Raw genomic sequence first — 57,671 nt, forward strand, 5'->3', positions numbered from 1 at the left:
CATAACAACACTAATAAAAACGGAATTTTTCATTTAATATAACCTATTTACAAATTAAATCATTTAATACGGCGATGCCTTCTGAAATATGATTGATGGCAGTTTCCTTTAATTTTTTCTTTTCTTGTGCCTAAATACGCTTAGACAAATCTTTGTCTGTAATTGAATAAACAGGCACATAACTTAAATTTTGAAGATCTTTTTGGTTATAAATAGTTGCACCAGCCACACTGCCATAGAATTCTCCTCTATTGTCTAGAGAAAGATAATGGTAAGTTGAATTTGTGTAATCTACACCTCTTGTAATCTTAAATCCCTGACAAATTCCAGCTGGAGATTAATAAATACTTTCTGATGAAGTCGTTTCATCTATTTTATAAACTTTAAATTCAATACTTTGAGCTAGTTTTTGAGCATCATTATTTGAAACATCGGAATTAAATGCTTTTTTATCTTCAGAATCAATATAAGTGACTGCACTAGAATCATTTTCTGCAATCGAAAATTGTGAAGTAAATAAACTTCCAATAATGACGCAGAACAAAGAAAAAAAGTGCAATTTTTGTTATTCATTTCTCGTTCCTTTAGTACTTTATTAAATGCTAATCTGTTCGACTACGAATAATTTTTTCGCACTATATCAAAAAGTCTTATAACGTACTAGGTTATTTTTCAGGAGTGATACTTTTTGATTTTTCTTCGTTTTGAGCCTCTAAAGCATCACGTGCGGTACGAATACTTTTTTCAATTAATGGAACACGCTCATCATCTTTCGGCATTAAGCGCAACATCATTGCCCAAGTCACTGCCGCCATTTTATAATCTTCCGTTTCAAAATAACGGAATGCGAGCAGACTTAACGCTTCAATATTAGTGTGATCTTGACGAATTACCTCACGCAATAAATTGCCACCTTTAAGTTTATCAGTCGCGTCTTCAGAGAACATCAATATACGAGCATAGCCTAATTTATATTGCACATTATCTGGTTCAAGTTTATTAGCCTTTTGATAGCTATCAAATGCCAAACGTGCATCACCTAAATTCATCCCAATTTGACCGAGCATCCACCATTTTTTGGCATCAGTTGGATTTTTCTGCAAATCGATTCGAAGTGCGGTAGAAAATTGCTGCATTTCTGCATCAGAAAATGGATTTTTATCTTCATCTTTCATTCGATCATAGAAATAGGGCAATTTCGCATAAGTCTGCTCTAACATTGATTCGGCTTGCCAAGATCCCACCATAAAATAAGAAGAGCCTGCGATAATTCCTAACGCTAATACACCAGAGGCAAACCAAATTTTTCCATAAGATTTGTCAGAATAATCCACATTCTCTTGAACCTTGCTCGGCACATCATCAAGCAAAGTTTTCTGTAATTCTTGTTTGAGTTGCTCAACATTTTCAACTAAACCTTGGGAATTATCTTGTTCAATTTCTTCCAAGCGTGAGAAATATAATGCCTTATTTAAATCATCACGTTTTTGCCCATATTTCGCTTTGAATTGACACAATAAAGGATAAAAACAAATTAACGCCACAACTAAAGTGGTTAATATAAAAATTAATGCAAAATTCATCTATTTATCCTTGTTTAATAATTCTGCCAAACGCGCATTATCTTCATCAGTTAAAACATCTTGGGATTTTACCGCACTTTGAGCTTTTGGTTTACGTCTTAATAAAAATACCACGCCTAACAACACAAGCAATAATGGGGCAATCCATAGCACTAATGTACTCGCTGTCATAGGAGGATCATAGGTTACAAAATTGCCGTAACGTACCACCATATAATCCACTACATCATTTTTCGATTTGCCTTCTTGTAAAAGCTCAAATACTTTGCCACGCATATCCACAGCGATAGTCGCATTGGAATCCGCAATATTGTTATTTTGACATTGAGGACAACGCAAAGATTGTGTTAATTGATGGTAATCACTCTCTTGTTGTGGAGAACTAAAATTTAATGCGTCAATCGCTGAAAACGCCACTGTGCTAAACAAAAGAGCGGTCAAAAATAGCCATGTTTTTTTCATTATTGTTGCTCCGAGAGTTTGTCATAAATTGGTTTTAAAGTCTGAGTCCAAACTTTTTCGTTTACATCACCGGCATAACGATAATGAATCACGCCTTTTCCATCTATAATAAAAGTTTCAGGCGCACCATATACTCCTAAATCCAAACCGAAAGAACCTTTTTCATCTTTTAAAACAACTTGATAAGGATTGCCAAGATCTTTTAACCACTTCATTGCTTTAGGTGATTCATCTTTATAATCTAAACCGATAATTCGCACACCCTCTTTAGCAAGTTTGTTTAAATATTGATGTTCGGCATAACAAGTCGGGCACCAAGTCGCCCACACATTAAGCAAAACTGGCTTACCTTGTTGAAACAATTCATTCGTGTAAGCTTTATTTTCAAAAAGCTCCGTTAAATTTTTTGCTGGCACAGGCTTTCCAACCAAAGCTGACTCTAATGCTTTAATATCTTCGCCTTGTGCATTACGTTTTAATTGCACTAAAAAAGCAATTGTTATTGATAAAAAGAGAATAAGAGGAACGAGTAATTTTTTTTTCATTTTTTACCGCACTTTAAAATTGGTGCCTAGGGTAAGTATACCCTAGGCTAGTAAAAGTGTAGCCTCTTTGAGGCTAGTTGAAATTCCCCAAAGGGGAACCATTTCAATTAGCCATGGGTATACCTACCCATGGCAGTATAAATTATTTCTTCAACAACGCATTAAACCGATAGCGTCGATCGAACATACACAACAATCCACCTAACGCCATAAATAAGCCGCCAATCCAAATCCAGCGAATAAATGGCTTGTAATATAAGCGTAACGCCCAAGAATTGTCCTCAAGTTTTTCGCCAAGAGCCACATAAAGGTCACGAGTTAAACCACCAGCAATAGCGGCTTCTGTCATAGACATCCGACTTACTGTATAAAAACGTTTTTCTGCGAATAAACTTGCCTCTGGTTGCCCATTTTTCGAAATATCAATTTGAGCTTTTCCCCCAATATAGTTTGGACCATTCACATCCGTCACACCGGCAAATTTAAAATCGTAACGACCAATTTGTGCGCTCTCGCCAACTTTCATTCTCACATCACGTTCTACGCTAAAGTTTTGGCTAAACGCGATCCCCCAAACAGTCATTGCTACGCCTAAGTGAGCTAACATCATTCCCCAATGAGAACGAGATAGTTTGCGTACGCCAACAAAGAATGATTCACGATGCGTCGCACGTTGTTGCAATTCATAAAGCGCAAGTAACGCAATAATCACTGTCATCATTGAACCAAGCACTGAACTCACGGTAATTTTATCTTGCAAGAAATAAGGTAACGCAAAACCTGCAATCAGCATAACAAATACGCTGATAACAACAGGCGTGCGAATTGCAGAAAATTGGTCTCTACGCCATTTCACTAAAGGTCCAATACCAAGCAATAATGCAAATGGTGTCATAATAATTAAGAACATTTGATCAAAGAACGGTGCACCAATAGAAATAGAGCCTAAACCAAGTTGTTTGTGAACGAGTGGTAACAACGTTCCTAAGAATACAACGCAAAGTGCAGTCATTAATAAGATATTATTTAATAACAACATACTTTCACGTGAATAGCGTTCTGCATTATCACGAGAACGAATTTGACTGCCTTTATACGCATAGAGCGCAAGCGAACCGCCAATTACCACAACGAGGTAAGCCAAAATATACAAACCACGAGTTGGATCCGATGCAAATGCGTGAACTGAAACTAAGATACCAGAACGAACTAAGAATGTGCCGAGCAGACAAAGTGAAAAGGCTAAAATCGCAAGTAATACCGTCCAAGCTTTAAAAGAACCACGTTTTTCTGTCACAGAAAGGGAGTGAATCAATGCGGTACCAGCAAGCCAAGGCATAAATGATGAATTTTCCACAGGATCCCAGAACCACCAGCCGCCCCAGCCAAGCTCATAATAAGCCCACCAAGAACCGAGTACGATACCTAAAGTTAAAAACACCCAAGCAGCAAGCGTCCAAGGACGTGACCAACGCGCCCAAGCTGAATCTAATTTTCCTGTCATTAAGGATGCAATCGCAAACGCAAATGCCACAGAAAAACCAACATAGCCCATATAAAGTAATGGAGGGTGGAAAATCAAGCCTACATCTTGCAACATTGGGTTAAGTTCTTTTCCGTCCACTGGGAAATTAGGGAAGGTACGCGTAAAAGGATTTGAAGTGAACAAGACGAACAACACAAAACCGACGCTAATAATCCCCATAATACCCAGCACGCGAGCAACCGCTTCTTGAGGTAAATGTTTACTCAATAAAGCAACGGCAGATGACCAAACGGCAAGTAGCCAAATCCACAATAATAAAGATCCTTCATGAGAACCCCATACCGCAGATAAACGATAATAAATGGGTAAAGTAGTATTAGAATTATTTACAATATATTGCACGCTAAAATCATTGACTGCGAATAAATAAAATAACGCAACAAAAGCAATGCTTAAACTTGCAAATAAACCATAAGTCATTGGGCGAGCTAGTGCCATTAACTGTGCATTGCCCTTTTCAGCCCCCCACAAAGGGAAAATCGCCAACATAAGCGATACAGCTAAACTTAAAGCAAGCGCGTAATTTCCTAATTCAGCAATCATTTTGCGCCTTCTTTTTCTTGACGATCACGCGCACTTTCGCCTTTTAAGTCCGCTGCCTCAATTCCCATTGGTTTATGTACTTTTTGCATTTTTTCGCCTAATTCTGGCGGCACATAATTTTCATCGTGTTTAGCTAATACTTCTGTCGCGCTTAAAACAGTTGGCTGAGTTAATACACCTTGAGCCACAATACCTTGCCCTTCACGGAAAAGATCTGGCAAAATGCCTTCATATTCAACCGTGATCGCAGGGCCAATATCATTTAAATCAAACCGCACTTTCAAGCTTTTTGGATCACGCTCTACAGAGCCTTCAACCACCATACCGCCAACACGAATACGCTGCCCCACTTCAGGTTTTTGATTCAGATTATTATCCTTACCTTGAATCACTTCAGATGGCGTATAAAACAAGTCGATATTTTGGCGTAGTGCATATAACATTAACCCACTAGCAATAGCGATGCCTAATACAACAAAAATGACTAATTTAAATCTGGATTTACGTCTTGGATTCATAGTGTATTCCCCTTATTTGCTTGTTGTAAACGTTCTTCGCGTTGTTTCTCACGCAAGACATTTTGTAATACTGTCTTGCGTTGCTTGACACTTTGAACAATTAAGGCAATAACTGCCACTAAACTTACTGCATAGGATAACCATACGTAAAAACCGTAGCCACCCATATTAAAAAAATCACTCCAAGTTTGGAAAAACATAAAATATTCCTTATTTCTCACCCTAGGGTAGGTATACCCTAGGTTAGTAAAAGTGCTACCCTTTTAGGGTAAATTCAACTTTCCCCAAAGGGGAATCATTTTATATTAACCGTGGGTATACCTACCCACGGAATTAGATACCCTTCGCAAGTGCTTTAACCCAAGGACGTTTCGCATCTTCTTTCAATAATTCCACGCGATAACGCACTAAAGTAAGCCAAATATACAAGGTTAAAAAACCGAAGATACACAAAATTAATGGAACCAACATTGGAATTGCAATGGATGGTTTTTCCAGTTTAGTGATACTCGCACCTTGATGTAACGTGTTCCACCATTCCACCGAAAAATGAATAATCGGTAAAATCACGACCGTTGTAATGCATAAAATCCCCGCTGCTTTTGCCCCTACATTACGATCTGAAAAAGCAGAATAAAGCGCTAAGATACCAAGATAAAGAAAGAATAAAATTAATTCTGCAGTTAAGCGAGCATCCCACACCCACCAAGTACCCCACATTGGTTTCCCCCAAATTGCCCCCGTAACAAGCGATAAGAAAGTAAACAATGCACCAATTGGCGCCATTGCAATCATTGCGAGATGAGCTTGCTTAATTTGCCACACAAGGGCAACCACAGCTGCAATCGCCATTGAACCGTACACGCCCATTGACCAAATCGCTGTCGGCACATGCACATACATAATTCGGAAACTATTGCCCTGTTGGTAATCAGCTGGGGCGAATGCTAACCCCCATACAATGCCGATACCGAGTAAAATAAGCGTTAAAAATGCAAATAGCGGACTCAATTTACCGCAGATACGATATTGAGTTTCGGGTTTTGCATAAGGATGTAGCCACTTCCACATAAAAAAATCCTTAAAAATTAAAGAGAAAAACCACCGCACTTTTATACGATGAAATAAAATTAATTATCTAAACTAATTCGCAGTGCCGCCGCGATGGCAAAAGGCGAAAGTGTTACTGCGCCAACCATCATTGCACCTAAAATCGCCAGTTGCCCCCCATAAGGCACATTTAATCCTGCTGCTTCTAATATTGATGAAGCAAAAATTAAAACGGGAATAAATAATGGAACAACAAGCAAACTCAACAACACCCCCCCTTTTCGCAACCCCACTGTTAAAGCCACGCCAATTGCACCGATACAGCTCAATACAGGGGTGCCAAGCAACAATGTCAAAACTAATGCCCACCAAATATTCACTTCAAGAGAAAGTAACAAAGCTGCAATAGGCGATAATAAAATAAGCGGTAAACCTGTGAGCAACCAATGTGCAACCACTTTAGCCAGAGCCGTCATCGGCAAAGGCTGTGCGGTTAGCATTAATTGTTCGAGAGAACCATCAATAAAATCATCACGGAATAAACGTTCAAAAGAAAGCAATGCTGAAAGTAATGCGGCTACCCATGCGATACCCGGTGCGATACGGGAAAGTAATTTAGGATCTGGCCCAATAACCAACGGGAACAAAGTAATCACAAGCAAAAAGAACCACAGCGGATTTAAAATTTCCGCATTTTTACGCATCGCAATTTGAAGTTCGCGTTTAATTATTTCTAGAAAAATCATTAAGTTATTCCGCTTTATAAGCTGCTAGATTCAATTTTTGCAGATGAGAACTTGGCACTTCTTGATGGCTGGTCAGTAACACAATACCACCTCGTTGAGCGTGCTTATCAAAAAGTGCGGTTAAAATTTCCACGCCTTTTTTATCAATCGCAGTAAAGGGTTCATCTAAAATCCATAAAGGAGCTTGAGAAAGCCATAAGCGACCTAAGGCGATACGTTTTTGTTGCCCAGCAGAAAGTTGTGCGGCAGGCAAATCTTCACGACCTAGCAATCCCACTTTCTCAAGCAAATCCCACAACATATCGGTGTTTTGTTCCGCTTGGCTAATTCGTTGATAAAACTGCAAATTTTCCCACGCGGTTAATTCTGGTTTAACACCAGAAAGATGACCTAAATAAAGCAAATTCTGATGATATTGTTCACGTTGTTTAGAAATCGCTTCAGAATCCCACCGCACTTCGCCTTCCAAAGGTTGCGCTAAACCCGCAAGAATACGTAACAAACTTGTTTTACCTATGCCGTTATGCCCTTCAATTTGTACAAAATCACCGCTATTAACATCGCAAGTCAAAGCACGAAAAAGTACGTGCTCACCACGTTGGCAGGATAAATTTTGCAGAGATAACTTGTGTTGCTCAAACATAATTACAGAGGGAAAATAGAAAGTGGCAGTATTCTAATATTTGATGAAATTTTCGCAACTCAAACACATAACTCTTTAGAAGTAGATCGATAGGTTTATTGATTTAAAACAAAATTTAATAAATTCACTGATTAAAAAAAGAAAAACATTTAATGATCTAAATCAATTTTTTTGCTATTATTTGCTCAATTTTGGTTATAGACCAAAACCTCAACGAAATCTGTTTTTAACAATAGAAGGAATACATTATGTCTTACACTCTCCCTGAATTAGGCTATGCCTACAATGCGTTAGAACCACATTTTGATGCGCAAACAATGGAAATCCATCATAGTAAACACCACCAAGCTTACGTAAACAATGCAAATGCTGCATTAGAAGGTTTACCCACTGAATTAGTAGAAATGTGTCCGGGTCATTTAATTTCTAACCTTGATAAGATTCCTGCAGAAAAACGTAGTGCATTACGTAATAATGCGGGTGGTCACACAAACCACAGTTTATTTTGGAAAAGTTTGAAAAAAGGCACTACTTTACAAGGCGCATTAAAAGATGCGATTGAACGCGATATCGGTTCTGTAGATGCATTTAAAGCAGAATTTGAAAAAGCAGCAGCAACTCGTTTTGGTTCTGGTTGGGCGTGGTTAGTATTAACTGCTGAAGGTAAATTAGCCGTAGTATCAACAGCAAACCAAGATAACCCATTAATGGGTAAAGAAGTGGCAGGTTGTGAAGGTTTCCCACTTTTAGGTTTAGATGTTTGGGAACACGCTTACTACTTAAAATTCCAAAACCGTCGTCCAGACTACATTAAAGAATTCTGGAACGTGGTAAACTGGGATTTCGTTGCAGAACGTTTTGAACAAAAAATAGCACACTGCAATTGCGCAAAATAATAAACATAGAAAAGCCTAGCAAAAGCGAGGTTTTTCTACTTTCCTCTCTATAACTTTCCTCTCTATAACTTTTCTCTTGCAATCTTTTTTATCAAATCTGTATCTTTTACAGGCTTATTATTTATAAGCATTTATCAATGTTTATTTTCCATAAACAAAGTATTATTAAAATTCAATAAATAATGAAGAAATGTAAAGCTTCTTTAGTGAGGTCAAAAAGAATGTTACTATTGCAAAAATTTTAAGCTATAAAAAATAGAAATAAAATTTATCACTATTTTTATGACCACATCAAAGCTAAACCAAAGAGATGTGTTGCTATAAATAACAAAACTTAATTTTTAAATTAAACAAATCTAACTTTTTCAGGTCATATAAAACTGATTGAACTTTTTATTTATAAACGAGATATTAATGAATCAAAATTTAATTGAAGTTAAGAATCTCACCTTTAAACGCGGTGATCGCGTGATTTACGATAACCTGAATTTGCAAGTAAAAAAGGGAAAAATCACTGCGATTATGGGGCCGTCGGGGATTGGAAAAACCACCTTACTTAAATTGATCGGTGGGCAACTAATGCCAGAACAAGGTGAAATTTTGTTTGATGGGCAAGATATTTGTCGTCTATCTAATCGTGAATTGTACGAAGTACGCAAGCGGATGGGGATGTTATTCCAATCAGGTGCGCTTTTTACAGATATTTCTACTTTTGATAATGTCGCCTTTCCAATTCGTGAACATACGCATTTGCCTGAAAATTTAATTCGCCAAATTGTGTTGATGAAATTGGAGGCAGTTGGGTTGCGAGGTGCTGCCGCATTAATGCCTTCAGAACTTTCTGGAGGTATGGCTCGTCGAGCTGCATTAGCACGAGCTATTGCACTTGACCCTGATTTAATTATGTTTGATGAGCCATTTACTGGGCAAGATCCAATCAGTATGGGCGTAATTTTGAGCCTGATTAAACGATTAAATGAAGCGTTAAATTTGACTTCTATCGTGGTGTCGCACGATGTGGAGGAAGTATTGAGTATTGCAGATTATGCCTATATTATTGCAGACCAAAAAGTCATCGCAGAAGGAACATCTGAGCAGCTTTTACAAAGCCAAGATCCGCGAGTAGTGCAATTCTTAAAAGGTGAATCTGATGGTCCTGTGCGCTTTAAGTACCCGGCGCAAGATTATGTGAAGGAATTGTTTGAATGATCATCAATTTTATTTCTGCTTTTGGAAAACAGGTGATCGACTTTTTCCGTGCCTTAGGGCGAGCAGGCTTTATGTTATTTGGCGCATTGATCGGCAAGCCACAAATTCGCAAGCATTTTCCTTTGCTTGTGAAGCAAATGCATGTTTTAGGTGTCCAATCGTTACTCATTATTTTGTTGTCCGGTTTATTTATTGGAATGGTATTAGGGCTACAAGGTTATGTCGTGTTAGTCGATTTTTCTGCTGAAACAAGTTTGGGACAGCTTGTAGCACTTTCTCTTTTACGAGAATTAGGTCCTGTTGTTACCGCACTTTTATTTGCTGGTCGAGCGGGGTCTGCATTAACGGCTGAAATAGGATTAATGAAAGCTACTGAACAACTGTCTAGTCTTGAAATGATGGCTGTTGATCCTTTACGTCGAGTGATTGCACCTCGTTTTTGGGCAGGAGTTATTTCCATGCCAATTTTGTCAATCTTGTTTATCGCGATTGGTATTTGGGGCGGTTCCTTAGTTGGTGTGGATTGGAAAGGTGTTGATTCAGGCAGCTTTTGGTCTGTTATGCAAAATTCCGTGAGTTGGAGCTATGATATTTTAAATGGCTTTATTAAAGCGGTTTTCTTTGCTGTAGCCGTAACTTGGATTGCGCTTTTTAATGGTTATGATTGTATGCCAACATCAGAAGGTATCAGTCAAGCTACAACACGAACAGTTGTGCACGCTTCACTTGTTGTTCTAGGATTAGATTTTATTTTGACTGCTATTATGTTTGGTGCAGGTTAAGGATTTTTTTATGAGACAAACAATTAAATATGAATTTTGGGTCGGATTATTTTTATTACTTGGTATTGGTGCCTTAGTTTTTTTAGGTTTACGCGTAGCTAATGTACAAGGTTTTGCTGAGACGAAATCTTATACCGTGACGGCAATTTTTAATAATATTGGCGGACTTAAAGTGCGCGCACCACTAAAAATTGGAGGCGTAGTAATTGGGCGTGTGAGTGCTATTACGCTTGATGAAAAAAGCTATTTGCCAAAAGTAAGTATTGCGATTAATCAAGAATATAATGAAATCCCAGAAAACAGTTCTTTATCAATTAAAACATCAGGTTTATTAGGTGAGCAATATATTGCCTTGACAATAGGTTTTGATGATGGAGATACAGCAATGCTTAAAAATGGTAGCCAAATTCAAGACACTACATCAGCTATGGTATTGGAAGATTTAATTGGGCAATTCTTATACGGAAGTAAAAAATCAGACGGCAATGAAAAATCAGAATCCGCAGAATAATAGGTTAAATTTTATAAATTAGGAGATTGATAATGAACCTTACTCAACTAAAAAAATGGTTTACTATTTTAACTTTCGTATTAACCGCACTTTTGGTTACACGAACAGCTATTGCAGAAACAAGTCCTTATGTTTTAATGCAGCAAGCGGCAGATAAACTATTTTCTGATATACAAGCTAATCAAAGTAAAATTAAACAAGATCCAAATTATTTACGTACTATTGTTCGTAATGATTTATTGCCTTATGTAAACTTAGAATATGCAGGTTCTAAAGTATTAGGTTCATACTACAAATCAACCTCTGCAGAACAACGCAAAAAATTTTTCAAAACTTTTGGCGAATTGATTGAGCAAAAGTATGCACAAGCATTAACAAATTATTCTAATCAAAAAATTCAAATTGAATCAGAAAAAGAATTAGGCGATAACAATTTTGTAAATATTCGCGTAAGTATTATTCAAACTAATGGCGTTGCTCCGATCCTATTAGATTTTAAATGGCGTAAAGGCAATAAAAGTGGGGAATGGAAAGCCTACGATATGGCAGCAGCAGGCGTAAGTATGCTGGAAGATACGATAAAAAATTGGGTTGGTATTTTAAACAAACAAGGTATTGATACATTAATCACAAAGATGCAGCAATCTGCCTCACAACCTATAATTTTCAATCAATAAATGAATAACTATGCTAAATTGGGATTTGCAAAAAAATAATGATAAAATAACGCTCTTTTTGTTTGGGGAACTATCTCGCAGCACGTTGTTACCAATGTGGCAGCAACGTGGCGTTTTTTTGTCAGCAAGTACACTTGATAAAACTATTGTTGAATGGAATTTGTCTGATCTTCAGCATATTGATTCTGCTGGTTTTGCAGCTCTTTGTGATTTTTTACGAGAGTGTCAAAAGCTTAATAAAACAGTGCGATTAGTTTATCCACCAAAACAATTATTAACCCTAGCAGATCTCTTTGGTTTATCTGATTGGATCGCAAATTTTACATAGCTTAACTAACCGGAAATCCGATGGAACTTCAAAAAATTGAACAAATTTTAAAAGACACACTAAATATTGCAGAAGTCTATGCACAAGGTGAAAATGCACATTTTGGTGTGATTGTTGTGAGTGATGAAATCGCTGCACTATCTCGTGTAAAACAACAACAAACGATTTATGCCCCTTTAATGCCTTATTTTAGTACTGGTGAAATTCACGCTCTAACCATCAAAACTTATACCGTAGAAAAATGGAAACGCGATCGTGCATTAAACCAGTTTAATTAAGGATTTAAAAATGGATAAATTTCGTGTTTATGGACAATCTCGTTTAAGTGGAAGTGTGAATATTTCAGGCGCAAAAAACGCCGCACTTCCAATTCTTTTTGCGGCTATTTTAGCGACAGAACCTGTTAAATTGACAAATGTTCCCGAACTTAAAGATATTGAAACTACTTTGAAAATTTTGCGTCAATTAGGCGTGGTTGTAGATCGTGATGCAACTGGTGCAGTTTTATTAGATGCCTCTAATATCAATCATTTCACTGCACCTTATGAATTGGTTAAAACTATGCGAGCTTCAATTTGGGCATTGGCACCTTTAGTCGCTCGTTTCCATCAAGGTCAAGTATCATTACCTGGAGGTTGTTCTATTGGGGCTAGACCTGTTGATCTCCATATTAGCGGTTTAGAAAAATTAGGTGCAGATATTGTTCTTGAAGAAGGATATGTAAAAGCACAAGTATCGGATCGTTTTGTGGGAACTCGTATTGTAATAGAAAAAGTAAGTGTAGGCGCCACTTTATCTATTATGATGGCAGCAACCCTTGCGAAAGGTACGACTGTTATTGAAAACGCCGCTCGTGAGCCTGAAATTGTTGATACCGCCGATTTCCTTAATAAAATGGGTGCGAAAATAACAGGTGCAGGTTCTGTTCACATCACGATTGAAGGTGTTGAACATTTAACTGGTTGTGAACATAGTGTTGTGCCAGATCGTATTGAAACGGGAACATTCTTAATTGCTGCAGCCATTTCAGGCGGTCGTGTTGTTTGTCAAAATACTAAGGCTGATACTTTAGATGCAGTAATTGATAAACTCCGTGAAGCTGGTGCGCAAGTTGATGTAACTGAAAATAGCATTACTTTAGATATGCTTGGTAATCGCCCTAAAGCAGTCAATATTCGTACCGCCCCACATCCGGGGTTCCCAACTGATATGCAAGCTCAGTTTACCTTATTAAATATGGTGGCAGAAGGTACAAGCATTATTACTGAAACGATTTTTGAAAATCGTTTTATGCATATTCCTGAATTAATTCGTATGGGGGGTAAAGCTGAAATTGAAGGGAATACAGCAGTATGTCACGGGGTTGAACAATTGTCTGGCACAGAAGTGATGGCGACAGATTTACGCGCTTCAATCAGTTTAGTGCTTGCAGGCTGTATCGCAACGGGAGAAACCATTGTAGAGCGTATTTATCATATCGATCGTGGTTATGAACATATCGAAGATAAATTACGTGGTCTAGGTGCGAAAATTGAACGTTTTTCTGAAGCATAATTAAGTATAGTTACTCGTTATATTCTTTCTATTTACAGCTATAGTACTTCGTCAAATTTCTATAAATGCCTTTCTTTATAAAGGCATTTTTGCGTTAATTGTAAAAATATAAGTCATTACGTTGTATAGATGCAAAATAATTTTCAAAAAGTGCGGTTAATTATTTTCTAGTTTTTAGAACAAAAGTTTATAAACTATAAATAAATAGTATTTTTTTTTCATAAATTTGGTTTTTATAATCGCATCTATCCAAAACACAACATAAGGAATAAAAAATGAAAAAATTACTTTTTACTACCGCACTTTTAACTGGAGTTATTGCTTTCTCAACTTTTTCTCAGGCAGGCGAAATTGCCGATCGTGTTGAAAAAACTAAAACTTTATTAGTCGGAACAGAAGGGACTTATGCACCATTTACTTTCCATGATAAAAGTGGAAAATTAACAGGTTTTGATGTAGAGGTTATTCGTAAAGTTGCTGAAAAGCTCGGTTTGAAAGTGGAATTTAAAGAAACACAATGGGATGCAATGTATGCGGGGTTAAATGCAAAACGTTTTGATGTGATAGCAAACCAAACTAACCCAAGCCCAGAGCGTTTAAAAAAATACAGTTTCACAACGCCTTATAATTATTCTGGTGGGGTGATTGTAACAAAATCATCGGATAACAGTATTAAATCATTTGAAGATTTGAAAGGTCGTAAATCTGCACAATCTGCAACAAGTAACTGGGGTAAAGATGCAAAAGCTGCAGGCGCGCAGATTCTTGTAGTGGATGGTTTAGCACAGAGCTTAGAGCTTATTAAACAAGGCCGTGCAGAAGCAACAATTAATGATAAATTGGCTGTATTAGATTATTTTAAACAACACCCAAATTCTGGTTTAAAAATTGCTTATGATCGTGGGGATAAAACTCCGACTGCCTTTGCTTTTTTACAAGGTGAAGATGCATTGATTACAAAATTTAATCAAGTACTTGAAGCACTTCGCCAAGATGGTACATTAAAACAGATTTCAATTGAATGGTTTGGTTATGATATTACTCAATAATTGGTTGGCGAGTCTTCCATTTATGAGTGCAGAACGAGCTGATTATGTAATCAGCTCGTTTTGGCCTATGTTGGAAGCAGCAATTTTATACACATTGCCATTGGCAGTCATTTCTTTCTTCTGTGGTTTGCTTATTGCAGTGATTGTTGCAGTTATTCGTACTTTGCCTAGTCCTAATTTACCCTTAAAATTGTTACAGGCTTTATGTCGAGTGTATATCTCTATAATTCGAGGTACACCGATGTTAGTACAAATTTTTATTATTTTTTATGGATTACCTGAAGTCGGTATTACTTTAGAGCCTTTTCCGACAGCGATTATTGCATTTTCTATTAATATTGGTGCTTATGCAGCAGAGACAGTTCGAGCTTCAATTATTGCTATACCTAAAGGGCAGTGGGAGGCCTCTTATGCGATAGGTATGAATTATCGACAAGCATTTATTCGTACAATTATGCCACAGGCTTTACGTATTTCAGTACCATCGCTTTCTAATACTTTTATTAGTACAGTGAAAGACACTTCATTAGCTTCTCTTGTTTTAGTGACAGAATTATTCCGTGTCGCACAGAATATTACGGCAGCAAACTATGAATTTATTTTGATTTATAGTGAGGCAGCTTTGATTTATTGGATTTTCTGTTTTGTTTTATCTTTCTTACAAGATCGTCTTGAAATTCGCTTATCTCGCCATTTATAAGGAATGTCTATGTTAAAAGTAAGTAATATTCAGAAAAATTTTAATGGCAATCATGTGTTAAAAGGCATTGATTTTGAAATTAATAAAGGTGAAGTGGTAGCAATTTTAGGTCCTTCTGGTTCTGGAAAAACCACCTTTTTACGTTGTTTAAACTTGCTTGAACGACCAGAGCAAGGCATTTTGGAATTTACTGATGGCAGTCTAAAAATTGATTTTAGCCAGAAAATTAGTAAAGCAGATGAATTGAAGTTACGCCGGCGTTCGTCAATGGTCTTTCAGCAATACAATTTATTCCCTCATCGTTCTGCCCTTGAAAATGTTATGGAGGGAATGGTTGTTGTGCAAAAACAAGATAAAGCTCAAGCTCGTGAAAAAGCACTTAGTTTGCTAGAAAAAGTAGGGCTTAAAAATAAAGCGGATTTATTTCCATCCCAACTTTCTGGCGGTCAGCAACAGCGAGTGGGGATTGCTCGAGCCCTTGCGGTAAAACCTGATATTATTTTATTAGATGAACCTACATCGGCATTAGATCCTGAATTGGTGGGCGAAGTGTTACAAACACTAAAAATGCTCGCCCAAGAAGGCTGGACAATGATTATTGTTACTCACGAAATGCAGTTTGCGAAAGATGTCGCGGATCGTGTGATTTTAATGGCGGATGGATATATTGTAGAACAAAATACAGCAGATAAATTCTTCACTTGCCCACAACACGAGCGCACTAAACAGTTCTTGTTACAAGCAAAAATACCACTTGAGCTTGATTATTATATTTAAAGTGCGGTCAATTTTTAGAGCGTTTTTTGAAACAAACTCAATAATGGATAATGTAGGCTTTAATTAAAACGTGATGGATTTCACAACTTTAGAATTAAATGCTTCTACACCTTTACATTACCAATTCACTATGCAAGAATGCTCACGTTAAAATTTAAGTCAATAGGAGTAAATAATGACTTTGGCAGCACGTTTAAAACAAGAATTTGTTTCTGGTTGGAAACCTTTTGAGGTGGTTTGGCTTGTGCTTTTTATCATTGCGCAAATTTGGGCTTATGTACAAACACCTGATTCTTGGTTAGCAATGATTTCTGGTATTTCGGGTATTTTGTGTGTGGTATTGGTAAGTAAAGGTAAAATTAGTAATTATTTCTTTGGATTGATTTTTGCCTATACTTATTTTTATGTTGCTTGGGGATCGAATTTCTTAGGCGAAATGAACACCGTACTTTACGTATATTTGCCATCTCAATTTATTGGTTACTTTATGTGGAAAGCCAATATGCAAAATAGCGATGGTGGAGAAAGCGTGATTGCAAAAGCGTTAACTGTTAAAGGATGGATGACATTAATTGTTGTGACTACGGTTGGTACTTTGCTTTTTGTTCAAGCATTACAAGCTGCTGGTGGTAGTTCAACTGGTTTAGATGGACTGACTACAATTATTACGGTTGCTGCACAGATTTTAATGATTTTGCGTTATCGTGAACAATGGCTGTTATGGATTGGATTAAATGTTCTTTCTATTTTCCTTTGGGCAGAAACACCAGCCATCTACTTAATGTATTCAGCTTACTTACTTAACTCGTTATATGGTTATTATAACTGGACGAAATTAGTTAAGCGTACTAACTAAAAATATAAAAACAGTAAATAGCTTATAAAAAATCCCCGTTAAATGATGAATTTAACGGGGATTTTTTTACTTCAACAACATCAATTTATATCATAACCAATAAAAACATTTCATTTTTTTACCGCACTTATATGCAGAACCAAGAATTACTTCACAGATTTTTTGTGATTTTCATAGGCTGCTTTTACAAAGCCTGCAAACAACGGATGGCCATCACGAGGCGTAGAAGTAAATTCTGGATGGAACTGACAAGCGACAAACCAAGGATGATTTGGCACTTCGATAATTTCTACCAATTTTTTATCTGCAGATAATCCAGTTACTTTCAATCCTGCTTTTTCAATTTGTGGAAGTAAGATATTATTTACTTCATAGCGATGACGATGACGTTCTTCAATGGTTTCTTTGCCATAAAGCTCACGAGCGCGACTACCTGACACCAAATGACATTGTTGTGCGCCTAAACGCATTGTTCCACCAAGATCAGATTCATCGGTACGCACTTCTGTATTTCCATCCGCATCTTGCCATTCCGTGATTAATGCAACCACGGGTTGTTCACAATCTTTATCAAATTCAGATGAATTGGCTTTAGTTAAACCCGCTACATTGCGTGCATATTCAATCAATGCGATCTGCATACCTAAGCAAATGCCCAAATAAGGAATTTTGTTTTCTCGTGCATATTGTGCGGTACGAATTTTACCTTCCACACCACGATAACCGAATCCACCAGGAACAAGAATACCATCAATGCCTTTTAATACTTCAACACCTTTGGTTTCAACATCTTGGGAATCAATGTATTTAATGTTTACACTTAAACGGTTCGTTAAACCTGCATGTTTTAAGGCTTCATTTACCGATTTATAGGCATCGGGTAATTCAGTGTATTTACCTACCATTCCAATGGTCACTTCTCCCACTGGATTGGCTTGCTTATAAAGCACTTGCTCCCATTCAGAAAGATCTGCTTCTGGGCAAGTTAAACGAAAACGATCACAGACGAAATCATCTAAACCTTGAGATTTTAATAATGCGGGGATTTGATAAATCGAATTTACATCTTTTAATGAAATCACCGCACGCTCTTGTACGTTACAGAATAAAGCAATTTTTGCACGTTCATTTGCTGGAATCATGCGATCTGAACGGCAAATCAACACATCAGGTTGAATACCAATAGAAAGTAATTCTTTTACAGAATGTTGGGTTGGTTTAGTTTTTACTTCACCCGCCGTTGGAATGTAAGGCACTAAGGTTAAGTGCATAAATAACGTATGTTCACGACCAACTTGAACAGCTAATTGACGTAATGCTTCTAAGAATGGAAGTGATTCAATATCCCCAACAGTGCCGCCCACTTCAACAATCACAACGTCATGACCTTGAGCACCAGCAATAACGCGATCTTTAATTTCATTAGTAATGTGTGGAATCACTTGAATTGTTGCACCAAGATAATCGCCGCGACGCTCTTTACGTAATACTTCAGAATAAATTTTACCTGTAGTGAAGTTATTACGTTTAGTCATTTTAGTACGGATAAAACGCTCATAGTGACCTAAGTCTAAATCTGTTTCTGCGCCATCTTGAGTGACGAAAACTTCCCCATGTTGGGTTGGACTCATCGTACCGGGATCCACATTAATATATGGATCTAATTTCATAATGGTTACGTTTAAACCACGCGCCTCTAAAATTGCCGCCAATGATGCTGCCGCAATGCCTTTACCTAACGATGAAACCACACCGCCAGTGACGAAAATATAATTTGTAGCCATAGGGAACCTAATCTGTATTGGGATATAAATGATTATAGCTAATCATCTTACAGACAAAATCGACCAAAAGTGCGGTCAAAAATCGAAGATAATTAGCTATCAAAGACGGGACGGTAGTCTACCTTATTTGGTTAATAAACTCAATGCTAGTTTTAGCTTAATCCTTTTTATCATTGGAAATGATTAACAATCACATTACAAATGTTGAATGATAAATTAAGTACTAAATGCCACTACATACTATTCGAGTCGTTAAAAACATCAAGAAATGATGTTGGTTGAGACAAATATTAAAATATGCTCTTACACAATGAAATTAATCATCTTTAAAACAAAAATTATTGCAAAAATGTCAATTTGATCTAAGTCAATTAAATGAAATATAACAAATAAGCCATATTTTTGTATTTATATCAAAAATGTGATCTATATAGCATTTTTTACTATTTTTTATCCTTATGTTTAGTAGTAGAATAGCCGCCAATTTGGATTATCTCTATAATAACTGGTGTTTTTTTAACCTTTAAAAATAATTATGTAGATAAGTCAATTTAAACTTAGCTGATTGGAGTTGAGTAATTAGGGATTATTTAAGGCATCGCCTTGTTAATCATTGTTGGAACTAATGTTGTTTATACAAAGGAGTTGAGAATGTTAGACGTTGTTGATCTTTCTCGCTTGCAGTTTGCTTTAACTGCGTTGTATCACTTCATTTTCGTGCCGCTAACATTGGGTTTATCCTTTATTCTTGTAATTATGGAAACTATTTATGTGGCGACAGGTAAAGAAGTTTATAAAGATATGACAAAATTTTGGGGAAAGTTATTTGGTATTAACTTTGCCCTTGGGGTGACCACCGGTATTATTATGGAATTCCAATTTGGTACTAACTGGTCTTATTATTCTCATTACGTAGGGGATATTTTTGGTGCGCCACTTGCTATTGAAGCGTTACTTGCCTTCTTCTTAGAATCCACTTTTGTGGGGTTATTTTTCTTCGGTTGGGATCGTTTATCAAAAGGAAAACACTTATTAGCAACTTATTGTGTGGCTTTCGGTTCTAATTTATCTGCTATGTGGATTTTGGTTGCAAATGGCTGGATGCAAGCACCAACAGGTTCAGAATTTAATTTTGAAACTGTACGTATGGAAATGACTAACTTCTTAGATCTTTGGTTAAACCCTGTTGCACAAAGTAAATTCTTACATACTCTTTCTGCAGGTTATGTGACAGGCGCATTTTTTGTTTTAGCCATTAGCTCATACTTTTTACTAAAAGGCCGTGATTTTGAATTTGCAAAACGTTCTTTCTCCGTAGCTGCTACTTTTGGATTTATCGCCTCTATTTCAGTGCTAATTCTTGGTGATGAATCTGGTTATGATATTGGTAAAGCACAACCAGTAAAATTAGCCGCAATGGAAGCTGAATTTGAAACTCACGCAGCACCTGCTCCATTCCTTCCAGTAGCAATTCCAAATACGGCTGAAATGAAAAATGATTTTGCGATTGAAATTCCTTATCTTGGCGGTGTAATAGCAACTCGTTCAATTGATAAAGAAATTATAGGTCTAAAAGATCTTCAAGCATTAAATGAAACTCGTGTACGTAGTGGTATCCGTGCTTATGAATTATTTACTCAACTACGCGCTGAGAAAAAAGCAAATGGTCAAGTAAATGAAGAAACCAAAGCACAATTTAATGAAGTTAAAAAAGATCTTGGTTTCGGTTTATTATTAAAACGCTATACAAACAATGTTGTTGATGCGACAGAAGAACAAATTAAACAAGCCGCTCGTGATACTATTCCAAATGTAGGCCCTAATTTTTGGGCATTTCGTGCAATGATTGCAGCTGGTGGTTTAATTGCTTTACTTACATTCGGCGCATTTGTTCAAAATTTACGTAATAAAGTCACTCAAATTCCATTATTGTTAAAAGTTCTTTTATGGGGATTGCCATTACCTTGGATTGCCATTGAGTGCGGTTGGTTCTTAGCAGAATATGGTCGTCAGCCTTGGGCTATTTACGAGATCTTACCTGTTGGCGTATCCGCTTCTAATTTAAGTACAGGCGATTTATGGTTCTCTATTGGTTTAATTTGTGTGCTTTATCTTGCGTTCATTATTGTTGAGATGTATTTGATGTTTAAATATGCGCGTTTGGGTCCAAGTGCGTTAAAAACCGGCAAATACTACTTTGAACAATCAGCTAAATAAGTAGGAGATAAATTATGATTGATTATGAATTTCTACGTTTTATTTGGTGGGTGTTAGTTATTGTATTATTGATTGGCTTCTCTGTAACTGATGGATTTGATATGGGCGTGACCGCACTTTTACCTGTAACAGGTAAAAAAGAAGTGGAACGCCGTATTATGATCAACACTATTGCTCCCCATTGGGATGGTAACCAAGTTTGGTTATTAACTGCAGGTGGTGCAATATTTGCAGCTTGGCCAATTGTATATGCAGTATCTTTCTCAGGTTTTTACATTGCATTAGTATTAGTCTTGGCAGCGTTATTCTTACGCCCATTGGGTTTTGAATATCGTGCAAAAATTGATAATCCAACTTGGCGTTCTGTTTGGGACTGGGGATTATTCGCAGGTGGTTTTGTACCAGCATTAGTATTTGGCGTGGCTTTTGGTAATTTATTACAAGGCGTTCCATTCCATTTTAACGAATTGACTCAAGTGACTTATACAGGTTCATTTTTTGAGCTATTAAATCCATTTGCATTATTATGTGGTGTTATTAGCTTATCAATGCTTGTGACTCATGGTGCAAACTGGTTGCAAATGAAAACCACTGAAGTCTTACGTGATCGAGCTCGTTCAGTAAGTCAAATTGGTTCTATTGTGACTTTAATTGCATTCGTATTAGCTGGCGTATGGTTATATTCTAAAGATGGCTATGTGGTTACTAGCACCATCGATCATTTCGCTCCATCGTCTCCAATGAATAAAGAAGTTGCTGTAGAAACTGGCGCGTGGTTTAGAAATTTCAATGAAATGCCAATTCTTTGGATTTTCCCTGCGTTAGCTGTAGTTGCTGCATTATTAAATGCTGCATTTTCTAAAGCTAATCGTTGTGGTTTTGCATTCTTCTTCTCTGCATTAACAATGGCTGGAGTGATTATTACTGCTGCAGTATCAATGTTCCCATTTGTGATGCCTTCAAGTTCACATCCTGAACAAAGTTTATTAATGTGGGATTCAACTTCAAGTGAATTAACATTAACATTAATGCTGATTTTTGCAGTTGTTTTTGTGGTCATTGCCTTAGCTTATACTATTTGGTCTTACTCAAAAATGTTTGGTCGTTTAGATGCTAATTTCATTGATAAAAATAAACACTCATTATACTAAGGAGAAATAGAATGTTATATGCGATTTGGGTAGTGGGTGTATTGTTTGCAATTTGGGCTAGTGCGAAATGCACCATCAATAAAGAAAAAAAAGGTAAATTTGAAGAATAAATTATTCAAGAATTTTACTAACTAAATAAAAGGGTTCACTATGAACCCTTTTTAACTTCCCTATTCATCTTTTTCTCAACAACAATGGAAAATAATTTTACGAATTTCTATGCTAGAATATTTATCAAAATTTCCATTTTTTTAACCGCACTTTATGACATTACAATTCAATACTATTGCTCTATTACTAGTTATACTTCTTATTCTTGGCGTATTAAGCAACAATAGCACAATTACCATCTCTGCCGCTGTATTACTTATTATGCAGCAAACTTTTTTATCTTCTCACATTCCTTTGCTCGAAAAATATGGCGTTAAAATTGGTATCATTATTTTAACCATTGGGGTTTTAAGCCCCTTAGTTTCAGGGAAAATTCAGTTGCCTGATTTATCAGGTTTTCTTAGTTGGAAAATGGCTCTTTCTATTGCAGTTGGAGTGCTTGTGGCATGGCTTGCTGGCAAAGGTGTACCTTTAATGGGTGAACAACCGATTTTAGTCACTGGCTTGCTTATCGGCACAATTATTGGTGTAGCATTTTTGGGTGGAATTCCTGTTGGTCCCCTTATTGCTGCAGGGATATTAGCTTTATTTTTAGGGAAAATTTAAATGAAAAACAAATGGTTATTTATCGCAGGATTAAGCGGTTTTTTATGTGTGACGATTGGTGCTTTTGCGGCACATGGATTAAGTAAAGTTTTAGAACCTAAAGAATTAGCGTGGGTTGAAACTGGTGTGAAATATCAAATGTTCCACACCATTGCGATTTTAGCGATTGGCATTTTGCAATTATGCCGTGAAGCATTGGTTACAAACAAAATGGCTAATTTTGCTGCAGGGGCTTGGACGTACGGCATCCTTCTTTTTAGTGGCAGCCTTTATGTACTTACGCTTGGTGCAGGCAAGTTCCTAGTTTGGGTAACACCAATTGGCGGAACGTTATTTTTAATTGGTTGGCTTTGCTTGGCTTACGGTGGTTTTAAAAGTAAATCAGTATGAAGAACAAATCAGTCAAACGTGAATTAAATCCGATACAACAATCTCTCTTTTCAAAACTCAACGATATTATGCTGGTGGATCAACGCCGTTTATCTGCCCGCATCCATGGCATCGGTAAGATTAAAAACCTAGAGGCACAACAAGCCGTTGCAGATGAAATCCAACAGCAAATTGAACAAGCAAGATTACGTGTAGAAAATCGTAAAAGTGCGGTTAAACATCCGATTGTTTTTCCTGAAAGCCTACCTGTTAGCCAACGCAAAGTAGAAATTCAAAAATTGCTTTCTGAACATCAGGTCATTGTGGTGGCAGGGGAAACAGGTTCAGGTAAAACCACTCAATTACCGAAAATGTGTTTGGAATTAGGTTTCGGCAATCTGGGTATGATTGGTCATACTCAGCCTCGCCGTATTGCCGCTCGTTCGGTGGCGGCACGTATTGCGGAAGAACTGGAAACGGATCTTGGCGGTTTAGTTGGTTATAAGGTTCGTTTTAACGATCAAATTAGTGATGATACACAAATTAAATTGATGACTGACGGGATCCTGTTAGCGGAAATTCAAAACGATCGTTTTCTCAATCAATATTCTTGTTTGATTATCGATGAAGCCCATGAACGTAGCCTAAACAACGATTTTATTCTCGGTTATCTGAAACAGCTTTTACCACGTCGTCGTGATTTAAAACTTATCATCACGTCTGCGACCATTGATGTGGAACGTTTTTCCAAACATTTCAATAATGCACCGATCATTGAAGTGTCAGGCAGAACCTATCCTGTGGAAGTGCGTTATCGTCCTATTGCAGAGGAAGATGATCAAGATCAGCTACAAGGTATTCTCAATGCGGTGGATGAACTGCAAGCAGAAGGTCGAGGCGATATCTTGATCTTTATGAACGGAGAGCGTGAAATTCGTGATACCGCCGAAGCTTTACAAAAACAAAATCTAAAACACACGGAAATTCTACCGCTCTTTGCTCGATTGTCTGCGCAAGAACAAAATAAAATTTTCCATCCAAGCGGTTTAAATCGCATTGTATTAGCCACCAATGTCGCGGAAACTTCATTGACCGTACCTGGCATTAAATATGTAATTGACCCAGGTACAGCGCGCATTTCCCGTTATAGCTATCGCACCAAAGTACAACGTTTACCGATTGAACCTATTTCACAGGCATCGGCTAATCAGCGTAAAGGTCGTTGTGGTCGTGTGAGTGAAGGGATTTGTATCCGTTTATATTCGGAAGAAGATTTTAATTCTCGTCCGGAGTTTACCGATCCTGAAATTTTACGCACCAATTTAGCCTCCGTTATTTTGCAAATGACAGCATTGGGTTTGGATGATATTGAAACGTTCCCATTTGTTGATGCACCAGATAAACGCCATATTCAAGATGGGATAAAACTGTTGGAAGAATTAGGTGCGTTTGAAATGGTTCGCACCAAAGCAGGCGAAAAACGTCAATTAACGGCTGCTGGTCGTCAATTATCGCAACTCCCTGTGGATCCACGTTTGGCGAAGATGTTGCTGACTGCTGTCTCACAAGGTGCGTTGCATGAAGTGATGATCATCGTTTCTGCGTTATCCATTCAAGATCCGCGTGAACGCCCACAAGAAAAACAGCAAGCTTCCGATGAAAAACATCGCCGTTTTGCTGATAAAAAATCAGATTTCTTGGCGTTTTTAAATCTTTGGCGTTATGTACAAGAACAACAAAAAGAATTGAGTAAAAACCAATTCCGTCGTCAATGCCAAAAGGATTTCTTAAATTATTTACGTATTCGCGAATGGCAGGATATTTATCATCAAATTCGCTTAACCGTGCGTGAAATAGGCTTACCGATTAATTCCGAAAAAGCAGAATATCAGCAAATTCATACCGCACTTTTAAGTGGCTTGCTTTCTCATATCGGCTTAAAAGAAGCAGAGAAACAACAATATCTCGGCGCCCGCAATACGCATTTTGCGATTTTCCCTAATTCCGTGCTTTTCAAAAAACAACCGAAATGGGTAATGGCAGCAGAATTAGTGGAAACTTCCAAACTTTGGGGGCGTATGGTGGCAGAAATTGAGCCAGAATGGATTGAGCCGCTCGCCGAGCATTTAACAAAAAAATCCTATTCCGAACCGCGTTGGTCGAAATCTCGTGGTGCGGTAATTGCAGATGAAAAAGTCACGCTTTACGGTGTGCCGATTATAGCTGCGCGACCAGTGAATTACGGTGCTATTGATCCAACGGTAAGCCGTGAGATCTTTATTCAATCTGCCTTAGTGGAAGGGGATTGGAATACCAAGCATAAATTCTTCAAAGAAAATCAACGACTCCTTCGAGAAGTGGAAGAGTTGGAACACAAAAGCCGCCGACGCGATATTTTGGTGGATGATCGCACACTTTTTGAATTTTACGATCAGCGTATTGGCACAGAAGTTGTCTCTCAAAAACATTTTGATACCTGGTGGAAAAAGGCGCAACAAAAAGATCCTGAATTGCTTAATTTTGAACGCTCATTCTTGATTAATGATGATGCGGAACAAGTGAGCAAGCTGGATTTCCCGAATTTCTGGCATCAAGGCAATTTGAAACTCAAACTGACGTATCAATTTGAACCAGGTACTGATGCGGACGGCGTGACCGTGCATATTCCCTTGCCATTGCTCAACCAAGTGGAAATGACAGGTTTTGACTGGCAAATTCCAGGCTTGCGTGAAGAACTAATCATCGCACTAATTAAATCTCTGCCGAAATCTTATCGCCGTAACTTCGTGCCTGCACCTAATTATGCCCAAGCTTTTTTAAGTCGCACCGTACCATTGGAAAAACCGTTATTAGATACGCTGATTTATGAATTGCGTCGTATGACAGGCGTTACCGTTGAGGCGGAACAGTGGAATTGGGAACAAATTCCAAGCCATTTGAAAATGACGTTTCGCGTGGTGGATGAAAACGACAAGAAAATTGCCGAATCCATGAATTTGGACGAGCTGAAATTTAGTTTAAAAGATCGTGTGCAAGAAAGCATTTCTGCTGTGGCAGATGATGGCATTGAACAAAGCGGACTACATATTTGGAGCTTTGCAGATTTACCACAATGTTACGAACAAAAACAACGTGGTTTTAGCGTAAAAGCGTTCCCAGCTATTGTGGATGAAAAAGATGCCATAGGTATCAAACTGTTTGAAACAGAGTTTGAGCAAGCAGTAGTAATGCAACAAGGTCTGTGCCGATTGTTACTGCTTAACGTGCCGTCACCAATTAAATATCTGCATGAAAAATTGCCGAATAAAGCTAAATTGGGGCTGTATTTTACCCCGTTCGGCCGTGTCTTAGATTTGATTGATGACTGTATCGCTTGTGCTGTGGATAAACTGATTACCGATTTTGGCGGCTTTGTTTGGGATGAAGCTGGCTTTGAAAAATTGCGTGATTTTGTACGAGAAAACCTTAACGAAGTGACTGTGGATATTGCGCAGAAAGTGGAGCAGATTCTCACTCTCACTTACCAACTTAACCAACGCCTTAAAGGCAAAATGGATTTCACGATGGCATTTGCATTATCCGACATCAAATCGCAACTTGCAGGTTTGGTGTATAAAGGTTTTGTGCAAAAGAGCAGTTATGATCGCCTACCAGATTTACAACGTTATCTGCAAGCCGTTGATAAACGTATTGATAAGTTGGCTCAAGATGTAAACCGTGATCGTGCTGCGATGTTACGCGTAGAGCAAGTACAACAGGCTTACCAACAATTGCTGGCTAAACTGCCAAAATCTAAACCTATTTCCGATGAAATTGCGGAAATTCGCTATATGATTGAGGAATTGCGCGTAAGTTTATTTGCACAACAATTAGGTACGAAATATCAAATATCAGATAAAAGAATAGCAAATATTATTAGTCAATACTAATGATAATAATACTCAAAATTAAGGCGGTTTTATACCGCCTTAATTTATTTAAAGCAATAACATACCTCTTTTTAAGTATTTTAAAAGATAAGCTTGATCAAGCTCAAACTTTAGCATTCTGCGAGTAGAAAAACTTTTTTCTTTTGGTATCTTACGCTCGAATGAAAATATATATCTACATTTGTGTGGATATTAAGAATAATTCTCAACTTTCTACTTAACCTTTTTATTACAACAAATGGAGTGATTATCGTGAACGCATTCAAAAAAAGCCTTATTGTGGCAGCGTCTTTCGCGAGTTTAAGCTTATTTAACTCAGCCACTGCTGAGCTTGTATATAAGCCATTAGAACAACCTGTTGAACCCGCAAAACCTGATTTGAAAATTGAATCCGTAAATGAAAAATTTGCAGAAAAATATCCAAATCAATATAACAGCTGGCGTTCAACAGCAAACGGTAATGGCGAAAAAATTATTTATGCTGATGAAGAAGATCCGCGCCTAATCGTACTTTGGGGAGGTTATGCGTTTGCAAAAGAATATAACGCACCACGCGGTCACTTTTATGCGGTAACAGATGTGCGTAATATTTTACGTACAGGTGCGCCAAAAACTGCAAATGATGGCCCTCAAGCTATGGCATGTTGGACATGTAAAGGCCCTGATGTTCCACGTTTAATCGCGGAATGGGGGGAAAAAGATTATTTCAATGCGAAATGGGCAAAAGGTGGACCTGAAATCGTGAACTCAATTGGTTGTGCTGACTGTCACGATACAACCTCTAAAGATTTTGCAGAAGGCAAACCAGCATTACGTATTGCTCGTCCACACGTATTACGCGCACTTGACGCTTTAGAAAAAGCCACTGCAGCAAAAGATAAAGCGGAAGGTCGCCCACATAACAATTTAAGCTTCAACTCGGCGGCACGTACTGAAAAACGCGCTGAAATCTGTGCAAACTGCCACGTAGAATACTACTTCGCTGGCGACATAAAGCAAGTAACCTTTCCTTGGGATAATGGTCAAACCGCAGATGATATTGAAAAATATTATGATGATATTGGTTTCACTGACTGGACTCACTCACTTTCTAAAGCACCAATGTTAAAAGCACAACACCCTGACTTTGAAATTTGGTCTTTAGGTATGCACGGTAAAAATGGGGTAACTTGTGTAGATTGCCATATGCCGAAAGTACAAGGCGCAGACGGTAAAGTTTATACTGACCACCAAATCCAAAATCCATTCGATGCATTTGACCACACTTGTGCAAATTGTCACGATCAAAGCAAAGAAAAATTACGCGATATTGTTACTTCACGTAAAAAAGAAGTGAAAGATGTAATGGGTCGTTTAGAAGACCAAGTTGTTAAAGCTCACTTTGAAGCAAAAGCGGCTTGGGACGCAGGTTCAACTAAAGAAGAAATGGAAGCAGCATTAATGGATATTCGTCATGCTCAATGGCGTTGGGATTACACTGCTGCAAGCCATGGTGGTCATATGCATGCGCCTGAAGTAGTACTTCGTGTATTAGCTTCTGGCTTAGATAAAGTAGCAGACGCGCGCACTAAACTTGCTGTAATCTTAACTAAACACGGTGTGAAAACTCCAGTTCAAATCCCAGATATTTCAACAGCTGATAAAGCGTGGAAAGTAATGGGTATTGATATTGAAAAAGAACGTAAAGCGAAAGAAGAATTCTTAAAAACTGTGGTACCGCAATGGGAGCAACAAGCTAGAGAAAAAGGCTTATTAGTTGATCCACCAGCACAAAAATAAATGAAAAATCTACCGCACTTTTAACTGCAACTAGAAAGTGCGGTAGTTTTCAAGGTCAAATTTGAGGTAACCCAAATGAATTTAACTTCTTTAATCAACAAATCTGCAAAAGCGTTAGCGTTAAGTGCGGCATTTGTAGCGGCGCCATTTTTGGCTTATGCCGATGATGCACAAAAACCTGCGGATCATTTTACTTATGAACCGCAATTAGATAACCAACGCGATCCAAATCAATATTGTGCTAAATGCCATAAATTCGACAAGGTAGATAAGAACCAAACGCTAGAACAGTCTGGTGGCGAACTCCACTTTGGTAAATTTCACGGTGCACATTTAGATAAGAAAAATCCAAATAACGGTAAAGCAATTACTTGTGTAAGCTGTCACGGTAACATTTCTGAAAATCACCGTCGTGGTGCTAAAGATGTTATGCGTTTTGAAGGGGATATTTTCGGTAATAAAAAACCGATGTATTCAGTTCAAGAACAAAACCAAGTTTGCTTTGCTTGTCACCAACCTGACAAACTTCGTGAAAAACTATGGGCGCATGATGTTCACGCAATGAAATTGCCTTGTGCAAGTTGCCATACTCTTCATCCTAAAGAAGACGCAATGAAAGGTATTCAACCAAAACAACGCGTTAAACTTTGCGTAGATTGCCATGGCAAACAACAAAAACGTAAAGCTGAACAAGATAAACTAACCGAACAAAAGGATAAACAATGACAGTCTGCTCACGCCGAAACTTTGTTTCTGGCATGGGGGCAATGATCCTTATGACAGGGACATCTTTACCTGCTTTTGCAAAAGAAAACAAGGCAGATAAACCTAAACGTTACGCAATGATACATGATGAAAATGCGTGTATCGGCTGTACAGCCTGTATGGACGCCTGTCGTGATGTAAACCAAGTGCCAGAAGGCGTTTCTCGCTTAGAGATTCTACGTAGTGAACCTTATGGGGAATTTCCAAATCAAGAATACGAGTTCTTCCGTCAATCTTGCCAACATTGTACAAATGCACCTTGCGTAGCAGTTTGTCCAACTGGTGCATCTTTTATTGATAAAGAGACTGGCATTGTAGATGTACATAAAGATTTGTGTGTAGGCTGCCAATACTGTATAGCAGTTTGCCCATATCGTGTACGTTTTATTCATCCAGTACATCGTACCGCAGATAAATGTAACTTCTGCCGCGATACAAATTTAGCCAATGGTAAACAACCGGCTTGTGTGGAAGCTTGCCCAACCAAAGCATTAACCTTTGGCGATATGAATGATCCAATGAGTGCTGTTTCACGTAAAGTGAAAGAAAAACCGGTTTATCGCACTAAAGTGGAATTAGGTACACAACCAAACTTGTACCACATTCCATTCCAACATGGGGAGCCTAGAAGATGACATTAGATTATCCAGTTCCATTTCATACGCCTAATCTAGTATGGGATTATACCATTGCGATCTACTTGTTCTTATTGGGGATCTCATCTGGTGCGGTACAGTTAGCAATTGCGTATAAACGCAGTAATAAAATAGAAAATCTAAGCCAAAACTGGATTATTCGATCTGGGGTAATTTTAGGATCTGTACCAACATTAATTGGTTTAACGCTATTAATTTTCCACTTGACTCGACCTTGGACATTCTGGAAATTGATGTTTAACTATCAATTCAACTCCGTAATGTCGATGGGGGTCATGCTATTCCAAATCTATATGTTATTTTTAGTAATTTGGGGTGTAGTGATTTTCAAAAAAGAAATCGAAGCATTAATTAATCGCTTTATACCAAAACTGCAATTTGTGATGAAACTCATCGGTATTGCAGAACGTATTGCAAGTCCAGTCGAAGTTATTCTTTTCATATTGGCTGCAGTGCTTGGTGCATACACAGGGTTCTTACTTTCTGCATTGATTAGCTATCCAATGTTGAATAACCCAGTATTACCCGCATTATTCTTAGCCTCTGGCACATCATCTGGTATTGCTGCAACCTTCTTAATTATCTTAATTGCAGGAAAACTAAAAGGTGATTCTCACGAATCGCACTTCATCCACAAATTTGAAGTGCCAATTATGGTGACAGAACTTGGTTTGCTTGTGTGTTTCTTCGTTGGCTTACATTTTGGTGGCGGACAAAAAACAGTTGCCTTACATAATGCCTTATCTGGTTTTTGGGGAGCGATATTCTGGGTTGGAGTATTGATTATCGGTATCTTGATCCCATTAATCGCCAATATGTTTGTTAATGACCGTTTAAAATACAATCGTAACTTTATTATCTTGGTGTCAATTTTTGACTTAATTGGGGTATTCTGTTTACGTTTCTTTGTTTTATATGCGGGACAACTCACTGTAGCCTAAACTGACTTTTTATAAAAAATTAATCTGCATTCTAAAAGTTTGATTAACTTTCTCACTTATTAGCGTGCAGATTTTTATATCTAAATAATCCAACTATGAAGACTAAACAGAATTTACGAAAACTTTCATTCCTGCCGTAATGCTTTATTTAAATTAAAAAGACTAAACTCAATGAATTAAAAGTTTAGTCCTTAATTTAATTATGTATTTTCTTTAATATTATTCTTTTCAACATTCACTAACAAATAGTGGTACCTTCTTCAGTACCTGTCACTACTTGACGTAATGCCCCAGGTTTACCCATATTGAACACTCTAATCGGCATGCCATGATCGCGAGCTAAAGTAAACGCCGATAAGTCCATCACTTTTAATTCTTTATCGATCACTTCTGCATAAGTTAAATTTTTATAAAGTTTTGCATCAGGATTTTTCGCTGGATCACAATCATACACACCATCAACTTTAGTCGCTTTCAACACAACATCAGCTTCAATTTCAATACCACGCAAACAAGCGGTAGAATCAGTGGTAAAGAATGGATTTCCCGTTCCCGCAGAGAAAATGACTATGCGTTTTTCGCGTAACATTTTGATTGCTTCAGACCAGTTATAAGTATCGCAAATACCATTTAATTGGAAAGCGGACATTAATTTTGCGTTCACATCAGCACGGAATAAAGAATCACGCATTGCCAAACCATTCATCACCGTAGCAAGCATTCCCATATGATCGCCCACCACGCGATTCATCCCCGCTTTTGCTAGTTTTGCACCACGGAATAAGTTGCCGCCACCAAGAACGACGCCAACTTCCACACCCATCTCCACTAATTCTTTAATTTCAACAGCCATACGATCGAGAATCGCAGGATCGATACCAAAACCATCTTCTCCTTGTAATGCTTCACCGCTTAATTTCAATAAAATACGTTTATAAATTGGTTGGCTCATTGTTTTTTCCTTCTGGCTTAAAAAAATTGGCTTATTCTATAAAATAACCGCTCAAGAGTGAAGAAGTTAAATATGGAAATTCTGAGTGAAAGGTGGATAATAGCGATATTTTCTTTTCAGGGAAGACAATGATGAACACGAAAAAAACAAGCCAAATTTTGCCCGCACTTTTTGCGGTGATTTGTGCCGCATTCGCGGGTTATTTTATTTTAATCGGTTCTGGGATGTTTACAGAACCAACTGTAGATCTTATTCTGCTTGCGACAATAACTATTCTCTTATTAAGCAGCAGTAAAAAATCCTTCTATTTTATTTTGCTACCTCTTACGTTACTGCATGCTTTTTATACACCTACGGGGCTAAATTTTGGCCCTCCAAGCTATCAATATATCGCCTCGCTTTTCGCGACAGATATATTGGAAACGAAGGAATTTCTATTGCAAATTCCAGTGAGTAGTTACTTAATTGCTTTCACCATTCCTATTTTGATTTTTCTTCAGTACAAAAGTGCGGTGAAATTTGGCATAAAATTTTATCGTAATAAAACATTTATTGCCTTGGCGACACTGCTCTTTGCCTACAATATGCCACTTGCCGAACCTATTAAAGAAACCATAAGTTCCACATTAAAAATTGTAGATGAAGTGCAAAAACTAAAACAAATCTCTCAATCTGATAACTGGGGAAAATCAACATTAGAAAATTCACGCTATGATGATTATGTAATTGTACTCGGAGAAAGTGCGCGGAAAGATTACCACCATGCCTACGGTTATCCAATAGAAAACACCCCCTTTATGTCTAACGCTAAAGGCACGTTGATTGATGGTTTTCGTTCAGCAGGAACAAATACCGTCGCCTCACTTCGTTTAATGCTAACCTTTCCAGACAAAGAAAAATGGGAACCCAATTACAGTTTGAGTTTAGTAGATCTCATCAAATCTGCAGGCGTGAAAACTTATTGGCTTTCTAATCAAGGTATGCTCGGTAAATTCGATACGCCCGTTTCATCCCTCGCTTCAAAATCTGATGAAACCTTTTTCTTGAAAAAAGGCGGAAGCTTTAATTCGACTAACTTTAGTGACTTTGATTTATTACCAAAATTCGCCCAAGTATTAGAAAATTCTGTTCAAGGAAAACGTTTTATTGTGTTGCATATTTATGGTTCACACCCAATGGCTTGCGATCGTATCGAAGATTATCCAAAAATCTTTGATGATAAAGATCTTAATCCGAAATATGGTTATTTAAATTGCTATGTGTCGTCTATTAAGAAAACCGATGAATTTTTAAAACGTGTATATGATCAGCTTGAAGAAAATGCGAAGAAAAATCACCGCACTTTCTCAATGATTTATTTCTCAGATCACGGTTTGTGCCACCAACAAGATGAAAAAAACAATATACTTTTGTTCAATCAAAACTGTTTCAGCCGAGAGCACCATAATATTCCGCTATTCAAAATTTCATCAGATGACACAGAACGCAAAGAATATAAGGTGTTTAAATCAGGTTTAAACTTCTTAGAAGGGATCGCAAATTGGATAGGAATTAAAAATCCTCAATTAACGCAAACAGAAGATTTATTTTCTAACGAATCGGATAAAAATGACTTTGGATTGCAAAAACGAATTGATGAAAAATATCGTAAAGATGACGATCCAGCCATTGATATTCGTCCTAAACACGGAGCATATTGAGTACGTTTTATTTTTAGCTATAAATATCGTATAATCCGACGGATTTTATTTGTTTATTTTTTATAAGGTATCAACGTGTCAGAACAACAACCAAGAGTGATCGAATCAAAAGAAATTATGACTTTATTGCCACATCGCTACCCATTTTTGTTAGTGGATCGCGTATTGGATTTTAAAGAGGGCGAATGGTTAAAAGCAATTAAAAATATTAGCGTCAATGAACCTTGTTTCACAGGTCACTTCCCGGGCGAACCCATTTTACCGGGCGTTTTAATTTTAGAAGCTTTGGCACAAGCAATGGGCATTTTAGCCTTTAAAACTCACGAATTCAAAGGCGGTGAATTATTCTATTTCGCAGGTATTGATGAAGCGCGCTTTAAACGCCCGGTGTTACCTGGAGATCAAATGGAATTAAACGTTCAAGTGATTAAAGAACGCCGTGGTATCACTTCATTTACTGGCGTTGCTACCGTAAATGGCGAAATTGCTTGTGAAGCAAAACTAATGTGTGCTCGTCGTTAATTAAGGGGTAAATATGATCCACCCAAGTGCAAAAATTCATCCAACTGCCCTCGTTGAAGAAGGGGCGGTAATTGGCGAAGACGTTTTTATTGGGCCTTTCTGTATTGTTGAGGGCAGTGTTGAAATCAAAGCTCGCACTGTATTGAAATCTCACGTTGTGGTACGTGGCGATACCGTGATTGGCGAAGATAACGAAATCTATCAATTTGCGAGCATTGGCGAAGTAAACCAAGATTTGAAATATAAAGGCGAAGCTACAAAAACCATTATTGGTAATAGCAACCGAATTCGTGAACACGTGACAATTCATCGTGGCACGATTCAAGGCTGTGGCGTAACCTCTATTGGCAATAACAATTTATTAATGGTTAATGTTCACGTTGCACACGATTGCCAAATTAAAAATAACTGTATTCTGGCAAACAATGCAACGCTTGCAGGTCACGTAGAATTAGATGATTTCGTGATTGTTGGCGGTATGTCAGCGATTCATCAATTTGTGATTGTTGGTGCACACGTTATGTTAGGCGGTGGTTCTATGGTAAGCCAAGATGTACCACCTTATGTTATGGCGCAAGGCAACCACGCCCGTCCATTTGGCGTAAACTTAGAGGGTTTGAAACGTCGTGGTTTTGATAAACCAACCATGCACACAATCCGTAACATTTATAAAATGCTCTATCGTGGCGGTAAAACACTTGAAGAAGTGTTACCAGAAATTGAGCAAATTGCGGAAACCGATTCAGCGATCAGTTTTTTTGTTGAATTTTTCAAACGTTCAACTCGCGGAATTATTCGTTAATAAAACTTCTTCATTTTCAACCGCACTTTGCACACCAAAGTGCGGTTATTTTTTAGGATAAATTTGATGAACAAAACAAATCCAACCATTGCTCTTGTTGCAGGAGAAGTATCTGGTGATATTCTCGGTGCTGGTTTAATTCGCCAGCTCAAAGCACATTATCCTAATGCGCGCTTTATTGGTATTGCAGGCACAAGAATGTTGGCTGAAGGCTGTAAAACGCTCGTCGATATGGAAGAGCTTTCAGTCATGGGATTGGCTGAAATATTAAAACATCTTCCTCGTTTGCTGAAAATTCGTAAAAATGTCATTCAAACTATGTTGCAAGAAAAACCTGATGTTTACATCGGCATTGATGCGCCTGATTTTAATTTGGATGTAGAACTCAAGCTCAAAGCTAACGGAATTAAAACCATTCATTACGTGAGCCCCTCTGTATGGGCATGGCGTCAAAATCGTATCCATAAAATTGCCAAAGCGACCCATCAAGTTCTTGCCTTTTTGCCTTTTGAGAAAGCCTTTTACGATAAATTTAATGTCCCTTGCCGTTTTATTGGACACACAATGGCAGATGCTATTCCGCTCAAACCAAACCGTGCCGAAGCCTGCCAAATGCTACAGATTGATCCCGCACAACGCTATTTAGCTATCCTAGTTGGAAGTCGTGGTTCAGAAGTGGAATTTCTGGCTGAGCCTTTCTTGAAAACCGCTTTATTATTAAAAGAACAATTCCCAGATTTGCAATTGCTCGTTCCTTTGGTAAACGAAAAACGACGAATTCAATTTGAATCCATTAAAGCTAAAATTGCGCCAAATCTAGACCTGCATTTAATTGACGGCAATGCACGACAAGCAATGATCGCCGCTGATGCAACACTGCTTGCTTCAGGAACAGCAGCGCTTGAAGCAATGCTTTGTAAATCCCCAATGGTGGTAGGCTATCGAATGAAACCACTGACCTATTTCTTAGCAAAACGTTTAGTGAAAACTGATTATATTTCTTTACCAAACTTGCTTGCGAATGAAATGCTCGTGCCTGAAATGATTCAAGAAGAATGCACGCCAGAATTGCTCGCTGAAAAACTATCTGCTTATCTTTCTGATGATGAAAGTGCGGTAAAAAATCGCCATGTTTTAATTCAGCACTTCACGGATTTACACCAAAAAATTCAATGCAATGCCGATAAGCAAGCGGCTCAAGCGGTCATTGATTTATTAGAAGGAAAAGAAAATGTTTGAATATCCACAAGGCTATGAATTGATCGCTGGCGTTGATGAAGTTGGGCGAGGCCCTTTAGTTGGGGCGGTTGTCACGGCTGCCGTTATTTTGGATCCGAATAATCCAATTGAAGGACTCGCTGATTCTAAAAAACTTTCTGAGAAAAAACGTTTAGCCCTTGCTGAAGAAATCAAAGAAAAAGCCCTTGCTTGGGCATTAGGACGAGCTGAAGCTAACGAAATTGACGAGATAAATATCCTGCAAGCCTCCTTGCTGGCAATGACTCGAGCAATAAAATCTTTAAAAATTCAACCGCACTTTGTGTTGGTTGATGGCAATAAGATCCCAAAAGATTTAGCTATTCCAGCGCAAGCCGTCGTCAAAGGCGATAGCCTTGTAGCGGAAATCAGTGCAGCCTCTATTTTGGCGAAAGTGGCACGAGACCAAGAAATGGAAGAATTAGACAAGCAATATCCAGAATACGCTTTTGCCCAGCATAAAGGCTATCCGACCAAATTACATTTGGAAAAATTAGCTGAACTTGGCGCGTTACCGCAACACCGTCGTAGCTTTGCCCCAGTGAAAAAAGCACTAGAACAGTTTTAAAATGCTAATTTGGTTTAACAAAGGCTGTGTTTTAATACTGTGTTGATGCTTTCACTAAAATTTGATAAAACCCTTATAGTTCAATTGACTATAAGGATTTCATTATGTCAGGCATTACAAAAGATTTAGACATTTTAAAACAACTTTTTGAGAATTTATCTGATACAGATAAACAAATTTTTTGACTTCTGTTAGTCAAAGAAAACAGGTTAAGAGAGTAATTGAACCTGTACGGTCAATAAATATACCTAAACACCCTGCTATTCCTGTGTAATAGCATATTAAGATAATGACTGATGAGGATTTATAACGATGAAGGCAAACATTCAAACCGAATTAACCCAAGCCCTGCTATCACACGAAAAAGTATGGGCGAACGAAGAAAAAACCATTTTAGCCAAAAACATCCTGTTGGATTTGGTGGAAAAAACCGACCCGACCATTATCGGTTTGTTATTGAGTAATGATGAGTTAAAACGCCATTTCTTTGTGGAAGTGAATGGTGTTTTGGTGTTTAAATTGCAGGATTTTCGTTTTTTCTTGGACAAACACAGCGTCAATAATTCCTACACAAAATACGCCAACCGCATTGGTTTGACGGACGGCAACCGCTTTTTGAAAGACAGCAGTGATATTGTGTTGGATTTTCCGTTTAAAGATTGTGTGTTAAATGGTGGACAAAGCACCGAAGAAGGCGAAGAGATTTATTTTAAACGTAATAATGACCAGTCAGATAGTCAGTTATACACCAAATTAACCCGAAAAAGACAAGAAATCTTTTTTAATCAAACGCTTGCTTTTGATGAAATTGACCGACTTTTTGACGCAAAAGCATTCTCAAAATTCTCTCGCCACACCGCAGACGGCAAACAAGCCGTTGGCAAAATCAAACACCGTTCAGACGGCACACCGGCCGAAAATCTCATCATCAAAGGCAATAATCTGATTGCCCTGCATTCGCTTGCCAAGCAGTTTAAAGGCAAAATCAAACTAATTTATATTGACCCACCGTATAACACGGAAAACGATAGTTTTAAATATAACGATAAATTTTCACATTCCACGTGGCTCACTTTTATGAAAAATCGCTTAGAAATTGCGAAAACTTTATTAGCTGATGATGGTGTGATTTTTATCCAATGTGATAACAATGAATATTCATACTTAAATGTTTTACTTAATGATATTTACAGTAGAAACAATCATATGAATACAATTATTTGGAAAAAAGTTAAAAGTGCTAAAAAACAAAGCTCATTTTTATCTAATGTGGTTGAATATATATATTAGTTTATTCTAAAAATGGTAAATCAAAAATTAACAAACTTTTCCTTAAAAAGGTTGAAGAGGCAGATTTTAAAAATTACCCATATATTGAAGAAAATACAAATAGAAGGTATGGTTCGTTTGACTTTACTCAAAAAGGTCAAGGTCAGGCAAGATATTTTAATGGTAAATTACTAGAGCCACCAAAAGGAAAACATTGGATTTGGGGACAAGAAGAAATTGATAAAGGTATTAAAGCAGGAAGAATTATTTTCACAAAAAATGGAACACCTAGGGTTAAACGGTATCTTGACGATAAAGAAGGCAATCCATTATCTGATTTATGGAATGATGATGAAGTCCAAATTATCTCGGCTAACGATGCCCAAAGAGTTGAAGATTTTGATGGACAAAAACCAGAAGCACTAATCAAGCGAATTATTGAACTAACAACCAACGAATCCGACATCGTCCTAGACTACCATCTAGGCTCTGGCACAACCGCTGCCGTTGCCCACAAAATGAACCGCCAATATATCGGTATTGAACAAATGGATTATATTGAAACGCTTGCCGTTGAACGCATGAAAAAAGTAATTGATGGCGAGCAAGGCGGTATTTCCAAAGCCGTGAATTGGCAAGGTGGCGGCGAGTTTGTTTATGCCGAACTTGCTCCATTTAACGAAACCGCAAAACAACAAATTTTGGCTTGCGAAGATTCAGACGGCATCAAAACACTGTTTGAAGGTTTATGCGAACGCTATTTCTTGAAATACAACGTCAGCATAAATGAATTTAGTCAAATCATTGAAGAGCCTGAATTTCAATCCTTGGCATTAGACGAACAAAAACAAATGGTGCTTGAAATGTTGGATTTAAATCAAATATATGTTTCATTATCCGAAATGGACGATGAACAATTTGCAGGTTGCTTAAATGATGACGATAAAGCGTTAAGCCGTGCGTTCTATCAAGCGGAGAAAAAAGATGGCGAATGATAAAACGTTGTTTGATTGGGTGGAAGACCGCAAATCAATGCTGGAAGAAATGGAACAGACGGATTTTTTCGCGCTGCCTGAATTTGTTTCCAATAATTTAAAATATCCGTTTTTTGAATGGCAAAAATCGGCTTTAGAAAATTTTGTGATTTTTGACCGCACTTCAAAATTAAAGGATTTCCCCGGCATCAAAAACCGTCCTACCCATTTGCTGTTCAATATGGCAACGGGAGCCGGCAAAACAATGATGATGGCGGCGTTGATTTTGTATTATTTTGAAAAAGGGTATCGGCATTTTTTGTTTTTCGTCAATCAAAATAATATCGTGGATAAAACGGAAAATAATTTTATTGACCCGGCGCACGCAAAATTTTTATTTACCGAAAAGATTTTGCAAGGCGATACGGTTATTCCCATTCGCAAAGTAGAGACATTTAGCCCACATTCAGACGGCATTGAAATTAAATTTACCAGTATTCAAAAACTGTATAACGATATCCACACCGAGCGAGAAAACCAAACCACATTGGCAGATTTGCACAAATTGAACCTTGTGATGCTGGGCGATGAAGCACACCATTTAAACGCACAAACCAAAGGCAAAAAACAAGACGAGTTGGATTTAGAAAAGGAAATGAACGACCGCACTAGCAATGCCGAAATTGAACGTAAAGGCTGGGAGCATATGGTTTTGGAGTTGTTGCTCAATAAAAATGGCAATCCTAGCCAAAATGTGCTATTGGAATTTACCGCCACGTTGCCTGAAAATGCTGACGTGCAACAAAAATACGCGGATAAAATCATCACAAAATTTGGGTTAAAAGAATTTTTGCAAAAAGGTTATACCAAAGAAATCAATTTGGTATCCAGTACGTTGGGTAAGAAAGAGCGAGTATTGCACGCTTTATTATTTGCTTGGTATCGCCATCAAATCGCGTTGAAATACGGCATTGCCAATTTCAAACCTGTGATGTTGTTTAGAAGTAAGACGATTGATGAATCAAAAGCGGATTATTTGGCATTTTTAAATTGGGTAGAAAAGGTGCAAGCGGTTGATTTTTCATTTTTAACGACATTTTCAACAAGCTTAAACGATGGCGATAACGCCAACGAACAAGGCAAAACCCGCACCGAACAAGCCCTAAAATTTATGCAGGAAAATGGCTTTGAGTTTGCACATTTGGCAAATTGGGTGAAACAAAATTATCAAAAACACAATGTCATTATTACCAACTCCGAAACCAACAAAAAGAAAACTGAAAAAACCGACAGCGAAACCGAAAAATTGCTAAACAATCTGGAAGCGGCTGATAATCCAATCCGTGCCATTTTTACGGTGGATAGATTAACCGAAGGTTGGGACGTTTTAAATTTGTTTGATATTGTGCGTTTATATGAAGGGCAAAACGGCGGCGGTTCAAATAAAAAATCAGGCAAAACGGCTGCCGCCACCGTATCGGAAAAGCAGTTGATTGGTCGCGGCGTGCGTTATTTTCCATTTGCGTTTGAAGGTAAACAGCCGAATAAACGCAAATTTGACAACGATATGCAACACGAATTGCGTATCTTGGAAGAATTGTTTTATTACACGCACGATGAGCAATCCCGCTATATTTCAGAATTGAAAAACGAGTTGCGAAAAGACGGTTATTTGCCTGAAAAAGACGATGATAAGGTGCTGGCAACATTTAAACTCAAATCTGAATTTGCCGATAATAAGGATTTTAGAGAATTGTTAATTTGGGCGAATAAAAAAATCCCCAACCCAAACGCTAAAAGCAATAATGCAGACAGCCTGCAAGCCAATCCGCAAACGCTTTCATTCCAAGTTCACGACAATCAACTGTTGCAGGAAACGCAATTTACAGCCGATGAAAATGATGAAACCGCCCGACAAATCGGCACACAAAATAATTTTACTCAAACCATAAAAATGAGTGAAATGGAGCGGCACATTTTCAATAAAGCCTTGCATATCAAAGGAAAAAACAGTCAATCTTTATTCCATTTCGACCGCCTGCAAAGCAAACTCAATATTCAAAATCGCAATGAATTGCAAAATAAATTGTTGAAAGACTGGCAAATTGAATTTTTAGGATTAGGGCAAGACAAACAGGTTCTCCCGGACGATAAACTTGCAGGCTGCCTGAAAATCTTGGAAATGGTTGAAAAGCATTTGAATGAAAGTGATAAGCCATTTATCGGTACAAAAGAATTTACGCCTAAAAAATTATGGGAAATTTTCGGCACGCCAAAACAAAAATGGGTCAAAAAAGATGATGTAAAAACGACTATTGCCACGCAAAATGATTGGTATGTGATGGATAATTTTGCTGGAACAAGTTTGGAAGAAGGGTTAATTCAATTTATTTCAGAGCGTTTGGGCGATTTGAAATCTAAATATGACGTTCATTTAATCCGCAATGAAGAAGTGTTTAAATTGAATAACTTTGCCGATGGTGAAGGATTTATGCCGGACTTTGTTTTATTGCTGAAAGATAAACAAAAATCTTCTTCCGACAGCGTGGACGGCTTTTTGCATTACCAAATTTTCATTGAACCGAAAGGCGGGCATTTAGTGGAAACTGATAGGTGGAAAGAAGAATTTTTAGAAGCCATCACAGCAGAATATGGCAAGGATAAGATCCTGCAAAAAGATACACCGCATTATCGTTTGATCGGTTTGCCGTTTTTTACCGATCATCAGAAAAATGGACAATTTACGGAGTCATTCCCTCTAGGAGAGACATTGCTTGAAAAATAGAGTGGTGTATTATTAAAACACAGCCTTAACAAAACAAGGGAGCATTAAAAAATGCTCCCTTTCTCTTAATCAACTTAACTTTATGGAATGACGAGTAATTAAGCTTTCTGTACGCTATATGCTTCTAATGCACGTAAAGAATAAGTATAAGCTGCACCTGCATTTAATGCGATAGCTGTTGCTAATGCAGCAGCAACTTCAGCTTCGCTTGCGCCAGCTTTTACCGCTTCTTCTGCGTGTACGCTAATGCAGCTTTCACAACGAGTTGTTACAGCAACGGCTAATGCGATAAGTTCACGAGTTTTAGCGTCAAGCACATTGCCCTCTGCTGCAGCCGCGCCTAATGCTTGGTAAGCTTGTAACATTTTAGGGTGTTGTTTACCCAATGCGCCAAATGATTTTTTAACGTGAGATGTGTGTTCTTTCCAATCTGCAAACATAATGTTCTCCTAAATATATTGAATTAATAACCAACTGGTGTGGCAAATTATAGGCGGATTAGATTATGATACTTGCTTATTTATCTCAATTTTTATCGCTAACATCTCATTATGGACTATTTAGATAAACTTACCCATTTAGCACAAGTGCGTGGAGAAATTAATATTCGCTGTGAATTTCAAGGAGAATGGCAAATATCTCATCAAGAAAAGGATGCAGGAAAAGGCATATTCCATCTTATTGAACAAGGCGAATGCTGGCTTACACTAAATGAAAAACAATTTCATTTAAAAGAGGGAGATATTTTTTTTCTTCCTCAAAATCAACCGCACTTTATGCATTATTCAGTAAATAAAAGGGCAGATATTCCTACAAAAAAAAGTCATCAAGGATTATTTGAGTTACATCAGATTGGACGAGGTACACCAGATTTAAAAATGTTCTGCGGTAATTTTTATTATCAACAAGATGCGCTTCTTACAGCATCAATACCTGAATATTTACATATAAATTTATGCGACACGCCAATTCATCCTTTAGTACAGCTTTTTTTACAAGAAGCACAAAAAAATGATGCGGGTACGAAATCCGTCGTTGATGCACTTTCAAATGTACTTTTAATTTATATTTTACGCCACGCTATTCAACAGAATTTAATTGAACAAGGCATCTTATTTGCCTTACAAGATAAGCGATTAAATACTGCACTGATAGCAATATTACAACAACCTCAAAATGATTGGCATATTGAACAATTAGCTGAACTTGCAACAATGTCTCGTGCAAACTTTATTCGTATCTTTCAACAACAACTTGGTATGTCGCCGGGACGTTTTCTCACGAAAGTGCGGTTACAATCTGCGGCGTTTTTATTAAAACAATCACAACAATCTGTGCTTGCCATTGCTTTAGAAGTGGGGTATCAATCAGAAGCTCATTTTTGTAAAGTTTTTAAAAATTACTACCAACTTTCTCCAAGCCAATACAGAAAATCTGTCAGCCTATAAATTGATGTGTTTTTACGCTATAATAATACGCACTTCTAAAAGGCAACGTGCGTTGCCTTTTCTTTTTAAGGAAAAGATATGTTTAACAAAATTTTTTCGTGGTTTGAAAACCGTTTAAATCCCTATCCAGAAAGCAATCCAACAACACCTAAAAAAGGTTTGTTCCGTTTTATTTGGTCTAGTATTGCAGGAATGAAAGGTTGGATTCTTTTGCTCGCGATTTTAACCGTTGGTACTGGTGTAATGGAAGCAGTATTATTCCAATTTATGGGGACACTTGTAGATTGGTTAGGTACATTTACACCTGAAAAATTATGGCAAGAAAAAGGCCATTTATTAATTGGCATGGCTGCCCTATTACTTATTAGCATCGTGTGGGGATTTTTAGCCTCCACCGTACGTTTACAAACCTTACAAGGCGTATTTCCAATGCGATTACGTTGGAATTTCCATCGTTTAATGCTTGGACAAAGTTTGAGTTTTTATCAAGACGAATTTGCAGGTAGAGTATCCGCAAAAGTGATGCAAACTGCCCTTGCTGTGCGTGACACAGTACTTACACTTGCAGATATGTTCGTTTATGTATTGGTATATTTTATTACCTCTGGCGTAGTTCTAGTGGCATTAGATTCTTGGTTCTTATTACCATTTATCACTTGGATTATACTCTTCGGTTTGATCCTACGAACCCTCATTCCTAAACTATCAAAAACTGCACAACGACAAGCTGATGCTCGTTCTTTAATGACGGGACGTATTACAGATGCTTATTCCAATATTGCTACAGTAAAATTATTTTCTCACGGCTCGCGTGAAGCCACTTATGCCAAGCGTTCGATGCAAGATTTTATGGTAACAGTACACGCTCAAATGCGTTTAGCAACATCACTGGACACGCTCACTTACGCTACAAATATTCTACTTACATTAAGCACCGCAATACTTGGCATTATTTTATGGAAAAATGGTCAAGTTGGCGTGGGGGCAATAGCAACGGCAACTGCAATGGCATTACGCGTAAACGGGCTTTCTCGTTGGATTATGTGGGAATCTGCCCGTTTGTTTGAGAATATCGGTACCGTAAACGACGGAATGAATACTTTAACTAAACCTCACACCATTGTAGATAAACCACAAGCATCGCCGTTACAAGTGAAACAAGGGGAAATTAAGTTTAACGATATTACCTTTGCTTATGATCCAACAAAACCATTACTTAATCATTTCAATCTCACTATCAAACCAGGGGAAAAGGTTGGGTTAATCGGTCGTTCTGGTGCAGGAAAATCTACGATTGTGAACTTATTGCTGCGTTTCTATGAAGCACAACAAGGCGAAATTACCATTGATGGACAAAATGTACTCAATGTGCAGCAAGAAAGCTTACGTCGCCAAATCGGTTTAGTCACTCAAGACACTTCGTTGCTGCATCGTTCTGTACGTGACAATATTATTTATGGTCGCCCGAATGCTACTGATGAAGAAATGGTTTTAGCTGCTGAACGAGCGGAAGCCGCTGATTTCATCCCATTTCTCAGTGATGCCCAAGGTAGAAAAGGCTATGATGCCCATGTGGGAGAACGCGGGGTAAAACTTTCTGGTGGTCAGCGTCAGCGTATTGCTATTGCTCGTGTCATGTTAAAAGATGCACCAATTCTATTGTTAGATGAAGCCACAAGCGCACTGGATTCTGAAGTTGAAGTAGCAATACAAGAAAGTCTCGATAAGATGATGGAAAATAAAACTGTGATTGCCATTGCCCATCGTTTATCCACCATCGCAGCGATGGATCGCCTGATTGTGCTTGATAAAGGACAAATTGTCGAACAAGGTACGCACGCTGAATTACTAGAGCTCAATGGCTTATATGCTAAACTTTGGAATCATCAAAGTGGCGGATTTTTAAGCGGAAGTGCTGAATAATATTGCGTTTATCATATTTAATTAATTGTACTGTAATCAAACTAATTAAAAAATTAGTCTAATTTAATAGCTAAAGAAAAGTGCGGTACATAATTTCTTCATTTTTATTCCTAATTAGCTAATTCTAAAATCCAAGGCAAAATTGTTGGATAGGTTAAGAAAAAAATCATCACGATAAATACAATCCAATAAAGTACGACAAGTTTTTTACGGGAAATATATTTGCTACAAATGATTTTTTTGGAAAACATCAACAGCCAAAATCCATAGGCGAAGGCACATAATGAAACGATAAGCATAGGAATACGCAAATAATCATATTCGCCAGCCAATAAGCCTGAGTTGATTAATGAGTTTGCGGATTTGTTGGATGGGTTTGGGGAGTTGTTGAATAAGGAATTTAAGGCGTGATAGTTACCGTGGGTAGGTATACCCACGGCTAATTATAGTCATAGTGGTTCCCCTTTGGGGAACGCTAACCTACCCCATCGGGGTGCATTATGCGTAAACCAGGGTATACCTACCCTGGGTAAACAGCGGAGATATATGAAAAATAAAGAATTATTAGCAGAATTAAAAGCCTATTCGGACAGCTTGCGACAAAAAGTCGAGGCAAAGTTTGAGGAGTGGGACGATTCTCTTGCTGCCATTAGTGAGCGACGCAAAAAGGTGCTAGATCCTGTTTCGGGCTATGACTTTTTTGTGTCGAATTACTTTCCGCATTATGTGCGTTCTCGCTCTCGTTCGCAGTTGCATAACTATCTTTTTGAGCAGTTGACAAGTATTACAACAGCTATCATCAGTGCATTTAGCCATTGCTGCACCACGTGGTGAAGCTAAATCGACCTTGGTGTCCCAACTCTTTACGCTTTACTGTCTTGTGACACAGAAAAAACGCTATGCGTTGATTGTGATGGATAGTATCGACCAAGCCTATCCAATGTTGGAAGCCATTAAAGTAGAGTTGGAATTTAACCAACGTTTGCGCATTGATTTCCCTGAAATGGCAGGACAAGGGCGTGTGTGGCAAGCGGCAACCATTATCACAAAAGCCAATCAAAAAGTGCAAGTGGCGGGTTCCGGCAAGAAATTGCGTGGTTTACGCCATGGGGCGTATCGTCCTGATTTGGTGGTACTGGATGATATTGAAAATGACGAACAAGTGCGTAGTCCTGAACAGCGTGACAAATTGCACGATTGGTTGAAGAAAACCGTCCTTCCGTTAGGGGCGGCTGGGGATAAGTTAGACGTGGTATATATCGGCACTATCCTACATTACGACAGCGTATTGAATCGCACTTTGAGCTCTAAAGCATGGAAGACAGCCAAGTTTAAAGCCTTAATTCGTCAGCCTGATGATATGAGCCTGTGGGATAAGTGGGAGGACTTCTACTTAAACGAAGGCGAAGCGGTGGCTGATGCTTTCTATACGCAAAATCAAGCGGCAATGGATAAAGGTGCGGTAGTAAGCTGGGCTGCTCGTCCTATCTTAACCTTGATGAAGATTCGCGCTCGTGATGGGCATGCCACCTTTGATTCTGAATATCAAAATGACCCGTTAAGCAGTGATGACGCGATTTTTGCCAATGCTATTAAATACTGGACGGAATTGCCGTCTGATTTGATTTATTTTGGCGCGGTTGACCCGTCATTGGGTAAAGCCGGTGCAAGCCGTGACCCATCGGCGATTTTAGTGGGCGGTTATCAGCGTGCCACAGGTAAATTGTATGTGGTCGAAGCGCAAGTGAAAAAACGTTTGCCTGATTTAATTATTGAAGATGTGATCCGTTTCCAACAGCAATACAAGTGCCACCGTTGGTTTGTTGAAACCGTGCAATTTCAGGAATTTTTAAAAGACGAACTGGTTAAGCGCTCGGCACAACGTGGCGCACCTGTGCCGGCAACCGCAATTAAGCCAAACACAGACAAAATGCTTCGAATTGAATCCTTGCAACCGCACATGGTGAACGGTTTGATTTTGTTACACAGCACACAAGCGACCTTGATTGCGCAACTGCGTCACTTTCCGAAAGCTGACCACGATGACGGCCCGGATGCGCTTGAAATGTTGTGGAAGAACTCCATCACCAACGCCGCCCCGATTGAGTGGATAGGTTTAAACGATGAAAACTTGGGGCATGATGATTTTGAAGCGGAAGATGATTTATATAGCATTTGGCGAGGATAAAACATGAAAATTTGGGAAAAAATTAAAACATTGGTGGGCTCAAAAACCGAACCAATCCAAACCGATGAAGCAATGGTAACAGCTAATGGGCGCATTTTATCCGACCACCCGAGCAACCGCATTACCCCGTCAAAACTGAAAAGCATTTTAGAGGATGCGGAAAACGGCGATATTACGGCACAGCACGAGTTATTCATGGATATTGAAGAACAAGACAGTGCCATCGGTGCGAATATTCAGACGCGCAAACGGGCGATTTTGACGCTGGATTGGCGCATTGCTGAACCACGCAATGCGACACCGGCAGAAGAAAAGCTCCAAACCGAAATTGATGAGTTGTTTTACCAATATCCGAACCTTGAAAACCTGCTTATGGATATGATGGATGCAGTCGGACATGGTTTTTCTGCCCTTGAAATTGAGTGGAAATTGGAAAATGGTAAGTATATTCCGCATAACTTTATCCCACGCCCACAGTCTTGGTTTAAGTTAGATAAAAATGACAATTTATTGTTAAAAACGCCAACTAATCCCATGGGCGAGCCATTAAGACAGTTCGGCTGGGTGGTGCATTCGCATAAGTCCCGTTCCGTTCAACTGGCGCGCATGGGGTTATTCCGTACACTGGCGTGGCTTTATATGTTTAAGCATTATTCCGTGCGAGATTTTGCCGAGTTTTTGGAACTTTACGGCATGCCGATTCGCATTGGTAAATATGGCGCCGGTGCAACAAACGAGGAAAAACGCACGCTATTACGTGCCCTTGCACAAATCGGACATAACGCCGCAGGGATTATGCCCGATTCGATGAAAATCGAATTGCATAATGCCGCAAACACCGGCGCGGGGTCGGCAAATAACCCGTTCTTGCAAATGGTGGACTGGTGCGAAAAATCTATTGCCCGTTTGATTTTGGGGCAAACGCTCACATCAGGCGCGGATGGTAAAAGCTCCACCAATGCATTGGGCAATGTGCATAATGAAGTGCGTCGTGATTTATTGGTGTCTGACGCTAAACAAGTGGCGCAGACTATCACACAGCAAATCATCCTGCCTTATTTGCAGATTAACGTTGACCCAAACATTGCTTTGCACCGCGTACCCTATTTTGAGTTTGACACCAAGAAATACGACGATTTAAGCACCTTTGCCGATGCCATCCCGAAACTAGTGGGCATTGGCGTGCAAATCCCCGAAAAATGGACGCGCGATAAGCTCGGTATTCCGGAAGCGCAAGACGGTGAAGTGGTTTTAAAAGCTGTTCAAAGCGATTTTAATCCCGATTTAAAAACACCGGGGAAATCTACCGCACTTTCAGCGCATGTGGTGGGGTGCCAGTGTGCGGGGTGTTTGGGTAAAGGCGCGCGCGTGGCGTTGTCTGCCGGCAATAATGGGGAGACAGAGCAGGATTTGTTGGATAACAGTTTAAGAGGCGTTAAATGTGATTAACTTTAACCGCCAATTAGACCCTGTGGTGCGTCAATTAGCCGTTGTATTAACCGCATGTAATACCTATGAGGAAGCAAGTGATAAATTAGCTGAAATTTACCCGGATTTAGATAACGCAGAACATCAACGTTATTTGACACAAGCCGTCTTTTTGTCCGAATTGTTGGGAGTCAGCAATGCCAAGCGTTAATTTCGTTTTGGGGCTAGAACCGAAAAAAGCCATTGAGTTTTTAAGGGATAAAAAGGCCATATTAGGGCATTTTGACGAAGATGCCTTAATGGATAGCGCCCGAGCCAAAGCAACGCGTATCGCCAATTTATCCAGCCTTGAGATGAGTAAAGACATCTACCAGTCTTTAGTTGATGCACAGACACAAGGCTTACCTTTTAGCGAGTGGAAAAAAGGAATTTTTGAACATTTTAAGAAAAAAGGATGGATTGCCGGGTATGACAAAGAATATTTGCTTGCAGATCCGAAAACCGGTGAATATTTTGGCTCACCACGCCGATTAGAGACGATTTATCGCACCAACATGCAATCTGCTTATTCTTCTCAGCGCTATGCCGAAATGAGAGATAACGCAGATAACCGACCTTATTGGCAATATTCGGCAGTAAATGATGATCGTACCCGCCCAAGTCATTCAGCTATGCACGGTTTGGTTTATCGCTATGATGATCCGTTTTGGGCAACATTTTACCCGCCAAACGGATTTAACTGCCGATGTTCGGTTATCGCATTAGCCGAGCGAGACATTAAACGCCGCAATCTGGTCGTTGGGGATAGCGCAGATCGTTTGATTGATTACGACCGCAAAATCAATTCCACCACAACGGAAAAAACGACCGCATTTAAATTGTCAGATGATAAATGGATTACTACGGATAGAGGCTTTGATTACAATGTCGGACGAACCGTATATAAACCTAATTTAGCACTTTATCCTGAATCATTGGCACATCAATTTGCTAAACGTGAAATGGGCGGCGAGGGATTTAAATTTGATTTTAAACAGTTCGAAAAAGAATTCTCGCCTTATGTTGATGATTATAAAAAGCTAAAAGGCAAAAATGAGCGTGAGGCATTTTTAAACCCGATTCGAGAACGGTTTAAAATGGACTATAAATTTATTGCCGGTGTGTTAAACGAAGATACCAAGCAGCAAATTAAAACTGATTTATCTACAGTTTGGCTTTCTGACGACTCGTTAATTAAGCAAATTGCAAATCGTTACGGACAAGATTTTGATTTTGATGACTATGCACGGTTGCCAGACGTGTTATATAGCCCTGACAAAATAGAACAAGACGGTAAAAATACGTTTAAATTTTACAAAGAAGTGGATTCACGGCGATTGATAGCTGTCATTAAAGTGCTTAATGGTAGCAATGAGATTTACTTGACATCGCAACACTTAGCAAGTGATCGACAATGGCGAAAAGCGTTTAAATAGACATGTCGCCCGGTGGGACTCGAACACCCCCACACATCAATCCCTGCTCCAATAGCATTCGTTCGCAGTTTTCGAGATTCACTGCTACGGGCGACTAGAGGCACTATAACATGATAGACGTAAAAATCAACAACGAAAAAGAACTTATCCACGCATTATCACAATTGGCGCAACATGTGAAATATAATGTGCCGCTTATGCGTACGATAGCAGGTACAATGCAATCTGCAGTTGACCAAAACTTTGAAGCCGGTGGTCGTCCTGCTTGGCTTGGTGTGAAAAGTCGCCCAGACGGAAAACCATTGATTGATAGCAGTGCATTAAGAAATAGCATCCATTCGAGTTGGGATAACAACGAAGCGCAGGTTGGGACAAACCTAAAATATGCGGCTATCCATCAATTCGGCGGAAAAACCAGCCCGCATAAAATCAAACCAGTCACTAAAAAAGCCTTGGTATTCGGAGGAATTGTCAGAAAATCAGTAGATCATCCCGGAAGTGATATTCCTGCCCGTCCATTCTTGGTTTTAACCCCACAGGACGAGGATGATATTTTAGAGGACGTGCAAGCCTATTTTCGGAGTGTAGTTAAATAAAATATAAAACCGCCCTAAATCGCGCGTATTTGCATTTTTATGATTGTAGGGGTGATTTATTGAATTAAATTTTTTAAAAGGATTTAAAAAGGTTTTAAAAATAGTTTAAGATTAAATGCAACATCCAATTTCATTTTTTCAAAAATTCTAACCTAGAGGGGAGTGAGGAAGTCGCTCCCCTCTTTTCATTTTTTCCTGTCCGTTATTCTGTTATCCGCTATTAAAGAACGAGGATAACAAACGATGCACATTAAGCCGATTGCGTTAAGTTTCGCGCTTAACAAAAAAACAAATGGGCGTATTCAGTTGTTCCCCTTTGGTCGTTTTTATTCGCAAGATGGACGCACCGAAGGTGCAGGAGGCTGGTATGTAGATGACACTAACGGCTACACTTTGGCTGAAGACATTAATCAGCTAAAGATTAAGCTCATGATCGACTACGAACATCAAACCCTATTTATTGAGAAAAACGGCAAACCTAACCCTGCCGCAGGTTGGATGGAAACGGTGGAGTATATTTCTGGTGAAGGCATTTTTGTCGATGTAGATTGGACAAAAAAAGCCCATCAACAAATTCGAGATGGAGAATATCGTTACATTTCTTCTCTGTTTTTGGCTGAGCCGGACGGCAAGGTAACGAAAGTGCTGAATGCTGCATTAACCAATCGCCCTGCTTGTCATGACTTGGCGGAAGCTGTCGCCTTTTCATCCCAATTTAATCAACATCAACACAAAAAGGACAATCCCATGCTGGAGTTATTACGCCAATTATTCGGCACGCCGGATGCGACCGAATACGAAATGAAACAAAAACTGACCGCACTTTCTGCGGCTAAGGGCGACAGCCCGGTGGCACTCAGTGATGTGTACGGTAAGTTAAAAGAAAAAGACGGTGAAGTCGTCGCTTTAACTGCGAAAGTCGGCGCAGAGCCTGACCCGAGCAAATATGTGCCGTTATCGTCAATGAAAGATGTGCAAGACAAACTAAACGCGTTAAGCGCGCAAGTGCATGGCGATAAAGTCAATGACTTGATTCAAACCGCATTATCTGACGGGCGTTTATTGCCATCACAAAAAGAATGGGCGGAAAAATTAGGTAAATCCGATATTACGGCCCTTTCTGATTATTTAACTGTTGCAACGCCAAATCAAGCTTTAGCTGGCGGTCATCAAGCAAAAGAAGACCCAAATAAAGACAAACAGGTTGCATTAAGTGCAGCAGAACAAGCGGCGGCTCGTGCGTTGGGTATGACCGAAGCCGAATTTATCAAAGAGCACAAGGAGCAAAAATAATGTTTAAGAAATCCGAAGTTTTAAAAGCGATTGAAACCCAGTTTAAAAAAGACTTTGCTGCCGGTTTAGGTTTGATTAAACCGCAGTGGGATTTAATTGCGATGAAAGTGTCATCCAATACCAAAGTGAACACCTACGGCTTTTTAGGTCAATTCCCGAAAATGGTGGAATGGGTAAACAAACGTCAGCGTAAAGTAATGCAAGCCCAAGGCACCAGCATTGAAAACAAACTGTATGAAAGTACTGTGGGCATTGCGCGCACTGACATTGAAGATGACCAAGTGGGCTTATTCCGTCCGATGGTGCAGCAAGCGGCACAAAGTGCGGCTGAATTGCCTGATGATTTGGTATTTGGCTTGTTAAAAGCCGGTAAAACGACTTTGTGTTATGACGGCCAAAATTACTTTGACACCGACCACCCTGTTTTTGACAACGTGGACGGCACAGGCTCAAGCAAAGAGCAAAGAGCAAAGAGCAAAGAGCAAAGAGCAAAGAGCAAAGTAATATCACCACCGGAACGAAAACAGAAGCACCAATGTTTTATATTTTCGACACCACCAATGCGATTAAACCGTTAATTTGGCAAGAACGCACTGCGCCAGAAATTGAAACGAAATTTGCCCCTTCCAAGTCTGACACCGTATTTAACGAAGATATTTACGAATGGGGTGTGCGTGCTCGTGGTGCAGCTGGTTTTGGTTTCTGGCAGTTAGCGCACTGTGTGGAGAAAACTGAACTTACTGCGGAAAACATAATGGATGTCATTGCCAAAATGCAATCCTTAAAAGGTGACGGTGGCAAGTTATTGAACATTCGCCCAAATGTGATTTTAGTGCCACCTGCACTTGAATTCAAAGCACGTCAAATCTGTGAAGGTGAATTAATTAACGGCACGACTAATATCTTAAAAGGTCGTTTGAAAGTGATTGTGTCTCCACAAATCATTGCGGAATAACCATCAATAAGGGCGAGCAATCGCCCTTTAGGAGCAAAAATAGCAAAGAAACAGCAAAACAAGACAGACGATGAAGTGAAAACCGATTCTGCGGAAAACACCACAGAAACCGACCGCACTTTAGACGAGTTGGATGACACGCCCAAAGGTAGTGATGTGATTCATCCTATTGCCTATGCGGTGACGTTACGTGCAATTCATCCGCAAGCCTCTTATGGTCGCTGTGGTTATCGTTTTAACAAAGAAAGTGCGGTGGAAATTCCAGTTGAAAACTTGACGGGTGAGCAAGTCATTATGCTTGCTGAAGATCCCTGGTTAGAACTTATTCCCATCTGCGATAAATAAGGATGAGTGATGCATTACGCCAGTGCAGAAGATTTTGTGTTACGCGTAGGGGAAGTGCAAGCCATTGAAACCGACCAGGGTGCGTACGCTCTTTAATAATGCCACTTTTAAAGGCGGTGCGATAACGGCTTATGCGATTGAGTATGACGCAATCTATGACGATTTAAGCCCGTTAGAAGATGGACGTTATCCTGAAATGACACAGGATAGCAAAAATCCTGATTATTTGTTTACGCATTATCATGGTGAGCTATCGCCACCAGAGCCGATGTTAGAACGTATTGGTAACAACATTTATGACCCAATAAGCGGTGCCAAAGTGCCGTTTGAGGTAGAAACACAAAATGAAAGTGAAAGCAGCAATAGGCATTAAGGTGCCGATGGAACATCAGCCTTATACCTATATTGAACAAGTACCGGTAGAGGTAGAGCCATCGATTTATTATCAACGTCGTATTAATGATGGCGATTTGATTGTGATCACAGAAACACGTTCTCGTAAAGAAAAGGAGAAAGACAATGGCTGAAATGAATATTGATTTTGATAATATCCCGACGAGTCTTCGTAAACCGGGTGTTTATACAGAATACAACTCACGCAATGCAGTGAGTACTTTGCCAACAAATGAGCAAAACGTCTTAATTGTGGCACCAATGTTAAATGCAACAAAAGCATTTAGCGCACCGACACCGATTTATTCGGATGTAGATGCAAAAAATACATTTGGTGCTGGGTCTTGGACTCACTTAATGGCGCGTATTGCTATCCAAAATAATACCATGATCCGTTTAACGGTGATTGGTTTAAAAGAGAGTGATTCAGGTGTGGCGGCAACTGGCACCATTACGCTAACAGGCACAGCAAGCAATGCAGGGGTGCTTAAAGTTATCATTGGTGGTCTTGATTATGCGGTGGCAATCGCTAAATCGGAAACCGCCGCCAACATTGCCGCCCGTTTAAATGCAGTGATTAATGCGGGGGAATATTGTCCTGTCAGTGCAACAGTCAATGAAGGTACTGTTACGCTTACTGCGAAATGTAAAGGCGAAATTGGCAATGAGATTAGTGTCAATGCCACATTAAGCGTAAATGATATGGCAGTGAATGTTTCTGCCCTTGCAAATGGTGCCGAAAATGCCGATTTAGTAGCGGCATTAGCATCTGTAGCTGGTCAGCATTATCACGTGATTATCTCCCCTTTTGCGGATGATAAAAATGCGAAAGCCTTGCGCGAACATTTAGAGTCGGTAGCAAGTCCTGTTGAGAAAAAACCAGGTGTTGGCGTATTAGGTTTTAATGGTACGTTGGCAAGCGGTACCACTTATACCGAGAAAATTAATGCTAACCGTATTACAGTGGGTTGGTATAAAGGGGCGGTGGAATCTAATGCCTTAATCGCTGCGGGATATGGGGCGGTTATTGCAGGCGAAGAAGACCCAGCTAAACCGTTAAATACACTTGAGATTAAAGGTTTAACCCCTGTTGATGCCACTCAAACACCGTTAAAAACCGAAGTCAATCAGGCGTTATTCCACGGTTTAACCCCTATTACAGTGGTAAATAATCGTGTGCAAATTATGCATGCAATTACGACTTATACCAAGTCACCTGCGAATGTAGATGATCCTGCGTGGTTAGACTTAACCACAATTCGCACACTTGATTATACGCGTAAAGCCATTGAACAGCGTATTGAGTTACGTTTCCCTCGTGCGAAATTATCTAATCGCACCCCACCAAAAGTGCGGTCGGAAATCCTTGATGTGCTCTATCGTTTAGAGCAACAAGAGATTTTAGAAAATGTGGATGCGAACAAGGGTAAATTGCTTGTTGTTCGCAATGGCAAAGATCCAAATCGTTTAGATACGGCAATCCCAGCCGATGTGGTAAATGGCTTGCACGTTGTCGCTAACCGAATTGATTTAATTTTATAGGGGGCGTAAATGGAAAAATATGCTGGAACGGCGGTGTTAGAAGTAAATGGCGTTGAATTTGAAATTACCGATTTAAATGTGACAAAACAAACTGGGCGTAAATTAGTCAAAACCATGAACTCTGAAGGTCGTGCACGTGGCTTTGCTAAAGGCATTACGACCTGGGAGCTGTCAGTGACTGCTGCTCTGCCGATTGATGGTTCAGAGATCGATTGGGCTGGTATCAGTGATGCAAAAATTACGGTATATCCGCTTAATCAAGAAGATAAGCGCACGTCCTATCTTGGCTGCTTTACTACGCAAGTAGGCGAGAAATACACGGTGGATAACGAAGCCGTTATTGATATCCAGATGAATGCGCTTAAAGAGGTAAAAGAATAATGCGTTTACTTCTTGGTATCTCTTATGAAGACAAGCGTTATTTTGACTTTGACGTGCGATTACTAACCTTGGGTGGCGAATGTGCTGCCCTTGAGAAAGTCGCCGAGCTTGGTTTAGATGAGAAAGAAAACCTCACGAAAGCGGAGCAAATGCTCGTGGACTTGGCTTATTTATCTGAACAGCTTGATATTATCGGTATTGCGCAAGATAAGCTCACGCCACAGTTTTTACTGGATAACCTTGCCACGGATGATTATGTGCTGATTACCCAAGCTATCGCAGAACTACGAAAAAAGCACATCGACGCTGGGGAAAACCCGAGCAAAGCCGAAACCGAATAAAACAACATTACGTTGTGTTTGATGCCGAGAAGAATTACCGAAGTGCGGTTATTTTATTGGCTAAATTTGGGTTTACTGCTGAAGAAGTACGAGCAATGTGTCATGCTGAAGTTGCTGCGTGGGTGGCAAGTTGGCAATATTCGCAAGGTATTAAAACTCAGTCAGAAAAAGGCAACACGGTGCATTACAACCTTATGCGTCGTAAAACTAAGGGGGCGTAAGCCCCTTTTTTTGTGGATTTAAAATGAGTTTAAAGAGGGTTTAAAAATGGCTGAGTTGAATTTAGCACTGACGCTAAAAGCACGAGACCAAGCAAGCCGAGTTTTTCAGCGGGCACAATCGCAGATTAAGCAAAGCACAAAAGCAATGGCAAGTGCACGCGAAACGTTGGGCGTGCGAAGTGAACATAAAATCCAACAATAAATTAATCATACCATTGCCGCTTATAACCGATTAAAACGTAGTGGCACAGCCACTAGTCGCGAATTAGCGCGTGCGGCTGAAGCGACGCTCTCAAAAATTGCTGGGCTTAATGCGGAAATGGGGAAAACCACGTGGGGGCAACGATTAGGCAATGTTGGGCGAAATATTGCGGGTGCAACGGTAGGTGTTGCTGCTGGTGCAGCGGTTGCTGTGCCAAAAATTAGAAAGGCGGCAGATTATGATCTTGAAGTGGCAAAAATTGCAAATACAGCTTATTCAGGTGCAAGTATAGAAGAAAAGACAAAAGGTAAAGAAAAAATCCATGGCGCAATTAAAGCGTCGCTAAATTATGGCGGCACAAAAGAAGATGCATTAGGGGCTGTTGGACGTTTAATTGGTGAAGGCAATGTTTCAGTTGAGGACGCATTAAAACTTTTGCCAACGATTCAAATGAACGCTACTGCAACTGGGGCAAGCACTGATGATATTGCCGCATTAGTCAATTCATTGCTGAATTTCGGCATTAAAGCTGATGATATTCAACAAGCACTTGATTATGCCAGTGCGTCGGGTAAAGCGGGCGGTTTTGAATTAAAAGATATGGCGCGTTATGCCCCTGAATTTCTTTCAGCCGCAGGCAATGCTGGCTTGGGGGGATTGGAAGACTTAAAACAGGTGTTTAAAGGTGCGCAACAAGTTTATAAGGTATCAGGTGGTACGGGGCAATCCTCAACTAACCTAGTCAATTTCTTTTCAAAACTGCGTTCTAGTGATACAGCAAAAAAATTTGAAAAATTAGAAGTTTATGATCCCAAAACTAAGAAAACC

Annotated in this window: 55 protein-coding genes and 6 pseudogenes (2 of these 61 only partly in view); 46 read left to right on the forward strand and 15 right to left on the reverse strand. The window is 38.9% G+C overall.

Features of this window, described 5'->3' with window-relative positions:
• The 11 genes and pseudogenes from ACPT8Q_RS08860 to ccmA all read right to left on the reverse strand — a co-directional run.
• On the reverse strand, positions 1-33 hold the start of the coding sequence (locus ACPT8Q_RS08860) for a hypothetical protein (RefSeq protein WP_050948581.1). 267 nt of this gene lie to the left of the window's left edge; 33 of the gene's 300 nt are visible here — the first part of the coding sequence; its start codon is at positions 31-33; its stop codon lies beyond the left edge, outside the window.
• A gap of 10 nt (positions 34-43) precedes the next feature.
• Positions 44-544: pseudogene (locus ACPT8Q_RS08865) on the reverse strand (hypothetical protein).
• Between the two features lie 121 nt (positions 545-665).
• Positions 666-1,583: a c-type cytochrome biogenesis protein CcmI gene (gene ccmI, locus ACPT8Q_RS08870; protein WP_050848346.1), complete on the reverse strand. Its 918-nt coding sequence runs from the start codon at positions 1,581-1,583 to the stop codon at positions 666-668.
• Positions 1,584-2,045 (reverse strand): cytochrome c-type biogenesis protein, encoded by a 462-nt coding sequence (locus ACPT8Q_RS08875; RefSeq protein WP_050948582.1) that lies wholly within the window; start codon positions 2,043-2,045, stop codon positions 1,584-1,586.
• A complete protein-coding gene (locus tag ACPT8Q_RS08880) occupies positions 2,045-2,590 on the reverse strand; it encodes a DsbE family thiol:disulfide interchange protein (protein ID WP_050948583.1) in 546 nt (181 codons plus the stop codon). The genes ACPT8Q_RS08875 and ACPT8Q_RS08880 overlap by 1 nt, the downstream gene beginning before the upstream one ends.
• Positions 2,591-2,732: 142 nt before the next feature.
• Positions 2,733-4,679, reverse strand: a complete 1,947-nt coding sequence (locus ACPT8Q_RS08885; protein ID WP_050948584.1) for a heme lyase CcmF/NrfE family subunit — start codon at positions 4,677-4,679, stop codon at positions 2,733-2,735.
• On the reverse strand, positions 4,676-5,197 hold the full coding sequence (ccmE, locus tag ACPT8Q_RS08890; RefSeq protein WP_044330600.1) for a cytochrome c maturation protein CcmE: 522 nt from the start codon (positions 5,195-5,197) through the stop codon (positions 4,676-4,678). The genes ACPT8Q_RS08885 and ccmE overlap by 4 nt, the downstream gene beginning before the upstream one ends.
• Positions 5,194-5,397: a heme exporter protein CcmD gene (gene ccmD, locus ACPT8Q_RS08895; protein ID WP_005693416.1), complete on the reverse strand. Its 204-nt coding sequence runs from the start codon at positions 5,395-5,397 to the stop codon at positions 5,194-5,196. Before ccmD ends, ccmE begins: the two co-directional genes overlap by 4 nt.
• 133 nt (positions 5,398-5,530) lie before the next feature.
• On the reverse strand, positions 5,531-6,268 hold the full coding sequence (locus ACPT8Q_RS08900) for a heme ABC transporter permease (RefSeq protein WP_044330604.1): 738 nt from the start codon (positions 6,266-6,268) through the stop codon (positions 5,531-5,533).
• 59 nt (positions 6,269-6,327) lie between these two features.
• Entirely contained in the window at positions 6,328-6,993 is a 666-nt protein-coding gene (gene ccmB / locus ACPT8Q_RS08905) for a heme exporter protein CcmB (protein WP_042599623.1), read from the reverse strand.
• Between the two features lie 4 nt (positions 6,994-6,997).
• The gene (gene ccmA, locus ACPT8Q_RS08910; RefSeq protein ID WP_005647692.1) at positions 6,998-7,636 is read right to left on the reverse strand and encodes a cytochrome c biogenesis heme-transporting ATPase CcmA; all 639 of its coding nucleotides are present in this window, start codon (positions 7,634-7,636) and stop codon (positions 6,998-7,000) included.
• Between the two features lie 248 nt (positions 7,637-7,884).
• On the opposite strand from ccmA, the gene sodA reads away from it, so the two are divergent.
• The 12 genes from sodA to pnuC all read left to right on the forward strand — a co-directional run bounded on the left by sodA (position 7,885) and on the right by pnuC (position 16,975).
• Entirely contained in the window at positions 7,885-8,532 is a 648-nt protein-coding gene (gene sodA, locus ACPT8Q_RS08915; protein WP_050948585.1) for a superoxide dismutase [Mn], read from the forward strand.
• Between the two features lie 414 nt (positions 8,533-8,946).
• On the forward strand, positions 8,947-9,741 hold the full coding sequence (mlaF, locus tag ACPT8Q_RS08920; protein ID WP_044330614.1) for a phospholipid ABC transporter ATP-binding protein MlaF: 795 nt from the start codon (positions 8,947-8,949) through the stop codon (positions 9,739-9,741).
• Entirely contained in the window at positions 9,738-10,523 is a 786-nt protein-coding gene (gene mlaE / locus ACPT8Q_RS08925) for a lipid asymmetry maintenance ABC transporter permease subunit MlaE (protein WP_050948586.1), read from the forward strand. Before mlaF ends, mlaE begins: the two co-directional genes overlap by 4 nt.
• 10 nt (positions 10,524-10,533) lie before the next feature.
• On the forward strand, positions 10,534-11,034 hold the full coding sequence (mlaD, locus tag ACPT8Q_RS08930; RefSeq protein WP_005656074.1) for an outer membrane lipid asymmetry maintenance protein MlaD: 501 nt from the start codon (positions 10,534-10,536) through the stop codon (positions 11,032-11,034).
• Between the two features lie 32 nt (positions 11,035-11,066).
• On the forward strand, positions 11,067-11,711 hold the full coding sequence (gene mlaC / locus ACPT8Q_RS08935; protein WP_021034910.1) for a phospholipid-binding protein MlaC: 645 nt from the start codon (positions 11,067-11,069) through the stop codon (positions 11,709-11,711).
• A gap of 10 nt (positions 11,712-11,721) precedes the next feature.
• Positions 11,722-12,039, forward strand: coding sequence for an STAS domain-containing protein (locus tag ACPT8Q_RS08940; RefSeq protein WP_005686374.1), 318 nt, complete (start codon positions 11,722-11,724; stop codon positions 12,037-12,039).
• A 20-nt stretch (positions 12,040-12,059) separates the two neighbouring features.
• On the forward strand, positions 12,060-12,317 hold the full coding sequence (locus tag ACPT8Q_RS08945; RefSeq protein WP_005686372.1) for a BolA family protein: 258 nt from the start codon (positions 12,060-12,062) through the stop codon (positions 12,315-12,317).
• A 10-nt stretch (positions 12,318-12,327) separates the two neighbouring features.
• Complete coding sequence (gene murA / locus ACPT8Q_RS08950) at positions 12,328-13,593, forward strand: UDP-N-acetylglucosamine 1-carboxyvinyltransferase (RefSeq protein WP_050948587.1); 1,266 nt, start codon at positions 12,328-12,330, stop codon at positions 13,591-13,593.
• A 275-nt stretch (positions 13,594-13,868) separates the two neighbouring features.
• Positions 13,869-14,642: an amino acid ABC transporter substrate-binding protein gene (locus ACPT8Q_RS08955; RefSeq protein WP_044345866.1), complete on the forward strand. Its 774-nt coding sequence runs from the start codon at positions 13,869-13,871 to the stop codon at positions 14,640-14,642.
• Positions 14,626-15,342: an amino acid ABC transporter permease gene (locus ACPT8Q_RS08960; protein ID WP_005633396.1), complete on the forward strand. Its 717-nt coding sequence runs from the start codon at positions 14,626-14,628 to the stop codon at positions 15,340-15,342. Before ACPT8Q_RS08955 ends, ACPT8Q_RS08960 begins: the two co-directional genes overlap by 17 nt.
• A 9-nt stretch (positions 15,343-15,351) precedes the next feature.
• On the forward strand, positions 15,352-16,119 hold the full coding sequence (locus ACPT8Q_RS08965) for an amino acid ABC transporter ATP-binding protein (RefSeq protein WP_005647711.1): 768 nt from the start codon (positions 15,352-15,354) through the stop codon (positions 16,117-16,119).
• Between the two features lie 175 nt (positions 16,120-16,294).
• Positions 16,295-16,975, forward strand: a complete 681-nt coding sequence (pnuC, locus tag ACPT8Q_RS08970) for a nicotinamide riboside transporter PnuC (protein ID WP_050948588.1) — start codon at positions 16,295-16,297, stop codon at positions 16,973-16,975.
• 146 nt (positions 16,976-17,121) lie between these two features.
• On the opposite strand, the gene pyrG is transcribed toward pnuC, so the two are convergent.
• Entirely contained in the window at positions 17,122-18,759 is a 1,638-nt protein-coding gene (gene pyrG, locus ACPT8Q_RS08975; protein ID WP_050948589.1) for a glutamine hydrolyzing CTP synthase, read from the reverse strand.
• A 651-nt stretch (positions 18,760-19,410) separates the two neighbouring features.
• On the opposite strand from pyrG, the gene ACPT8Q_RS08980 reads away from it, so the two are divergent.
• The 9 genes from ACPT8Q_RS08980 (at position 19,411) to nrfD (ending at position 31,283) form a co-directional block, all read left to right on the forward strand.
• Complete coding sequence (locus ACPT8Q_RS08980) at positions 19,411-20,976, forward strand: cytochrome ubiquinol oxidase subunit I (RefSeq protein WP_005669872.1); 1,566 nt, start codon at positions 19,411-19,413, stop codon at positions 20,974-20,976.
• A gap of 14 nt (positions 20,977-20,990) precedes the next feature.
• On the forward strand, positions 20,991-22,127 hold the full coding sequence (gene cydB, locus ACPT8Q_RS08985) for a cytochrome d ubiquinol oxidase subunit II (protein WP_005656051.1): 1,137 nt from the start codon (positions 20,991-20,993) through the stop codon (positions 22,125-22,127).
• A gap of 264 nt (positions 22,128-22,391) precedes the next feature.
• Positions 22,392-22,844: a DUF441 domain-containing protein gene (locus ACPT8Q_RS08990; RefSeq protein WP_005690764.1), complete on the forward strand. Its 453-nt coding sequence runs from the start codon at positions 22,392-22,394 to the stop codon at positions 22,842-22,844.
• Positions 22,845-23,234 (forward strand): DUF423 domain-containing protein, encoded by a 390-nt coding sequence (locus ACPT8Q_RS08995; RefSeq protein WP_021034900.1) that lies wholly within the window; start codon positions 22,845-22,847, stop codon positions 23,232-23,234.
• The gene (gene hrpA, locus ACPT8Q_RS09000; RefSeq protein ID WP_061671390.1) at positions 23,231-27,142 is read left to right on the forward strand and encodes an ATP-dependent RNA helicase HrpA; all 3,912 of its coding nucleotides are present in this window, start codon (positions 23,231-23,233) and stop codon (positions 27,140-27,142) included. Before ACPT8Q_RS08995 ends, hrpA begins: the two co-directional genes overlap by 4 nt.
• A 252-nt stretch (positions 27,143-27,394) precedes the next feature.
• Positions 27,395-28,921: an ammonia-forming nitrite reductase cytochrome c552 subunit gene (gene nrfA, locus ACPT8Q_RS09005; protein ID WP_050948591.1), complete on the forward strand. Its 1,527-nt coding sequence runs from the start codon at positions 27,395-27,397 to the stop codon at positions 28,919-28,921.
• A gap of 75 nt (positions 28,922-28,996) precedes the next feature.
• Complete coding sequence (gene nrfB, locus ACPT8Q_RS09010; RefSeq protein ID WP_050838224.1) at positions 28,997-29,647, forward strand: cytochrome c nitrite reductase pentaheme subunit; 651 nt, start codon at positions 28,997-28,999, stop codon at positions 29,645-29,647.
• Positions 29,644-30,321, forward strand: coding sequence for a cytochrome c nitrite reductase Fe-S protein (gene nrfC / locus ACPT8Q_RS09015; RefSeq protein WP_050948592.1), 678 nt, complete (start codon positions 29,644-29,646; stop codon positions 30,319-30,321). The genes nrfB and nrfC overlap by 4 nt, the downstream gene beginning before the upstream one ends.
• The gene (gene nrfD, locus ACPT8Q_RS09020; protein ID WP_050948593.1) at positions 30,318-31,283 is read left to right on the forward strand and encodes a cytochrome c nitrite reductase subunit NrfD; all 966 of its coding nucleotides are present in this window, start codon (positions 30,318-30,320) and stop codon (positions 31,281-31,283) included. Before nrfC ends, nrfD begins: the two co-directional genes overlap by 4 nt.
• 238 nt (positions 31,284-31,521) lie before the next feature.
• Here the strand turns inward: nrfD and pyrH are convergent, their stop codons facing one another.
• Positions 31,522-32,235, reverse strand: a complete 714-nt coding sequence (pyrH, locus tag ACPT8Q_RS09025) for a UMP kinase (RefSeq protein ID WP_005662848.1) — start codon at positions 32,233-32,235, stop codon at positions 31,522-31,524.
• A 131-nt stretch (positions 32,236-32,366) separates the two neighbouring features.
• Here pyrH and ACPT8Q_RS09030 point away from each other — a divergent pair, with 131 nt between their 5' ends.
• From ACPT8Q_RS09030 to ACPT8Q_RS09065, 8 genes and pseudogenes are all read left to right on the forward strand, one after another.
• Complete coding sequence (locus ACPT8Q_RS09030; protein WP_050948594.1) at positions 32,367-33,935, forward strand: phosphoethanolamine transferase; 1,569 nt, start codon at positions 32,367-32,369, stop codon at positions 33,933-33,935.
• A 117-nt stretch (positions 33,936-34,052) separates the two neighbouring features.
• Positions 34,053-34,457, forward strand: a complete 405-nt coding sequence (fabZ, locus tag ACPT8Q_RS09035) for a 3-hydroxyacyl-ACP dehydratase FabZ (RefSeq protein ID WP_050838232.1) — start codon at positions 34,053-34,055, stop codon at positions 34,455-34,457.
• A gap of 13 nt (positions 34,458-34,470) precedes the next feature.
• A complete protein-coding gene (gene lpxA / locus ACPT8Q_RS09040) occupies positions 34,471-35,259 on the forward strand; it encodes an acyl-ACP--UDP-N-acetylglucosamine O-acyltransferase (RefSeq protein WP_050948595.1) in 789 nt (262 codons plus the stop codon).
• Between the two features lie 66 nt (positions 35,260-35,325).
• Positions 35,326-36,498, forward strand: a complete 1,173-nt coding sequence (lpxB, locus tag ACPT8Q_RS09045) for a lipid-A-disaccharide synthase (RefSeq protein ID WP_050948596.1) — start codon at positions 35,326-35,328, stop codon at positions 36,496-36,498.
• Positions 36,491-37,084 (forward strand): ribonuclease HII, encoded by a 594-nt coding sequence (rnhB, locus tag ACPT8Q_RS09050; protein WP_005651699.1) that lies wholly within the window; start codon positions 36,491-36,493, stop codon positions 37,082-37,084. Before lpxB ends, rnhB begins: the two co-directional genes overlap by 8 nt.
• Before the next feature lie 104 nt (positions 37,085-37,188).
• Positions 37,189-37,334: pseudogene (locus tag ACPT8Q_RS09055) on the forward strand (IS1595 family transposase); the annotation flags it as partial.
• Between the two features lie 62 nt (positions 37,335-37,396).
• Positions 37,397-39,348, forward strand: a pseudogene (locus ACPT8Q_RS09060) (DNA methyltransferase).
• Positions 39,338-42,112: a DEAD/DEAH box helicase family protein gene (locus ACPT8Q_RS09065; protein WP_050948597.1), complete on the forward strand. Its 2,775-nt coding sequence runs from the start codon at positions 39,338-39,340 to the stop codon at positions 42,110-42,112. Before ACPT8Q_RS09060 ends, ACPT8Q_RS09065 begins: the two are co-directional and overlap by 11 nt.
• 98 nt (positions 42,113-42,210) lie before the next feature.
• On the opposite strand, the gene ACPT8Q_RS09070 is transcribed toward ACPT8Q_RS09065, so the two are convergent.
• Positions 42,211-42,552: a carboxymuconolactone decarboxylase family protein gene (locus tag ACPT8Q_RS09070; protein ID WP_044345891.1), complete on the reverse strand. Its 342-nt coding sequence runs from the start codon at positions 42,550-42,552 to the stop codon at positions 42,211-42,213.
• 111 nt (positions 42,553-42,663) lie between these two features.
• Between ACPT8Q_RS09070 and ACPT8Q_RS09075 the strand changes: the two genes are divergently transcribed.
• Positions 42,664-43,560 carry a cupin domain-containing protein gene (locus tag ACPT8Q_RS09075; RefSeq protein WP_050948598.1) on the forward strand — a complete coding sequence of 299 codons (897 nt, stop codon included), beginning with the start codon at positions 42,664-42,666 and terminating at the stop codon, positions 43,558-43,560.
• Between the two features lie 78 nt (positions 43,561-43,638).
• A complete protein-coding gene (locus tag ACPT8Q_RS09080; RefSeq protein WP_050948599.1) occupies positions 43,639-45,483 on the forward strand; it encodes an ABC transporter ATP-binding protein in 1,845 nt (614 codons plus the stop codon).
• Positions 45,484-45,593: 110 nt separating this feature from the next.
• Here ACPT8Q_RS09080 and ACPT8Q_RS09085 read toward each other — a convergent pair whose 3' ends face one another.
• Positions 45,594-45,830: a hypothetical protein gene (locus tag ACPT8Q_RS09085; RefSeq protein WP_050948785.1), complete on the reverse strand. Its 237-nt coding sequence runs from the start codon at positions 45,828-45,830 to the stop codon at positions 45,594-45,596.
• Positions 45,831-46,029: 199 nt separating this feature from the next.
• Here ACPT8Q_RS09085 and terL point away from each other — a divergent pair.
• From terL to ACPT8Q_RS09160, 15 genes and pseudogenes are all read left to right on the forward strand, one after another.
• Positions 46,030-47,671 (forward strand): annotated as a pseudogene (gene terL, locus ACPT8Q_RS09090) (phage terminase large subunit).
• A 3-nt stretch (positions 47,672-47,674) separates the two neighbouring features.
• Positions 47,675-49,310: pseudogene (locus ACPT8Q_RS09095) on the forward strand (DUF935 domain-containing protein).
• The gene (locus tag ACPT8Q_RS09100; protein ID WP_050948600.1) at positions 49,297-50,574 is read left to right on the forward strand and encodes a phage minor head protein; all 1,278 of its coding nucleotides are present in this window, start codon (positions 49,297-49,299) and stop codon (positions 50,572-50,574) included. The pseudogene ACPT8Q_RS09095 and the gene ACPT8Q_RS09100 overlap by 14 nt, the downstream one beginning before the upstream one ends.
• Positions 50,575-50,684: 110 nt before the next feature.
• Positions 50,685-51,170 (forward strand): phage virion morphogenesis protein, encoded by a 486-nt coding sequence (locus ACPT8Q_RS09105; protein ID WP_050948601.1) that lies wholly within the window; start codon positions 50,685-50,687, stop codon positions 51,168-51,170.
• A 243-nt stretch (positions 51,171-51,413) separates the two neighbouring features.
• The gene (locus ACPT8Q_RS09110) at positions 51,414-52,463 is read left to right on the forward strand and encodes a phage protease (protein WP_425627521.1); all 1,050 of its coding nucleotides are present in this window, start codon (positions 51,414-51,416) and stop codon (positions 52,461-52,463) included.
• Positions 52,463-53,418: pseudogene (locus ACPT8Q_RS09115) on the forward strand (Mu-like prophage major head subunit gpT family protein). Before ACPT8Q_RS09110 ends, ACPT8Q_RS09115 begins: the two are co-directional and overlap by 1 nt.
• A gap of 39 nt (positions 53,419-53,457) precedes the next feature.
• On the forward strand, positions 53,458-53,763 hold the full coding sequence (locus ACPT8Q_RS09120) for a hypothetical protein (RefSeq protein WP_050948604.1): 306 nt from the start codon (positions 53,458-53,460) through the stop codon (positions 53,761-53,763).
• 79 nt (positions 53,764-53,842) lie between these two features.
• Complete coding sequence (locus tag ACPT8Q_RS09125) at positions 53,843-54,136, forward strand: phage protein Gp37 (RefSeq protein WP_230304885.1); 294 nt, start codon at positions 53,843-53,845, stop codon at positions 54,134-54,136.
• Positions 54,108-54,290: a DUF2635 domain-containing protein gene (locus ACPT8Q_RS09130; RefSeq protein WP_005688541.1), complete on the forward strand. Its 183-nt coding sequence runs from the start codon at positions 54,108-54,110 to the stop codon at positions 54,288-54,290. The genes ACPT8Q_RS09125 and ACPT8Q_RS09130 overlap by 29 nt, the downstream gene beginning before the upstream one ends.
• On the forward strand, positions 54,283-55,698 hold the full coding sequence (locus ACPT8Q_RS09135) for a phage tail sheath subtilisin-like domain-containing protein (protein WP_425622270.1): 1,416 nt from the start codon (positions 54,283-54,285) through the stop codon (positions 55,696-55,698). The genes ACPT8Q_RS09130 and ACPT8Q_RS09135 overlap by 8 nt, the downstream gene beginning before the upstream one ends.
• Positions 55,699-55,707: 9 nt before the next feature.
• On the forward strand, positions 55,708-56,079 hold the full coding sequence (locus ACPT8Q_RS09140; RefSeq protein WP_050948606.1) for a hypothetical protein: 372 nt from the start codon (positions 55,708-55,710) through the stop codon (positions 56,077-56,079).
• A complete protein-coding gene (locus ACPT8Q_RS09145; RefSeq protein ID WP_021034874.1) occupies positions 56,079-56,420 on the forward strand; it encodes a hypothetical protein in 342 nt (113 codons plus the stop codon). Before ACPT8Q_RS09140 ends, ACPT8Q_RS09145 begins: the two co-directional genes overlap by 1 nt.
• A 56-nt stretch (positions 56,421-56,476) precedes the next feature.
• Positions 56,477-56,641: a hypothetical protein gene (locus ACPT8Q_RS09150; RefSeq protein WP_218834128.1), complete on the forward strand. Its 165-nt coding sequence runs from the start codon at positions 56,477-56,479 to the stop codon at positions 56,639-56,641.
• Positions 56,642-56,687: 46 nt separating this feature from the next.
• Positions 56,688-56,843, forward strand: a complete 156-nt coding sequence (locus tag ACPT8Q_RS09155) for a hypothetical protein (protein ID WP_230304884.1) — start codon at positions 56,688-56,690, stop codon at positions 56,841-56,843.
• 117 nt (positions 56,844-56,960) lie between these two features.
• A protein-coding gene (locus ACPT8Q_RS09160; RefSeq protein WP_230304883.1) for a phage tail tape measure protein crosses the window boundary here: on the forward strand, positions 56,961-57,671 show its 5' portion. 1,155 nt of this gene lie beyond the right edge of the window; the window shows 711 of its 1,866 coding nt (coding positions 1-711); the start codon lies at positions 56,961-56,963; its stop codon lies beyond the right edge, outside the window.

The organism is Haemophilus sp. HN_Hi10 (genome assembly GCF_049821985.1).
In the GTDB taxonomy this organism is placed as follows: domain Bacteria; phylum Pseudomonadota; class Gammaproteobacteria; order Enterobacterales; family Pasteurellaceae; genus Haemophilus; species Haemophilus influenzae_D.

Coding starts and splice junctions, on each gene's coding strand:
- ACPT8Q_RS09070 (WP_044345891.1), bottom strand. CDS start 42,552: ATGTTTGCAGATTGGAAAGAACACACATCTCACGTTAAAAAATCATTT.
- ACPT8Q_RS09155 (WP_230304884.1), top strand. CDS start 56,688: ATGGCTGAGTTGAATTTAGCACTGACGCTAAAAGCACGAGACCAAGCA.
- mlaF (WP_044330614.1), top strand. CDS start 8,947: ATGAATCAAAATTTAATTGAAGTTAAGAATCTCACCTTTAAACGCGGT.
- mlaD (WP_005656074.1), top strand. CDS start 10,534: ATGAGACAAACAATTAAATATGAATTTTGGGTCGGATTATTTTTATTA.
- lpxB (WP_050948596.1), top strand. CDS start 35,326: ATGAACAAAACAAATCCAACCATTGCTCTTGTTGCAGGAGAAGTATCT.
- ACPT8Q_RS09135 (WP_425622270.1), top strand. CDS start 54,283: ATGGCTGAAATGAATATTGATTTTGATAATATCCCGACGAGTCTTCGT.
- ACPT8Q_RS09145 (WP_021034874.1), top strand. CDS start 56,079: ATGCGTTTACTTCTTGGTATCTCTTATGAAGACAAGCGTTATTTTGAC.
- nrfB (WP_050838224.1), top strand. CDS start 28,997: ATGAATTTAACTTCTTTAATCAACAAATCTGCAAAAGCGTTAGCGTTA.
- pyrH (WP_005662848.1), bottom strand. CDS start 32,235: ATGAGCCAACCAATTTATAAACGTATTTTATTGAAATTAAGCGGTGAA.
- hrpA (WP_061671390.1), top strand. CDS start 23,231: ATGAAGAACAAATCAGTCAAACGTGAATTAAATCCGATACAACAATCT.
- ACPT8Q_RS08885 (WP_050948584.1), bottom strand. CDS start 4,679: ATGATTGCTGAATTAGGAAATTACGCGCTTGCTTTAAGTTTAGCTGTA.
- lpxA (WP_050948595.1), top strand. CDS start 34,471: ATGATCCACCCAAGTGCAAAAATTCATCCAACTGCCCTCGTTGAAGAA.
- ACPT8Q_RS09065 (WP_050948597.1), top strand. CDS start 39,338: ATGGCGAATGATAAAACGTTGTTTGATTGGGTGGAAGACCGCAAATCA.
- ACPT8Q_RS08990 (WP_005690764.1), top strand. CDS start 22,392: ATGACATTACAATTCAATACTATTGCTCTATTACTAGTTATACTTCTT.
- sodA (WP_050948585.1), top strand. CDS start 7,885: ATGTCTTACACTCTCCCTGAATTAGGCTATGCCTACAATGCGTTAGAA.
- ACPT8Q_RS09130 (WP_005688541.1), top strand. CDS start 54,108: ATGAAAGTGAAAGCAGCAATAGGCATTAAGGTGCCGATGGAACATCAG.
- ACPT8Q_RS08995 (WP_021034900.1), top strand. CDS start 22,845: ATGAAAAACAAATGGTTATTTATCGCAGGATTAAGCGGTTTTTTATGT.
- nrfD (WP_050948593.1), top strand. CDS start 30,318: ATGACATTAGATTATCCAGTTCCATTTCATACGCCTAATCTAGTATGG.
- ACPT8Q_RS09080 (WP_050948599.1), top strand. CDS start 43,639: ATGTTTAACAAAATTTTTTCGTGGTTTGAAAACCGTTTAAATCCCTAT.
- ccmI (WP_050848346.1), bottom strand. CDS start 1,583: ATGAATTTTGCATTAATTTTTATATTAACCACTTTAGTTGTGGCGTTA.
- ACPT8Q_RS08880 (WP_050948583.1), bottom strand. CDS start 2,590: ATGAAAAAAAAATTACTCGTTCCTCTTATTCTCTTTTTATCAATAACA.
- fabZ (WP_050838232.1), top strand. CDS start 34,053: ATGACTTTATTGCCACATCGCTACCCATTTTTGTTAGTGGATCGCGTA.
- nrfC (WP_050948592.1), top strand. CDS start 29,644: ATGACAGTCTGCTCACGCCGAAACTTTGTTTCTGGCATGGGGGCAATG.
- ccmA (WP_005647692.1), bottom strand. CDS start 7,636: ATGTTTGAGCAACACAAGTTATCTCTGCAAAATTTATCCTGCCAACGT.
- ACPT8Q_RS08940 (WP_005686374.1), top strand. CDS start 11,722: ATGCTAAATTGGGATTTGCAAAAAAATAATGATAAAATAACGCTCTTT.
- pnuC (WP_050948588.1), top strand. CDS start 16,295: ATGACTTTGGCAGCACGTTTAAAACAAGAATTTGTTTCTGGTTGGAAA.
- ACPT8Q_RS08960 (WP_005633396.1), top strand. CDS start 14,626: ATGATATTACTCAATAATTGGTTGGCGAGTCTTCCATTTATGAGTGCA.
- ACPT8Q_RS08900 (WP_044330604.1), bottom strand. CDS start 6,268: ATGTGGAAGTGGCTACATCCTTATGCAAAACCCGAAACTCAATATCGT.
- ACPT8Q_RS08955 (WP_044345866.1), top strand. CDS start 13,869: ATGAAAAAATTACTTTTTACTACCGCACTTTTAACTGGAGTTATTGCT.
- mlaE (WP_050948586.1), top strand. CDS start 9,738: ATGATCATCAATTTTATTTCTGCTTTTGGAAAACAGGTGATCGACTTT.
- ACPT8Q_RS09075 (WP_050948598.1), top strand. CDS start 42,664: ATGGACTATTTAGATAAACTTACCCATTTAGCACAAGTGCGTGGAGAA.
- ccmD (WP_005693416.1), bottom strand. CDS start 5,397: ATGTTTTTCCAAACTTGGAGTGATTTTTTTAATATGGGTGGCTACGGT.
- murA (WP_050948587.1), top strand. CDS start 12,328: ATGGATAAATTTCGTGTTTATGGACAATCTCGTTTAAGTGGAAGTGTG.
- ccmE (WP_044330600.1), bottom strand. CDS start 5,197: ATGAATCCAAGACGTAAATCCAGATTTAAATTAGTCATTTTTGTTGTA.
- ACPT8Q_RS09110 (WP_425627521.1), top strand. CDS start 51,414: ATGCACATTAAGCCGATTGCGTTAAGTTTCGCGCTTAACAAAAAAACA.
- ACPT8Q_RS09140 (WP_050948606.1), top strand. CDS start 55,708: ATGGAAAAATATGCTGGAACGGCGGTGTTAGAAGTAAATGGCGTTGAA.
- rnhB (WP_005651699.1), top strand. CDS start 36,491: ATGTTTGAATATCCACAAGGCTATGAATTGATCGCTGGCGTTGATGAA.
- ACPT8Q_RS09030 (WP_050948594.1), top strand. CDS start 32,367: ATGAACACGAAAAAAACAAGCCAAATTTTGCCCGCACTTTTTGCGGTG.
- cydB (WP_005656051.1), top strand. CDS start 20,991: ATGATTGATTATGAATTTCTACGTTTTATTTGGTGGGTGTTAGTTATT.
- mlaC (WP_021034910.1), top strand. CDS start 11,067: ATGAACCTTACTCAACTAAAAAAATGGTTTACTATTTTAACTTTCGTA.
- ACPT8Q_RS08980 (WP_005669872.1), top strand. CDS start 19,411: ATGTTAGACGTTGTTGATCTTTCTCGCTTGCAGTTTGCTTTAACTGCG.
- ACPT8Q_RS09100 (WP_050948600.1), top strand. CDS start 49,297: ATGCCAAGCGTTAATTTCGTTTTGGGGCTAGAACCGAAAAAAGCCATT.
- ACPT8Q_RS08945 (WP_005686372.1), top strand. CDS start 12,060: ATGGAACTTCAAAAAATTGAACAAATTTTAAAAGACACACTAAATATT.
- ccmB (WP_042599623.1), bottom strand. CDS start 6,993: ATGATTTTTCTAGAAATAATTAAACGCGAACTTCAAATTGCGATGCGT.
- ACPT8Q_RS08875 (WP_050948582.1), bottom strand. CDS start 2,045: ATGAAAAAAACATGGCTATTTTTGACCGCTCTTTTGTTTAGCACAGTG.
- ACPT8Q_RS09105 (WP_050948601.1), top strand. CDS start 50,685: ATGATAGACGTAAAAATCAACAACGAAAAAGAACTTATCCACGCATTA.
- pyrG (WP_050948589.1), bottom strand. CDS start 18,759: ATGGCTACAAATTATATTTTCGTCACTGGCGGTGTGGTTTCATCGTTA.
- ACPT8Q_RS08965 (WP_005647711.1), top strand. CDS start 15,352: ATGTTAAAAGTAAGTAATATTCAGAAAAATTTTAATGGCAATCATGTG.